Origin of the sequence: Streptomyces smaragdinus, from assembly GCF_009604385.1 — a bacterium.
Lineage (GTDB): Bacteria > Actinomycetota > Actinomycetes > Streptomycetales > Streptomycetaceae > Streptomyces > Streptomyces smaragdinus.
Window position 1 is genome coordinate 54,932 of the sequence record NZ_WEGJ01000006.1, and the last position, 56,428, is coordinate 111,359.

Annotated in this window: 51 protein-coding genes and 1 tRNA gene (2 of these 52 cut by a window edge); 13 read left to right on the forward strand and 39 right to left on the reverse strand. The window is 73.3% G+C overall.

Annotation, left to right across the window (positions count from 1 at the left end):
• The 6 genes from SRB5_RS12255 to SRB5_RS12280 all read right to left on the reverse strand — a co-directional run.
• Positions 1-189: the 5' end (the start) of a hypothetical protein gene (locus tag SRB5_RS12255; RefSeq protein ID WP_153451810.1), read on the reverse strand. Its footprint begins 1,212 nt before the window's first position; 189 of the gene's 1,401 nt are visible here — the first part of the coding sequence; its start codon is at positions 187-189; its stop codon lies off the left edge, out of view.
• Entirely contained in the window at positions 186-1,667 is a 1,482-nt protein-coding gene (pelF, locus tag SRB5_RS12260; protein WP_153451812.1) for a GT4 family glycosyltransferase PelF, read from the reverse strand. Before pelF ends, SRB5_RS12255 begins: the two co-directional genes overlap by 4 nt.
• A 2-nt stretch (positions 1,668-1,669) precedes the next feature.
• Positions 1,670-3,796: a hypothetical protein gene (locus tag SRB5_RS12265; protein ID WP_153451814.1), complete on the reverse strand. Its 2,127-nt coding sequence runs from the start codon at positions 3,794-3,796 to the stop codon at positions 1,670-1,672.
• Positions 3,797-3,954: 158 nt separating this feature from the next.
• Positions 3,955-4,590 carry a hypothetical protein gene (locus SRB5_RS12270; protein ID WP_153451815.1) on the reverse strand — a complete coding sequence of 212 codons (636 nt, stop codon included), beginning with the start codon at positions 4,588-4,590 and terminating at the stop codon, positions 3,955-3,957.
• Entirely contained in the window at positions 4,591-5,196 is a 606-nt protein-coding gene (locus SRB5_RS12275; protein WP_153451817.1) for a DUF1349 domain-containing protein, read from the reverse strand.
• Positions 5,197-5,202: 6 nt separating this feature from the next.
• A complete protein-coding gene (locus SRB5_RS12280) occupies positions 5,203-6,717 on the reverse strand; it encodes an aldehyde dehydrogenase (NADP(+)) (protein WP_323377799.1) in 1,515 nt (504 codons plus the stop codon).
• A 148-nt stretch (positions 6,718-6,865) separates the two neighbouring features.
• Here SRB5_RS12280 and SRB5_RS12285 point away from each other — a divergent pair, with 148 nt between their 5' ends.
• Positions 6,866-7,642 (forward strand): IclR family transcriptional regulator, encoded by a 777-nt coding sequence (locus SRB5_RS12285; protein WP_153451820.1) that lies wholly within the window; start codon positions 6,866-6,868, stop codon positions 7,640-7,642.
• A gap of 9 nt (positions 7,643-7,651) precedes the next feature.
• Here SRB5_RS12285 and SRB5_RS12290 read toward each other — a convergent pair whose 3' ends face one another.
• From SRB5_RS12290 to SRB5_RS12300, 3 genes are read right to left on the reverse strand one after another with little or no spacing between them, the layout of a single operon-like run.
• Complete coding sequence (locus tag SRB5_RS12290; RefSeq protein ID WP_153451822.1) at positions 7,652-7,900, reverse strand: hypothetical protein; 249 nt, start codon at positions 7,898-7,900, stop codon at positions 7,652-7,654.
• 9 nt (positions 7,901-7,909) lie between these two features.
• A complete protein-coding gene (locus SRB5_RS12295) occupies positions 7,910-9,070 on the reverse strand; it encodes a hypothetical protein (protein WP_323377800.1) in 1,161 nt (386 codons plus the stop codon).
• Positions 9,067-10,002 carry a 5-dehydro-4-deoxyglucarate dehydratase gene (locus SRB5_RS12300; RefSeq protein WP_153451823.1) on the reverse strand — a complete coding sequence of 312 codons (936 nt, stop codon included), beginning with the start codon at positions 10,000-10,002 and terminating at the stop codon, positions 9,067-9,069. The genes SRB5_RS12295 and SRB5_RS12300 overlap by 4 nt, the downstream gene beginning before the upstream one ends.
• A gap of 153 nt (positions 10,003-10,155) precedes the next feature.
• Between SRB5_RS12300 and SRB5_RS12305 the strand changes: the two genes are divergently transcribed.
• The 4 genes from SRB5_RS12305 (at position 10,156) to SRB5_RS12320 (ending at position 16,018) form a co-directional block, all read left to right on the forward strand.
• Complete coding sequence (locus SRB5_RS12305; RefSeq protein ID WP_153451825.1) at positions 10,156-10,959, forward strand: NAD-dependent epimerase/dehydratase family protein; 804 nt, start codon at positions 10,156-10,158, stop codon at positions 10,957-10,959.
• 71 nt (positions 10,960-11,030) lie between these two features.
• On the forward strand, positions 11,031-12,347 hold the full coding sequence (locus SRB5_RS12310) for a TerD family protein (RefSeq protein WP_153451826.1): 1,317 nt from the start codon (positions 11,031-11,033) through the stop codon (positions 12,345-12,347).
• A gap of 445 nt (positions 12,348-12,792) precedes the next feature.
• Entirely contained in the window at positions 12,793-13,215 is a 423-nt protein-coding gene (locus SRB5_RS12315) for a CoA-binding protein (protein WP_153451828.1), read from the forward strand.
• 40 nt (positions 13,216-13,255) lie between these two features.
• Positions 13,256-16,018 carry a DEAD/DEAH box helicase family protein gene (locus SRB5_RS12320; protein WP_153451829.1) on the forward strand — a complete coding sequence of 921 codons (2,763 nt, stop codon included), beginning with the start codon at positions 13,256-13,258 and terminating at the stop codon, positions 16,016-16,018.
• A gap of 12 nt (positions 16,019-16,030) precedes the next feature.
• Here the strand turns inward: SRB5_RS12320 and SRB5_RS12325 are convergent, their stop codons facing one another.
• The 5 genes from SRB5_RS12325 to SRB5_RS12345 form a co-directional block, all read right to left on the reverse strand.
• Positions 16,031-17,947 (reverse strand): tetratricopeptide repeat protein, encoded by a 1,917-nt coding sequence (locus SRB5_RS12325; protein ID WP_153451831.1) that lies wholly within the window; start codon positions 17,945-17,947, stop codon positions 16,031-16,033.
• A 65-nt stretch (positions 17,948-18,012) separates the two neighbouring features.
• Positions 18,013-18,666, reverse strand: coding sequence for a response regulator transcription factor (locus SRB5_RS12330; RefSeq protein ID WP_323377801.1), 654 nt, complete (start codon positions 18,664-18,666; stop codon positions 18,013-18,015).
• Positions 18,654-19,784 (reverse strand): sensor histidine kinase, encoded by a 1,131-nt coding sequence (locus SRB5_RS12335; RefSeq protein WP_153452003.1) that lies wholly within the window; start codon positions 19,782-19,784, stop codon positions 18,654-18,656. The genes SRB5_RS12330 and SRB5_RS12335 overlap by 13 nt, the downstream gene beginning before the upstream one ends.
• A 53-nt stretch (positions 19,785-19,837) precedes the next feature.
• Positions 19,838-20,716, reverse strand: a complete 879-nt coding sequence (locus SRB5_RS12340; protein ID WP_153451832.1) for a hypothetical protein — start codon at positions 20,714-20,716, stop codon at positions 19,838-19,840.
• Positions 20,717-20,907: 191 nt separating this feature from the next.
• Positions 20,908-20,971, reverse strand: a tRNA-Ser gene (locus SRB5_RS12345).
• A gap of 64 nt (positions 20,972-21,035) precedes the next feature.
• Here SRB5_RS12345 and SRB5_RS12350 point away from each other — a divergent pair.
• Together SRB5_RS12350 and SRB5_RS12355 are read left to right on the forward strand one after the other, a co-directional pair.
• A complete protein-coding gene (locus tag SRB5_RS12350; protein WP_153451833.1) occupies positions 21,036-22,415 on the forward strand; it encodes a pyridoxal phosphate-dependent decarboxylase family protein in 1,380 nt (459 codons plus the stop codon).
• Between the two features lie 46 nt (positions 22,416-22,461).
• Positions 22,462-22,674 carry a hypothetical protein gene (locus SRB5_RS12355; RefSeq protein ID WP_153451836.1) on the forward strand — a complete coding sequence of 71 codons (213 nt, stop codon included), beginning with the start codon at positions 22,462-22,464 and terminating at the stop codon, positions 22,672-22,674.
• A gap of 3 nt (positions 22,675-22,677) precedes the next feature.
• Here the strand turns inward: SRB5_RS12355 and SRB5_RS12360 are convergent, their stop codons facing one another.
• Positions 22,678-23,877: a PucR family transcriptional regulator gene (locus SRB5_RS12360; protein ID WP_323377803.1), complete on the reverse strand. Its 1,200-nt coding sequence runs from the start codon at positions 23,875-23,877 to the stop codon at positions 22,678-22,680.
• A 96-nt stretch (positions 23,878-23,973) separates the two neighbouring features.
• On the opposite strand from SRB5_RS12360, the gene SRB5_RS12365 reads away from it, so the two are divergent.
• Complete coding sequence (locus tag SRB5_RS12365) at positions 23,974-24,843, forward strand: SGNH/GDSL hydrolase family protein (RefSeq protein WP_153451838.1); 870 nt, start codon at positions 23,974-23,976, stop codon at positions 24,841-24,843.
• 66 nt (positions 24,844-24,909) lie between these two features.
• On the opposite strand, the gene SRB5_RS12370 is transcribed toward SRB5_RS12365, so the two are convergent.
• From SRB5_RS12370 to SRB5_RS12375, 3 genes are all read right to left on the reverse strand, one after another.
• Positions 24,910-26,352 carry an alkaline phosphatase PhoX gene (locus SRB5_RS12370; protein WP_153451839.1) on the reverse strand — a complete coding sequence of 481 codons (1,443 nt, stop codon included), beginning with the start codon at positions 26,350-26,352 and terminating at the stop codon, positions 24,910-24,912.
• A gap of 138 nt (positions 26,353-26,490) precedes the next feature.
• Positions 26,491-26,619, reverse strand: a complete 129-nt coding sequence (locus SRB5_RS37085) for a hypothetical protein (protein ID WP_267132585.1) — start codon at positions 26,617-26,619, stop codon at positions 26,491-26,493.
• Positions 26,620-26,650: 31 nt separating this feature from the next.
• Positions 26,651-28,099 (reverse strand): hypothetical protein, encoded by a 1,449-nt coding sequence (locus SRB5_RS12375; RefSeq protein WP_153451840.1) that lies wholly within the window; start codon positions 28,097-28,099, stop codon positions 26,651-26,653.
• Positions 28,100-28,323: 224 nt separating this feature from the next.
• Here SRB5_RS12375 and dapA point away from each other — a divergent pair, with 224 nt between their 5' ends.
• The gene (dapA, locus tag SRB5_RS12380; RefSeq protein ID WP_153451843.1) at positions 28,324-29,220 is read left to right on the forward strand and encodes a 4-hydroxy-tetrahydrodipicolinate synthase; all 897 of its coding nucleotides are present in this window, start codon (positions 28,324-28,326) and stop codon (positions 29,218-29,220) included.
• A gap of 179 nt (positions 29,221-29,399) precedes the next feature.
• Here the strand turns inward: dapA and SRB5_RS12385 are convergent, their stop codons facing one another.
• The gene (locus tag SRB5_RS12385; RefSeq protein ID WP_323377804.1) at positions 29,400-30,629 is read right to left on the reverse strand and encodes a hypothetical protein; all 1,230 of its coding nucleotides are present in this window, start codon (positions 30,627-30,629) and stop codon (positions 29,400-29,402) included.
• The gene (locus SRB5_RS12390; RefSeq protein ID WP_323377805.1) at positions 30,626-31,162 is read right to left on the reverse strand and encodes a SigE family RNA polymerase sigma factor; all 537 of its coding nucleotides are present in this window, start codon (positions 31,160-31,162) and stop codon (positions 30,626-30,628) included. Before SRB5_RS12390 ends, SRB5_RS12385 begins: the two co-directional genes overlap by 4 nt.
• Positions 31,163-31,300: 138 nt before the next feature.
• Between SRB5_RS12390 and SRB5_RS12395 the strand changes: the two genes are divergently transcribed.
• A complete protein-coding gene (locus SRB5_RS12395; RefSeq protein ID WP_153451844.1) occupies positions 31,301-31,831 on the forward strand; it encodes a hypothetical protein in 531 nt (176 codons plus the stop codon).
• A gap of 27 nt (positions 31,832-31,858) precedes the next feature.
• On the opposite strand, the gene SRB5_RS12400 is transcribed toward SRB5_RS12395, so the two are convergent.
• Together SRB5_RS12400 and SRB5_RS12405 are read right to left on the reverse strand one after the other, a co-directional pair.
• Entirely contained in the window at positions 31,859-32,215 is a 357-nt protein-coding gene (locus SRB5_RS12400) for a hypothetical protein (RefSeq protein ID WP_153451846.1), read from the reverse strand.
• A gap of 70 nt (positions 32,216-32,285) precedes the next feature.
• Positions 32,286-33,908: a caspase family protein gene (locus tag SRB5_RS12405; RefSeq protein WP_194292905.1), complete on the reverse strand. Its 1,623-nt coding sequence runs from the start codon at positions 33,906-33,908 to the stop codon at positions 32,286-32,288.
• Between the two features lie 190 nt (positions 33,909-34,098).
• Here SRB5_RS12405 and SRB5_RS12410 point away from each other — a divergent pair, with 190 nt between their 5' ends.
• Positions 34,099-35,139, forward strand: a complete 1,041-nt coding sequence (locus SRB5_RS12410) for a transposase domain-containing protein (RefSeq protein WP_153451849.1) — start codon at positions 34,099-34,101, stop codon at positions 35,137-35,139.
• A 54-nt stretch (positions 35,140-35,193) separates the two neighbouring features.
• Here SRB5_RS12410 and SRB5_RS12415 read toward each other — a convergent pair whose 3' ends face one another.
• From SRB5_RS12415 to SRB5_RS12455, 9 genes are read right to left on the reverse strand one after another with little or no spacing between them, the layout of a single operon-like run.
• A complete protein-coding gene (locus SRB5_RS12415) occupies positions 35,194-36,450 on the reverse strand; it encodes a sulfate adenylyltransferase subunit 1 (protein WP_153451851.1) in 1,257 nt (418 codons plus the stop codon).
• A complete protein-coding gene (cysD, locus tag SRB5_RS12420) occupies positions 36,450-37,376 on the reverse strand; it encodes a sulfate adenylyltransferase subunit CysD (protein WP_153451852.1) in 927 nt (308 codons plus the stop codon). Before cysD ends, SRB5_RS12415 begins: the two co-directional genes overlap by 1 nt.
• Complete coding sequence (locus SRB5_RS12425) at positions 37,373-38,176, reverse strand: family 3 encapsulin nanocompartment shell protein (RefSeq protein ID WP_153451854.1); 804 nt, start codon at positions 38,174-38,176, stop codon at positions 37,373-37,375. Before SRB5_RS12425 ends, cysD begins: the two co-directional genes overlap by 4 nt.
• A 25-nt stretch (positions 38,177-38,201) precedes the next feature.
• A complete protein-coding gene (locus SRB5_RS12430) occupies positions 38,202-38,921 on the reverse strand; it encodes a sulfotransferase-like domain-containing protein (protein WP_153451855.1) in 720 nt (239 codons plus the stop codon).
• Complete coding sequence (locus SRB5_RS12435; RefSeq protein ID WP_323377806.1) at positions 38,918-39,901, reverse strand: aldo/keto reductase; 984 nt, start codon at positions 39,899-39,901, stop codon at positions 38,918-38,920. Before SRB5_RS12435 ends, SRB5_RS12430 begins: the two co-directional genes overlap by 4 nt.
• A gap of 31 nt (positions 39,902-39,932) precedes the next feature.
• Positions 39,933-42,941, reverse strand: a complete 3,009-nt coding sequence (locus SRB5_RS12440) for a non-ribosomal peptide synthetase (protein WP_153451857.1) — start codon at positions 42,939-42,941, stop codon at positions 39,933-39,935.
• A 37-nt stretch (positions 42,942-42,978) separates the two neighbouring features.
• Entirely contained in the window at positions 42,979-44,091 is a 1,113-nt protein-coding gene (locus SRB5_RS12445; protein WP_153451859.1) for an NAD(P)/FAD-dependent oxidoreductase, read from the reverse strand.
• A complete protein-coding gene (locus SRB5_RS12450; RefSeq protein WP_153451861.1) occupies positions 44,088-45,533 on the reverse strand; it encodes an MFS transporter in 1,446 nt (481 codons plus the stop codon). Before SRB5_RS12450 ends, SRB5_RS12445 begins: the two co-directional genes overlap by 4 nt.
• A complete protein-coding gene (locus SRB5_RS12455; protein WP_228390003.1) occupies positions 45,530-47,173 on the reverse strand; it encodes an AMP-binding protein in 1,644 nt (547 codons plus the stop codon). Before SRB5_RS12455 ends, SRB5_RS12450 begins: the two co-directional genes overlap by 4 nt.
• 278 nt (positions 47,174-47,451) lie before the next feature.
• Here SRB5_RS12455 and SRB5_RS37480 point away from each other — a divergent pair, with 278 nt between their 5' ends.
• Positions 47,452-48,339 (forward strand): ATP-grasp domain-containing protein, encoded by an 888-nt coding sequence (locus tag SRB5_RS37480; protein WP_194292907.1) that lies wholly within the window; start codon positions 47,452-47,454, stop codon positions 48,337-48,339.
• A gap of 5 nt (positions 48,340-48,344) precedes the next feature.
• On the opposite strand, the gene SRB5_RS12465 is transcribed toward SRB5_RS37480, so the two are convergent.
• The 6 genes from SRB5_RS12465 to SRB5_RS12490 all read right to left on the reverse strand — a co-directional run bounded on the left by SRB5_RS12465 (position 48,345) and on the right by SRB5_RS12490 (position 54,177).
• Entirely contained in the window at positions 48,345-49,268 is a 924-nt protein-coding gene (locus tag SRB5_RS12465; RefSeq protein ID WP_153451865.1) for a GNAT family N-acetyltransferase, read from the reverse strand.
• A gap of 7 nt (positions 49,269-49,275) precedes the next feature.
• On the reverse strand, positions 49,276-50,097 hold the full coding sequence (locus SRB5_RS12470; protein ID WP_323377807.1) for a DUF6202 family protein: 822 nt from the start codon (positions 50,095-50,097) through the stop codon (positions 49,276-49,278).
• Positions 50,098-50,124: 27 nt separating this feature from the next.
• Positions 50,125-51,228, reverse strand: a complete 1,104-nt coding sequence (locus SRB5_RS12475; RefSeq protein WP_153451869.1) for a DUF6421 family protein — start codon at positions 51,226-51,228, stop codon at positions 50,125-50,127.
• 277 nt (positions 51,229-51,505) lie between these two features.
• Positions 51,506-52,486 carry a 2,3,4,5-tetrahydropyridine-2,6-dicarboxylate N-succinyltransferase gene (dapD, locus tag SRB5_RS12480; RefSeq protein ID WP_153451871.1) on the reverse strand — a complete coding sequence of 327 codons (981 nt, stop codon included), beginning with the start codon at positions 52,484-52,486 and terminating at the stop codon, positions 51,506-51,508.
• Positions 52,487-52,619: 133 nt separating this feature from the next.
• Entirely contained in the window at positions 52,620-53,561 is a 942-nt protein-coding gene (locus tag SRB5_RS12485; RefSeq protein ID WP_153451873.1) for a CU044_5270 family protein, read from the reverse strand.
• The gene (locus tag SRB5_RS12490; RefSeq protein ID WP_323377808.1) at positions 53,554-54,177 is read right to left on the reverse strand and encodes an RNA polymerase sigma factor; all 624 of its coding nucleotides are present in this window, start codon (positions 54,175-54,177) and stop codon (positions 53,554-53,556) included. The genes SRB5_RS12485 and SRB5_RS12490 overlap by 8 nt, the downstream gene beginning before the upstream one ends.
• 244 nt (positions 54,178-54,421) lie before the next feature.
• Here SRB5_RS12490 and SRB5_RS12495 point away from each other — a divergent pair, with 244 nt between their 5' ends.
• A complete protein-coding gene (locus tag SRB5_RS12495; protein ID WP_153451876.1) occupies positions 54,422-55,564 on the forward strand; it encodes a DUF7544 domain-containing protein in 1,143 nt (380 codons plus the stop codon).
• A gap of 82 nt (positions 55,565-55,646) precedes the next feature.
• Here SRB5_RS12495 and SRB5_RS12500 read toward each other — a convergent pair whose 3' ends face one another.
• A complete protein-coding gene (locus SRB5_RS12500) occupies positions 55,647-55,982 on the reverse strand; it encodes a metal-sulfur cluster assembly factor (RefSeq protein WP_153451878.1) in 336 nt (111 codons plus the stop codon).
• Positions 55,979-56,428, reverse strand: partial view of a Fe-S cluster assembly sulfur transfer protein SufU gene (sufU, locus tag SRB5_RS12505; RefSeq protein ID WP_323377809.1) — the 3' portion only. The gene runs 12 nt beyond the window's last position; 450 of the gene's 462 nt are visible here — the last part of the coding sequence; its start codon lies off the right edge, out of view — the gene reads right to left on this strand; it ends in the stop codon at positions 55,979-55,981. Before sufU ends, SRB5_RS12500 begins: the two co-directional genes overlap by 4 nt.

Sequence of the window (56,428 nt, forward strand, 5' to 3'; positions counted from 1 at the left end):
GGCCAGCTCGAAGACGGAGGGGTGGCCGTACAGTTCCCGTACCTGCTCGTCGGTCAGTCCCTCGGACTCGAGGACGGCGGCGATCTCGTCGGGGTGCACGGCGGCGGCGCATACGTCGAGGAGTGTCCCGTCCAGCTGAGGGAGCGCTTCGGAGCATCCGTCGGGGACGAGCCACAGGGGGCCGCTCATGACACCGCCTCCGTCCCGTGCGCCGCGCCGGCGGAGCGCCGATCGTCGAGGAGTTCGCGGTATATCCCGCGGAAGCTGTCGATGGTCTGCCGGAGGGTGAACTGGGCGATCACCCGCAGCCGCGCCGCCTCCCCCATCGACGCCCGCCGCCGCGGGTCGGTCAGCAGCTCCAGCGCTGCGCGCGCCATGGCCTCGGGCGCGCGGGGCGGTACGACGAGACCGGCGTCGCCGACGGCCTCGCGGACCCCGCCGACGTCGGTGGAGACGGTGGCCCGTCCGCAGGACATCGCCTCGATAAGGGTGAACGGGAAGCCCTCGCTGATGCTGGACAGCAGCACGACGTTGCCGGCCGCGTAGGCGTCGCGGATGTCGGGCACGCGCCCCTCGAACGTGACGCCGTCCCCGCACAGTGCGGCGGCCAGGTCCTCGCACCGCCGCCGGTAGCCGACGGCGTCGGCGGCGGTGCCGCCGAATATCCGCAGCCGGGCGGCGGGGAGTTCGGCGCGGACGTACGCGAAGGCGCGGATCAGCGTCTCCAGGTCCTTGATGGGGTCGATCCGTCCGGCCCAGACGAGCACCGGCGCGGCGGGCTCGGGTCCGGCGTAGGGGAAGGCCTGCGGGTCGACGCCGTTGTAGACGGTGCGGATCTGGTGTGGTGCGGCGCCGCCGTGCTCCTCCCAGCGGCGGTTGTAGTCGCTGCCGGGGGTGATGAGGGAGGCGCTGCGGTAGATCTCGCGGGCGAGGAGGCGGAAGAAGGCGAGCAGCAGGGCCTTGACGGGCCGGCGGTAGGCGGCGGTGCGGTAGCCGAGGTAGCGCTCGCGGAGGTATATGCCGTGCTCGGTGAGGAGCAGCGGCACGCCGTACGCGTCCCGGGCGGCGAGTCCGGGGAGGGCGGCCAGGCCGCCGCTGACGGCGTGGCACAGGCCCGTGCGGGGCAGCGGGGCGTGCAGCGGGCGCAGGGCGTGTTCGAGGAGGTCGGTGGCGATGAGCGCGTCGTGCAGGGTGGGCGCCGCGGCGGCGGTGGGCAGCCCGGGGCGGGTCCACCGCCGGTGCAGGACGCGGACGGCGGACTCGGTGCGCAGGGCGGCGCTCAGGCGGTCGCGGCGGGCCCAGGCGGCGAGTTCGTACAGCCCGGGGGCGAAGCGGTGCTCCTCGGCGGGGTCGGTGAGGGCGGTCAGGAAGCCCTCGTACGCCGTCAGGAGGGCGCGCCGGTCGCGGCCCCGGGGGGCCCTCCCGCCGGGGGGCGGGCCCCACAGCGGGAGGGCGGTGATCTCGCCCAGGGTGGCGGGCGGCTGCCAGGTCAGCGGCTCGCGGCCGGTGCCGGTGAGTGCGAGGACCCGGAAGTCGAACTCCGGCATGGCGCGGACCAGCTGGTCGCACCAGACGCTGACGCCGCCCTGGCTGTGCGGATAGGTGCCCTCGGTGAGGAGGGTGACCCGGTCGGCGCAGTAGCGCAGGGACTCGAGCGGGACGGCCATGGTCAGCCCCGCGCCGGGTCGCCGGGGCCGGCCGGGACGGGCTCGCTGACGCCCGCGGGCAGCGGCAGCTTCGCGGCGGCCGGGGCCTCGGTCTCGGCGGCGCCCGCGGTCACGGTGGCGGCGGGGGCGTCGGTCAGCCGGAGGGTGACGCGGTCGGCGAGCGGCGGGGGTGTGGTCCAGCCGGAGAGCAGGCCGGCGTACGCGGTGCCGAAGGGGGTGGAGGTGAGCAGGGCCGTCCGGCGGGTACCGGGCGGCATCGTCGCGGTGATCTGCACGCCGGCGGGTGCCTTGACGGTCACGGTGTCGCCGACGCGGTACGCGGTGACCTTGCCGCCCTGGACGGCGGCGGTCCAGGCGGCGCGGCGCTCGAGTTCGGTGGCGAGGTCGCGCTGGCGGTCGTTGACGAGGGGGGTGTTCGCGGCGAACAGGGCGCGGTAGTCGGCGAGGACGCGGTCGAGGACCGGGTAGGCGATGCGGTCCTCGGCGAGGTTGGACTGGTGGACGAAGTGCGGGCGGGGGTTGTTGGCGGTGATGTGGCCGAGGGCGATGCGGCTCTCCAGCGGCACGATGTACGAGCGGTAGCCCGTCGCGGGGTCGAGGGGGGCGGGCAGACAGGTGGTGGTGGCGGGGTTGTCCTCGCAGACGCCGCTGCCGCCGTCGGTCCGGCGGGCGTAGAGCCAGTTGTACTCGTCCGTCTGCTCGGCCTCGCGGCCGGCGTTGTAGAAGACGTTCATCGGGAAGCGGGGCAGGGTGCGGGCGGAGCCGACGGTGCGCTGGTCGGATTCGCGGGAGTTGTCACTGGCGAGGGACGTGACGCCGGTGACGTTCAGCGCGGGGCCGAGGTTGGGGTTGTCGGTGGGCTGCTGGGGCAGGGTCTTCAGGCCCGAGTGCTCGCCGGTGACCAGTTCGCCGGTGACCAGGGGGAGGTTCTTCCGCTGGCCCCAGGTGCGGTTGTCGGCGATCTGCTGGGTGATGTACGCGCGGGTGGCCCACTGGACGTTCCCCGCGGCGTCCGTCGTACAGCGCCAGGGGACGGCGGTGACGTCCTGGACGCAGCCCAGATAGGTGTGGTCGAGGGTGTGGTTGACCCAGCGGTACGCGGACCGGTCGGCGACGAGCTGGTCGGTGAGCGGGTCGGCGCCGCCGTTCGCGGCCTTGAACGCCTCGCTGCCGCCGCCGTTGTAGACCATGTCGAGGGTGAAGCCGGCGTCCTGCGACCAGGACCTGGCGTACTGGGCGTCGGCGCGCGTCATCCGCACGGTGCTCTCGGGCAGCCCGGCGGTCGCGCAGTCGACGTCCCCGGGGGTGCAGTGGTACGTGGTGTTCCACCGGTCGTCGGCGCCGAAGACGTCGTCGACGTGGACGGCGAAGTAGTTGCGGTCGGCGCCGAGGTGGATGCCCTGGGTGGCCCACTCGACCATGCCGCGGGCGAGCAGCCGGAACTGCCGCTGGTACTGGTTGTAGACGAATGTGACGACGAGTTCACGGCGTCCGTCGTGCGCGTACTCGCCGAGGAGGCTGCCGCCGCCGGGACCCTGGAGGTACGTGGTGAACCCGGCGTCCGCCGGCTCGGCGGCATAGCCGTAGCTCTCGCCGATCGACGGGTCGTTGTCCTCGAACGGCACGGCGCCCCTCAGATATCCGAAGGGGCCGCTCAGCGCGGCGGCGGTGAGCCGGGCGGTGGTGCCGTCGAGACCGCCGCTGTACGCGGGCGGCCGCAGGCCGACCTCGGGGCGGGCGTAGGTGTAGGCGTCGATCTGCCGGACGCCGAAGGTCTTCTCGTACGTGGCGAGGGCGCTCATCTCGGCGGAGCCGGCGCCGAAGGGGTTGTCGTTCGGCAGCACGACGGCCTGGAACTTCGCCCGCCTGCGCCCGTCGGCGGTGTCCGCGAGGAACGCCGCGTCGATCCGCGGCCGCCCCGGGTCGTCGAGCCGTACGGCGGTGTACGGCGTACCGGCGCCCCTCAGCTCGTCGGCGAGGGCGGCCACCGCGGGTCCGCCGTCGTCGACGACCAGGAGGCGCAGATCGACGCGGGGCGCCGGTTCGGCGCCCTGTCCGCTGCCGGGTAGTGCGAAGGTGAGTGAGACGGCGGCCGCGCATGCTGCGGCCACCTGCCGGAACCGGCTCATGATGATCCTCCCCCGGGAGGATGCGCTCCCCTTGAGCCCCTCCCACAGACACATCCTGCGAGAACGCAAGGGATTTCTGAGGGGCGGCTACACCATCGGGTGAAGGGGAAGTTCGCCGTTCGAGCCCTGATCGAGCGCGCGCTCCGCCGAACGGGTGGTCAGGTGTCCGACTCCCCGCGCGGGCTCGAGTACCAGCGCCACTCCGTGCGCCGTTCCCGCCCCGGGAGCTCTCCCCGGCCCGTCGCCCACAGCAGTGTCGGCCACGGCTCCGGGCCCGGCTCGACATCGGGGAAGAGCCGGTCCAGCACGCGGGCGCACAGGCCCGCGTCGGGGGTCCAGCCGATGCCGAGGCCGCCGGCGATGTCGTACGTGTGCAGCAGCGTCTCCACGACGCCCATCGCGGCGAAGCCCTCGGGGCCGGCGGCCCCGAAGCCGTGGTGCGCCCGTCTGTCCGGGGGTGTGAGACGGACGACGGCCGTCAGCAGGGTGCCGCAGGTCTCGAGGACCTGCAGCAGGCCGCCCGTACCGGCGTCGCGTTCGACGAAGACGACGCTCGCCGGTCCGCCGGGCTTCTTGCGCTGCCAGGCGAACGGGACGTGGGTGCCGAGCGGCGGCTTCGCCGGGCCCAGCTGGGCCGCGTACGAGAACAGGGCGTCCGCCAGGTGCTCGGCGGTCTCCCAGCACTCCCAGTCCAGGGATCCGGCCCGCACGGTCCAGTCGCGCCCCTCCGCCTCGCGCAGGGCGGCGACGGAGAGGCCGACGATGCGCTCGACGTCGTCGGCGGTGAACGTCATCTACGAACCGTCGCGCAGGTCTTTCGGGCCCTCCGGCCGGAACGTGATCCGGTCGAAGGACACCGTGCAGCCCTCGCCGCGGGGAGCCTGCACGAGGAAGCCGACGCGGGCCGCCGCGGCCTCCTCGGGGGTGCCCAGCGCGAAGGTGCGGACGAACGTCCAGTGGTCGCCGTCCGTGGACGCGTGGCAGGCGAAGGCGTGGCCGAGGCGGCTGAGCCGCAGCCACACCGTGTCGCCGTCGACGGCGAAGGAGTTGGCGTCGTCGGAGACGCCGCGGGTGACGACCGTGCAGATCCACGGCCGGTCGGGGGAGCGTTCCAAGCAGAGCTTGGCCCACTGTCCGTCGGCGACGTCCAGGTAGAGCACGCCCGCGTCGAACGCGTCGCGGAAGTCCACCCGTACCCGCGCGGAGAGCTGGAAGTCACCGGCCGGCGCCCGGCCCAGCAGCCGGGGGGCGTCGGAGACCGATTCGCCGGGCGGACCGGACGGCGGCACGAAGCGGTCCTGACGCGCACCGCAGGTGCCGGTCAGCACGCCGTCCGCGTACGTCCAGGGCGCCTTCGGCCCGTACGGGTCCAGCGCGAAGGGGAGTTCCGTCAGCCGCATGTCCGCTCAGCCCTCCCGGCCGCCGTCGACGATCCGCGGCAGCCCGTGCGGATTGGCGTCGCGGAGCTCCTCCGGCAGCAGCTCCGCCGGCACGTTCTGGTACGCCACCGGGCGCAGCCACCGCTCGATCGCCGTCCCGCCGACGGACGTCGAGGTGGACGTGGTCGCCGGGTACGGCCCGCCGTGGTGCTGGGCGGGGGCGACGGCGACGCCCGTCGGCCAGCCGTCGACGAGCACCCGTCCGGCGAGCGGCGTGAGCTCCGCCAGCAGCGCCGCCGCGTCGGCGTCGCGCTCCGAGTCGCCGAGGTGGACGGTCGCGGTGAGGTTGCCCTCCAGGCGTCCCAGGACGGCGAGCGCCTCGTCGCGGTCGGTGTAGCGGACGGCGACGGTGACGGGGCCGAAGCACTCCTCAAAGAGCAGCCCGTGGCCGTCACCGACATCCGCGGCGTCGACGGTCACGAATCCGGCGCTGACGGTGTGTTCGCCACCCGCCCCGGCTGTCACCGGCGAATCGACGCCCGGCAGCGCGGCGCGGGCGGTGACCCCCGCGAGGAACGCGTCGCGCATCCGCGCGTCGAGCATGACGCCCGGTTCGGTGTCGGACACGGCGGCAGTGAGGGACTTGATCAGCCGCTCCCCCGCGTCGCCGGCGGGCACCAGCACGAGCCCCGGCTTCGTGCAGAACTGTCCGACGCCCGTCGTCATCGACCCGGCCAGCCCCGCGCCGATCTGCTCGGCCCGCTCCTGGGCCGCCGCCCGGGTCACCAGCACCGGGTTGAGCGACCCCAGCTCCCCGTGGAACGGGATCGGCCTCGGCCGCGCCGCCGCCGCGTCGTACAGCGCCCGCCCGCCGCGGATCGACCCGGTGAACCCGGCCGCCGCGACCAGCGGATGCCGTACCAGCTCCACACCCGCGTCGAAGCCGTGCACCACGGCCACGACCTCCTCCGGCAGCCCCGTCTGGACCGCCGCCCGGCGCAGCAGCGCCGCGCACAGCTCGGACGTCGCCGGATGGTCGGGGTGCGCCTTGACGACGACCGGGCAGCCGGCCGCGAGCGCGCTGGCGGTGTCGCCGCCGGGGACGGAGAAGGCGAGCGGGAAGTTGCTCGCGGAGTAGACGGCGACGACGCCCAGGGGCACCTTGTAGCGCCGCAGGTCGGGCCGGGGCGGGGTGAGGTGCGCGTCGGCGTGGTCGATCCGGATGTCCAGATAGCCGCCCTCGTCGACGGCCCTGGCGAACGCCCGCAGCTGGTACGTCGTACGGGCCAGCTCGCCCTCCAGCCGCCCGGGGCCCAGCGCGGTCTCGGCGTCGGCGGCCTCCACGACCCGTTCGGCGTGCTCGTCGAGGAGGTCGGCGGCGGTCCGCAGCAGCGCCGAGCGCAGATTGCGGTCCGCCAGCGCCCCGCGCACGGCGTGTGCGGCGCGGACGACCCGGTCGACCTCCCCGGCTCCCGCCTCGTCGGCGACGTGCTCCCGGTTCTTCCCGGTCCGCGGGTCGACACTCCACACTGGTGCGGTCACGCGCGTTTCCTCCGTGTTCTGCTTGTCACGTCGAAGACGCCGTTCTATATGCTGAACAGCGTCCGCATGCGTGAATATCGGGACTGTATTGCGGCTGACGGTGTTTATCAACCGAGTGAGGGGTCGGGCAGTGATGTCGACTGCGGACATGAGCGCTGGTGAGAGCGCCGGAGGCGGCGGCCAGGTCAAGTCCGCGGTGCGTACCGTGGAGCTGCTCGAGTATTTCGCGGGCCGCCCCGGCATGCATAGCCTCGCGGACGTCCAGCAGGCGGTCGGCTACCCCAAATCCAGCCTGTACATGCTGCTGCGCACCCTCACGGATCTCGGCTGGGTGGAGACGGACGCCACCGGCACCCGGTACGGCATCGGGGTGCGCGCGCTGCTGGTCGGCACGTCGTACATCGACGGCGACGAGGTGGTGGCGGCGGCCCGGGCCGCACTGGACCGGCTGGCGGAGGACACGACGGAGACGATCCATCTGGCGCGGCTGGACGGCGTGAACGTGGTCTATCTGGCCACCCGTCAGTCGCAGCACTATCTGCGTCCCTTCACCCGGGTCGGCCGCCGGCTGCCGGCGCACTCGACGGCGCTGGGGAAGGCGATCCTGGCGACGTACCCCGACGAGCAGGTGCGGCGGATGCTGCCGGAGACGCTGCAGTCGCTGACGGAGCACACGATCACCGACCGGGAGCGGCTCGTCGAGGAGCTGCACACCGTCCGCGAGCGGGGGTACGCGGTGGACCGGGAGGAGAACACCCTGGGCCTGCGCTGCTTCGGGGTCGCGATCCCGTACCGCACGCCCGCCCGGGACGCGATCAGCTGCTCGGTGCCGGTGGCGCGGCTGACGCCCGCGCACGAACAGCTCATCCGGGACGCGCTGTTCGACGCGCGGGACCGGCTGGCGCTGGCGACCCGGCGGCTGTGAGCGGGCGGGTCAGCCGCCGTAGTAGTCCTCGGTGTACTCCGGTCCGTCGGACGTCTCGACGCAGCCCTGGAAGTCGTCGGGTTTGCCGTGCCGCATCACCAGGGCGAACGCCTGGCCGCGGCTGCAGCCCCGGTCGGTCCAGTTCTCCGCGAAGCCGTTCCACACCAGGCCGCCGATCACGGCGACCGCGCCCACGATGGCCAGCACCCGGCCGTTCATCAGCGCCTCCCCGTCGCACGTCTGCCGCACAACGTACACGGGCGGGCGTCACCCCCGAAGCGCCTCCGCGACGGCCGCCAGGTCGGCGTCCGACGCCAGCCCCGCGTGGTACAGCCGCAGCTCCGTGGCGCCCAGCGACCGCGCGTGCGCGGCGTCCTCGGCGAGAGTGCGGGGGCGACCGCCCATGCCGGAGACAATGGTGAGATTCGCGGCCAGGACGGTGTCCTCGCGCCGGTACGGGGCGCACGGCGTCAGAACGGCCTCGCGGGCGGCCGCGTCCCCCGTGCAGGGCAGCACGAGGCCGTCGGCGCACGCGAGGACGTGCGCGGGGTCGACGCCGGGGTTGGCGCCGCAGCGGTGCGGGCCCGAGGGGTCGGCGTGCAGCAGCACCCGGAAGCCCGGCTCCGCGGCGGCCCGTACCGCGGCGACGCACGCCTCCTGCACCTCGCGCGCGATCCTGCCGCGCCACCGCCTGCTCGCGGCGGCCCGCCCGGCGCCGAGCAGCCGCCCGACGTCCGCCCAGCTGTCGCCGGGGTCGCCCCCGCGGGCGAACACGGGCTCCAGGGCGGCCCGTACGTCCCCGGGCTCCAGCCCCTCGTACCCCTCGCGGCACACGGTGCAGAAGCACAGGGACATCAGATACTGCGCGGCGCCCCCCAGCGCCACCCCGGCGGTCTTGTCGTGGGCATGCAGATGGGCCAGCCCGTACCAGCCGAGGGACTCCAGCTCCGTCCCGCGGGTGCCGGGCCGGACGGCTGCCTCCGCCGCGAGGTCCACGAGGTAGGCGCGCACCTCCGGGCGGGCGATGCAGGGGGCCCACGGGTAGCGGTCGCCGTAGGCGTTGACCACCGAGGTGTCCGGGTGCTCCTCCCCCAGCCGGTAGTTGTGCGCGAGGACTACCCAGGAGTGCACCTCGAGCCCCGCGCCGGCGAGGGCGGCGGCCGCCTCGCCGTACGGATCGTCGCCGGGGATCCAGTCCTGCCGGTACGGGGCGGGGGTACGCCCCTTCCAGTGGTCGCCGGGCGGGTAGAGGACGGCGGCGTGGCGGGCGGTGACGACGCGGTGGGCGGGGTGGCGGGGGGTGAGGGCCCGGGTGGAGTGGTAGGCGGAGGCGAGGGTGACCTGCCCGACGCCGAGGGCGGCGATCCGTTCGGCGGCGTGCGGGTCGCCCACGACGTCCCAGGGGTAGAGGAAGGCGGCGGCTCTCACGCGTCCGCCCGGGCGGTGAGCAGCGCGCGGCCGTGTTCGACGAGGGCGGCGAGCTGTTCGACGTGCTGCTCGTCGGGTTCACTGAGCGGGGGGCGGACGGGGCCGACGTCGAGGCCGGTCAGCCGTACGCCCGCCTTGACGAGCGAGACGGCGTACCCCCGGCCGAGGTTGCGCAGCTCGACGAGGGGGCGGTAGAAGCCGTCGATCAGGGCGTCGACGGTGGCGTCGTCGCCGGTCGTCAGGGCGCGGTGGAAGGCGAGGGCGATGTCGGGGGCGAAGCAGAAGACGGCGGACGAGTAGAGGGTGACGCCGATGCCGCGGTAGGCGAGGCCCGTCAGCTCGGCGGTGGGCAGGCCGTTGAAGTAACGGAAGTCCCTGCCGGTCCGCCGGACGGCGCTCACGATGCGCTGCATCAGGTCGAGGTCGCCGACGCCGTCCTTCAGCCCGATGATCCTCGGGTGGGCGGCCAGTTCGGCGACCGTGGCGGGGGTGAAGACGGCGTTGTCGCGCTGGTAGACGATGACGTCGAGGTCGGTCGCGTCGGCGAGCGCCGTGTAGTGGCGCAGCAGCCCGGCCTGGTCGGCGCGCACCAGATACGGCGGCATCGCCAGCAGCCCGTCCGCCCCCGCGTCCTTCGCCCGCCGCGCGAACTGACGGGCCAGGGCCGTCCCGTAACCGGCGCCCGCCACGACAGGCACCCGGCCGGCGGTCTCCGCCACGGCGGCCCCGACACAGGCGCTGAACTCCTCGGGGGTCAGGGCGTGGAACTCCCCCGTCCCGCAGCAGGCGAACACCGCCCCCGCGCCCGCGTCGACGCCGGCGCGCACATGGCGGCGGTAGGCGTCGAGGTCGAGGGCGCCGTCGGAGGCGCAGGCGGTGACCGGGAAGAAGAGGAGGCCGTCCAGGCGCTCCGCGAGCCGGGCCGAGGTCATTGTTCCCCTACCTGTACGGTGTCTACACTTCTGAACGGCCACGCTAGGCGAGCCCGTTCAGGGCGGTCAAGGGGGCGCGTCCCTGACCGGCGCCCGCCCCCGCTTCCAGGCTTTCCCACGCCGGTGAACACCGTTCAGGATCGGAGACACGACATGACGCGCACCCTCCTGCTCACCGGGGCGGCCGGTGGGGTCGGCACGCTGATGCGCGAGCGGCTTCCCTCGTACGGATACGGCCTGCGGCTGATGGACCTCGTCCCGGTCGACGGCGAACCGGACGCCGTCACGGCGGACCTGAACGACGAACCGGCGCTCCGCGAGGCGGTGCGGGGGGCCGACGCGATCCTCCATCTGGCGGGCATCTCGTTGGAGTCGTCGTTCGAGAAGATCCTGCACGCGAACATCGCGGGCACCCACGCCGTGTACGAGGCCGCCCGCGCGGAGGGCGTGCGCCGCGTCGTCCTCGCCTCCAGCAACCACGCCGTCGGCTTCACCCCCACCCCCTTCGACGGACGCACCGTCGCCGCCGCGGACACCCCGCACCGCCCGGACTCCTTCTACGGGCTGTCGAAGTGCTTCGGCGAGGACCTGGCCCAGCTCTACTGGGACAAGCACGGCATCGAAACGGTGTCCGTCCGCATCGGCTCCTGCTTCCCCGAACCGACGTCCGTCCGGATGCTCTCCATCTGGCTCTCCCCCGACGACGCCGCCCGGCTCTTCCACGCCGCCCTCACCGCCCCCTCCGTCGGCCACACCGTCGTCTACGGCAGCTCGGCGAACACGCGGGGGTGGTGGGACCTGACCGCCGCGCGGGAGCTCGGTTACGAGCCGCGCGACGACTCCGAGCGGTTCGCGAAGAAGCTGCTGGCGGATCAGGGACCGCTGGATCCGGCCAATCCGGACCATGCGTCGATGGGCGGCCCGTGGGTGTCGGACCCGCCGCTGTGGCCGCACTGAGCCGTCCCCTGTTTGGCCTGCGGCAAAGGAACCGTAAAGCGGATCCGTTCGTTACGGGGGGCATGACTGCGATGACCCCTGGCTCGAATCTCCCCCTGAGCGCTGTCCGCGTGGCCGTGGACGTCACGGCCCCGGTCCGGCTCGACGTGTCCGGGCTCCTGCTCGGCGAGACGGGCAAGGTGCGTTCGGACGACGACTTCATCTTCTACAACCAGCCGTCCGGTCCGGGCGTGACGCACGGCTCGTCGGGCGCCGCCGACACGATCACCGTGGACACGTCGGCGGTGCCGGCCGGCATCGAGAGGATCGTGGTCACGGCGAGCCTGGACGGGGGCACGTTCTCCGGTACGGAGCCGACGGCGACCGTACGGGACGCGGCGTCGGGCGCGGTGATCGCCACGTTCACGCCGCCCCGGCTGACCACGGAGACGGCGCTGGTCGTGGTCGAGATCTACCGCCGCCAGGGGGCGTGGAAGGTCCGCGCGGTCGGCCAGGGGTACGCGAACGGGCTCGCGGGGATCGCGACGGACTTCGGGGTGAGCGTCGACGACCCGGGCCCGTCCCCGGCCCCCGCCCCGCAGGCGCCGCCCGCGCCCACGTCGTTCACCCTGGCGGCCCCGCAGACCCCGCCGATGCCCCCGGCGCCCGCCGCCCCGACGCCGCCGCCCGCCCCGGCGGCTCCCCCGATGGGCGGCTTCGGCCCGCCGCCGGGCTGGGACCCGCAGGGGCACACCACGCCGCCGCCTCCCTCGGCTCCGGGCTTCACGCCGGGAGCGCCGGCCGCGCCGGGCGGTGGCGGGAAGATCAACCTCGACAAGGGCCGGGTGAACCTCCAGAAGAACCAGACGGTCTCCCTGGTCAAGGGCGGCCGCCCGCTGCTCTCCTCGGTCAAGATGGGCCTCGGCTGGGAGCCCGCGTACGGTTCGGGCCGCCGCGCCAAGGCCATCGACCTCGACGCCTCGGTGATCGCGTACGGCCCCCAGCGCAACAAGATCGACGCCTGCTTCTTCGGCAAGCTGACGATCCTCAACGGCGCGATCCAGCACTCCGGTGACAACCTCACGGGTGAGGGCGCCGGCGACGACGAGGTCATCACGGTCCACCTCGGCGGCCTCCCGCCGGAGGTCTCGGGCCTGGTCTTCACGGTGAACTCCTTCTCCGGCCAGAAGTTCACGGACGTGGCGAAGGCGTACTGCCGGCTGCTCGACGCGCAGACGGGCGAGGAGCTGGTGCGCTTCGACCTGACGGGGTCGGAGCCGCGCACGGGGGTCCTGATGGCGAAGCTGATCCGCCAGTACAGCGGCGAGTGGGAGATGACGGCGATCGGCGACTACGTCGACTCCCGCACGGTCCGCGGCATGGTCAAGCCCGCTGGGGCGGCGCTGTAACCCCGTCGGCCCCGTCCGCCGGGATACGTCCGGCGGACGGGACGGCTCCTCGTGAGCCACCGTCCGCCCCCCCGCCGCTACGACGGCCTGCGCCTCTACGTCAAGGCCGAGGGTGCAGGCAGTCACTCGCCGGCAGGCCGACGGTCGGTTCGCTTCAGGACGCCGGTCACACTGTTTCCTTCATACGGCTCCCGCACCGTACGGGGAATCGGGACTTCCGTCAGACGCCCGTCGTAGAGCATCCACAATCCGAAGCAGTCGTCCTCCTCATCACGCACGACCGGTCCGACGACGCCCCCGCCCCCACCGGCTCGAGCAACCCGATCCGAGCTATTGCATACAGTATGCATACCCGCTAACGTCCCCGCATGAAGCAGACGACGTTCACAGACCCGGCACGCCCCCCGACCCTCCGGTCCGCAGCTCCCGCAGGGGGGTGGCGGACATGACGGCCTACGACCAGGACGCGGTGATAGAGCAGATCCTCGCCGGCGGCATCGGCGACACCTGGGCCCTCGTGGGGCTGTCCGACAACCCCGAGCGGGCCGCCTATCGCGTGGCCGCGAAGCTGCAGCGCATCGGGAAGCGGGTCGTGCCCGTGCATCCGAAGGCCGAGACGGTGCACGGGGAGCGGGGGTACGCGTCCCTGGCCGAGATTCCGTTTCCGGTGCATGTGGTCGATGTCTTCGTCAACTCCGAGCTCGCCGGAGGCATCGCGGACCAGGCGGTGGCCATCGGGGCCAAGGCGGTGTGGTTTCAGCTGGAGGTCATCGATCAGGCCGCGTTCGAGCGGACCTGTGAGGCCGGGCTGCTGATGGTGATGGACCGGTCGCCGGGGCGGGAGATTCCCCGGCTGGGGCTGGGCTGACGGCCCGGGCGCTGTCGGTGGCGTCCTCTACGCTCGGCGAATGAGCACCCTCGCCCTCCGCCCCCATCAACGCGCCGCCCTCGACGCGCTCGAGGCGTGCTGGGGCGCGGGGCGGCGGAGGGCCTGGGTGGTGTTGCCGCCCGGGAGCGGGAAGACCCTCGCCGGGCTGGAGGCCGTGCGGCGGCTGGGCAGGCCCGCCGTGGTGTTCGGGCCCAACACCGCCATTCAGGGGCAGTGGGTCCGCGAGTGGGAGCGGCTGGCCGGGTCGGCGGCCGGGACCGACCGGGCGCTGGGGTCCGAGGTCAACGTGCTCACGTACCAGGCGCTGGCCACCTTCGACCCCGAGGCCGAGGTCGACGAGGACGGGGATGCCGCCGGCTCGCGGCTCGCGCGGCTGCGCGGGGGCGGGCGGGAGCTCGTCGGCGCCCTGCGGGGGCTCGGGGCCTTCACGCTGCTGCTCGACGAGTGCCATCACCTCCTCGACACCTGGGGCGAGCTGGTCGCCGAGCTGCTGCGGGAGCTGCCCGACGCCACCGTCATCGGACTCACGGCCACCCCGCCCGACCGGCTCACCGCAGCCGAGGCCGCGCTGGTGGAGGAGCTGTTCGGGCCCGCCGTCCCCGGGCCGTCGATTCCCGCCGTCGTACGGGAGGGGCATCTCGCCCCCTTCGCCGAGCTGATGTGGCTGACCGCGCCGACCGGGGACGAGGCGGCGTGGCTGGCGGCGGAGGCCGAGCGGTTCGCCGAGCTGACGACCGATCTGCTGGACCCCGGCTTCGCCGCCACCCCGTTTCTGACCTGGCTCGACGCCCGCATCGTCGCCCGGGACGGCGGCGCCGGCTGGCAGCGGTTCGAGCGCGAGCACCCGCAGCTCGCCGGGGCCGGGCTGCGGTTCCATCACGCCGGGCTGCTCGCCCTGCCCGAGGGCGCGCGGCTGCGGGAGGAGCACCGGACGCGGCCGACGGCGGCCGACTGGGTGTGCCTCCTCGACGACTACATACGCCGCTGTCTGCGCCCCGCCGGCGAGACGGCGCCCGTGGAGGCCATCCGCACCGCCCTGCCCGCCGTCGGCTACACCCTCACCGCGCGCGGTGTACGCGGCGGACGGTCGCCCGTCGACCGGGTGCTGGCCCGCAGCGCCGCCAAGACGCGGGCCGTACGGGAGATCCTCGCCGCCGAGGACGACGCCCTCGGGGAGCGGCTGCGGGCCGTGGTGCTCTGCGACCACGAGCGGGCGACGGCGACGCTGCCCGCGCGGCTCACCGGGGTCCTCGACGAGCAGGCGGGATCCGCCCGGCTCGTGCTGCGGGAGCTCGTGGACGACGGGCGGACGGCCGGGCTGGCGCCGATGCTGGTCACCGGGAAGACGGTGGCGGCCGCGAAGGAAACGGCCCTGGCCTTCCTGGAGTTCTGCGGTGTCGGGGGGCTGGAGCTCGTCCCCGCCGACGGGCTGGTGGAGATCACCGGGCCGTGGAGCAGCCGGCGGTGGGTGCCGCTCGTCACCCGGTTCTTCGAGAGCGGCGGCTGCCGGGCGCTGATCGGTACGCGCGGGATGCTCGGGGAGGGGTGGGACGCGCGCGGGGTGAACACCCTCGTCGATCTGACGGAGGCGACCACCGCCACCGCCGTGGTGCAGACGCGGGGGCGGGCGCTGCGTACGGATCCGGGGTGGCCCCAGAAGGTCGCGCACACCTGGTCCGTGGTCTGTGTCGCCGCCGGGCATCCCAAGGGCGGGGCGGACTGGGACCGGTTCGTGCGCAAGCACGAGGGGTACTTCGGGGTCACCGACGCCGGGCTGATCATGGCGGGCGTGGCTCATGTGCACCCCGGGCTGTCGCCGTACGCGCCGCCCGCGGAGGAGGACTTCGACCGGCTGAACGCGGTGATGCTGCGCCGGGCCGGTGAGCGGGACCGGGTGCGGGAGCTGTGGCGGGTGGGGACGCCGTACGAGGACCGGCTGGTGCACACCGTGCGGGTGACGCCGGGGCGGGCTCCGGTGCGCCGGGGCGGGGCCGCGGCGGTGCGGCAGCCGCCGGGGGTGCTGCCCGCGCGGCGTGGGGTGACGCCGCTGCGGGAGCCGGACCGGCGGGTGGCGCGGCGGCGGGCGCGGTGGCTCGCCGGGCCGGCGGGGGTCGTGGGGGGTGTCGCCGGGGCGGTGGCGGGGAGCGCCGTGCCGGGGCTGTCGGCCCTGGCGGTCGCCGGGCTGCTGGTCGGCTTCGGGGTGCCGTACGGGGTGCTCCGGCGGCGGGCGTACGACTGGGCCTGGCGCCGGCTGCGGACGTCCCTGGGCGCCGGGCTCCTGGCCGAAGCCGCGTCGGACGCCGACCTCCCGGCCCTCGCCTGCGCGCTGGCCGACGGGCTGCACGGGGCGGGGCTCAGCCCGAGGGGCGCGGACGCGGTACGGGTCGAGCCGGACGGCTCGGGGGCGTACCGCATCCACCTCGACGGCGTGCCACCCGAGGTGTCGGAACGCTTCGCCACGGCCTACGACGAGCTGATCTCACCGCTCACGACGCCCCGTTATCTGATCCCCCGCTATCTGATCACGGCGACCGGCCCCGAGGCGGGCCTGCGGCTGTACGACCCGCGGCCCCCGGAGAACGCGGTGATCCACCACGCCGTCCCCGCCGTCCTGGGCGAGAACCGCAGGCGGGTGGACGCCTTCGCGGCAGCCTGGTCCCGCTGGATCAGCCCCGCCGAGCCGCTCTACACCCGCGGCCCCGAGGGCGCCGGAATCCTCGCGGCCCAGCAGGGCGCGTCCCCCCTGGACGTCACGACGAGCATGCGGGCGGCGTGGGCCTGAGGGCCCGGCCCGTCACCGCCGCGACCGCCGCAGCTTCCCGAGAAGCCCCCGCTTCCCCTCCGCCTGCTTCTGCGCCGCCCGCATCATCTCCCGCGCCCGCTCCTCCGCGTCCGCGGGCTCCTCGGCGTCCGAGCGCGCGATGTCGGCCGACAGATCACGCGCAAGCGCCAGAATCCGGTCGTCCATCCACGGGCACAGCAGCGTCAGCTCGCACAGCGACCCCAGGATCGTCACCGGCCGCGTCCGGTACGCCTCCGCCGCGTCCAGCATCCGCCGCGCGACCGCCTCCCCCACGTCCTCACGGGTGTCCGGATGCGCCCACGCGGTCGCCACCAGGGCAGCCGCGGCGGCCTCGTTCACCCAGTCCTCCGGCCCGTGCAGCAGGTCCAGCAGCAGCGACCGCCGCGCGGACCCGGCCCAGGGCTCGTCGGCCCGATGGTGAGCCAGGGCCAGACAGACGAAGGTCTGCACCCCCCGCACCCACAGATCCGGCGCCTGCGCCAGCAGCGCGCGCCCGTCCTCGTCGTCCGCCGGCGCCGGCGGACGGGCCAGCAGCCCCAGCAGGTCGGCGACCGGCAGCCCGCTCAGCCGTACGGCGTGGTCGTACGCGCCCGGCAGATGCGGCCAGGACGGCCAGGCCACCGCGCGGGCCAGATCCACCGCCTCGTCGGACGGCGCGGCGACGGCGGGCACGGCGGAGAGGCCCTCGTACCGCCAGACGACCGTGCCCACGTCGGCCTTCGTGGGGATGCGCGGGTCGGGATCACCGGCCGTGTGATGGGTGATCGAGGCGCGGGGGAAGTTGAGGCGGACCGTGGCCATCGCGCTCGGCGGCTCGACCATCGACGCCGCGAACTCGATCTCGTGGTCCCGGGCCGAGTCGCCGGAGGCGAGGAACTGCCGGTGCGCGTTGATCGTGGCCTCGGTCGCCGGGGTGACCCGGCCCAGCCAGGGCCGCCCGCCGCTGTGCTGCGCCAGCACCTTCCCCGCGTACGCATGGTCGGGATGCTCGCGCCAGTGGTCCACCAGCCCCACCAGATGCGCCGGGTCCCCGTCCGCCGCGAACCGCACCCCGAACAGCGCCGGCGCCGCCAGCGGATCGCCGGGGGCGGCGGCCAGCGCCCGCTCCAGCCACGGTATGCCCTGGGTCGCGCGCCCCGTCCCCGCGTACAGCTCGGCCACGTCCACGTGCAGCGACACGTCCGACGGATCGCGCCGCAGCTCCGCCTCCCAGACCCGCAGCGCGTCGTCCGCCCGGTCCGCCGCGCGCAGCGCGTACCCCAGCATCACGCTCGTCCAGTGGCCCGGCTCCCGCCGCTGCCCCTCCTCGGCCCACGCCACCGCCTGCTCCACGTCCCCCATCCGGCGGGCGAGGCCGGAGGCGAACGCCGCCAGCCGTCCCGCGTCCGGATGCCGGGCGAGAACCGCGCCGGTGAGGTCGTAGAACGGCCGCAACGCCGCCCGGTGTCCGCCGGGGACGGGCTCGGGAAGGGCGCTGACAACGAGGGCGACCGACCGCATCATGGCGTCGGGGCCGATCTTCCCGGCCACCGCGTCGTCCGCGGCCCAGCCGGCGGGCGTCCAGGGCCGCTGGTACTCGGCGTTGACCGCGGCGGCCATCAGATCCACCGCGTCGTCCCACGCGCCGCCCGCCGCGGCGACATGCGCCCGGCAGACGACGGCTCCTATGAACGGCTCGTCCATGGGGAAGAGGTCCAGCGCACCGGCCGTCCCCCCGGCCCGTACGGTGAGCTCGGCCAGGGCCTCGTGGACCTCCGGGAGCTGCGGGTCCCCGGCCATCGCGTTGCCCAGATGGCTCGCGGCGTGCGGCAGATCACCGCCGTCCATGATCAGCCGGGCCAGCGCGGTCTCCCCCTCGGCCTCGAGCCGCTCGTCGCCGCAAGCCGCATCCGTATGCGGTTCGCCCATGGCCCGCACCCCCTCGTGCTCGTCCGTGGGGGCAACCGTAACGGGTGGCTCCGACAACGGTGTCGTCACCCCGGCCGCACGAACCCCGCCTCGTACGCCGCGATCACCGCCTGCGTCCGGTCCCGCGTGCCCTGCTTCGCCAGCACCCCCGCCACATGCGTCTTCACCGTCGCGGTCCCCACCCCGAGCCGCCCGGCGATCTCCGGGTTCGTCAGCCCGCGCGCCATCAGCCGCAGGACGTCCGCCTCGCGTGACGTCAGCCGCCGCGCCCACGGAGCCTCGGCACCGGGCCCGCCGTGCGCGGCGGCCAGGGCGCGGACGGCCTCCGGAAAGAGCAGCGAGTCGCTGCGGGCGACGAGGCGTACGGCGTCCACGAGTTCGCCGGCCCCGCACCGCTTCAGCAGAAAACCGGCGGCGCCCGCCCGCAGTGCCTCGTACACGTAGCTGTCGTTCTCGAACGTCGTGACGACGACGATGCGCGGCGCCGGATCGACCGTCCGCAGGATGGTCTCGGTGGCCCGGATCCCGTCGACGTCCGGCATCCGTACGTCCATCAGCACGACGTCCGGCCGCAGTTCCCGTACGACGGCCACCGCCTCGGCTCCGCCGGTGGCCTCGCCGACGACCTCGAGGTCGGGCTCCGCGCCGAGGATCGCACGCAGGGCGGTCCGTACCATCCGCTCGTCGTCCACCACGACGATCCGCGTCACGTCGGACACGGCAGCTCCGCCCGCAGCCGGAAGTCTCCTCCGTACGGCCCGGCCTCGGCCGTCCCGCCGAGCAGCCGGGCACGTTCGGCGATCCCCCGCAGACCGCGTCCGCCGGTGCTGCGGGAGGGGGATCCGCCGAGGGGGTTGGTGAGCGTAATGATCAACCGCTCCTCCGTCCTCGCGATGTTCAACGTCACGTCCCCGCAAGCCCCTCCGTGCCGGAGCACGTTCCCCAGCCCCTCCTGCACGATCCGGTACGCCTCCCGCGCCACCCCCTCGGGCAGCGCGTCGAGATCCGCGCCGATCCGCGCGTCGACGACGGCCCCCGCGGCCCGGGTACGGGCCAGCAGGGCGTCCAGCCCGGCGGTCGGCGCCGGGACGGTGGCCTCCTCGCGCAGGACGCCCAGCACGGCGTCGAGTTCGGCGACGGCGTCCCGGGTGGTCTCCTCGATGGCGGCGAGAGCCTCCCGTACGAAATCGGGGTCCCGCTCCAGCACCCGGCGCGCCGCACTCGCCTGCAGGCTCACGGCGCTCAGCGCGTGCCCGACGGAGTCGTGCAGCTCACGGGCGAGTTCATTACGGCGCGCGAGCTCATCGGCACGCGCCCGCGCGGCGGCCAGCCGGTCCGCCGGGGTGGGCCCCAGCAACGGCCCCGCACACCGCGCCACCAGGGCGCCCGCACCGACTGCGACGGCCACCAGCGCGAGAAGCAGGACGAGCCCGGCGGGCGGAGCGAGCCATACGGAGTGACCGATCCCGACGAATTCCCGCAGTGAACCGGCGAACGGCAGCACCATCAGCACCACGGCCAGCGGCGGGACGGCGAGAGTGATCCCGCTGACCACGGCCCCCAGCCCGACGTGCAGGGTGAACCACCCCGCGGTACGCCTCCGCTCCTGCCAGGTCCGCCCCGCGCGGACAGCGAGGGTGACGTCCGCGGGAAGCGCGCACAACGCGCGGGCGGCGCCCGCCTCCAGCGGCCGGGCCAGCGGAAACAGCAGCCCCGACAGAGCGATCAGCGGCAGCTCCATCCCGAAGACGGCGACCTGCCAACCGAGATCGGTGAACGGCTCCGCGCCCCGCCATACGAGCGGCACGAAGGCGGACACCAGCATGAAGTACGGCATGGACAGCGCGCCGCCCAGCAGCAGATGAACCCAGCGCAGCCGGGCGGCCCGGGTCACACGGCCCCGGCGGGAACGGCCCGCCGCCCGGCGAGCAGCCGCGCGCCCAGCAGCAGTAGCAGCCCACCCGCGACCATCTGCCCAGCGTAGGTCAGGCTCAGCAGGGCGGAGGGCCGATTCTCGTCGAAGGGCCCGTCGGCCAGCGAGAACAGCAGCGCCCAGGCGCCCCAGGCGGAGCTCGCGGAGCCACCGGCCCAGCCGAGGACCACGACGGTACGGACCCGCGGCGCGGGGGCGACGACGAGCAGGGCGGCCGCGGCGGTGACAAGCGCCCACAGGACATCCGGTCCGCCGGCGACCGGGTCGTCGACCGCCGACCTCAGGTGTACGCACGCGGCGAGCAGGGAAAGCCCCGCCACGCAAAGCGGCAGACGGACACCCGCACCGGGCGGCAGCGCCCCGGTGAGCGACGCCCCCCACCGCTCCCGCACGTACAGCACGAACAACCCGCCCAGCGCGAGCGCCTGCACCCCGAACCCGGTGTACACCACCCCGAAGACCCACGCGTCCAGATACTCCCCTCCGCCGTCCCCGACCGGCGTGGTCCCCCCGGACGCCTCGGCGGCGAGCTGCAGCGGAAACCCGACGGCGATCGGCGCCAGCAGCCCCGTGGCCCCCCACAGCGGCAGCAACAGCGCCCACCCGGGCACCCGCCGCCCCCAGGGCCGGGTCAACGCCAGCGCCAGAAGAATCACGGCGGCGTCCATCAGCACGGTGACGGTGTTGGCGACGGCCATCGTGGCCCGGTGCTCCAGCAGCTCGCTGCCCGCCGGAATGCCGGCGTGGCTGCCCGCGATCCAGGCGACCTTCAGCACGAGATACGGAACGCAGGCGGCAATGGCGACGGCCCGCAGAATACGCGCGACAACAGTCATGGGAGAACGCTCGCCGACAACCGGCCCCCGCCACGTCGTACGACGGCACGATCCGCCTCCGCCGTGTGGGGGAGGCGCGGTCCGCCCGCCCACGACCCCCGTGGCGGGCGGCATCCGCTGCCTCATGTGTCCAGAGATCGAAATCGGCTGCGGTGCCGTGGTGCTCTACCCAGTTGAGCTACCGACGCCGAAGCGCCGGACGGGACTCGAACCCGCAACCGCCCCATTATGAGTGGAAGTAACCGCTGCCTGCGCACCTGGACAGGCACCACCGTAAGCCTCTCCCCGAGATCACCGCACCCGAATTACGCTCGCGCACATGAACGAACCCGAGGACTTCAGCAAGCTCTTCGCCACCGCCGCCGAACACGCCGCCGCCTTCCGCCGCTCGCTCCCGACACGCCCCATCGGCCCGGCGGCGGACCTCGATTCCGTACGAGCCGCCTTCGGCGGTCCCCTCCCCCGCGAGGGCACACCCCCCGAGCGCGTCCTGCGGGAGCTGATCACCGCCGCCGAGCCCGGCGTGATGGCCACCGCGGGCCCGCGTTTCTTCGGGTTCGTGGTGGGCGGCGCCCTGCCCGCGGCGAGCGCGGCGGAAATCCTCAACGCGGGCTGGGACCAGGCCCCGTTCCAGCCCGTCCTCTCGCCCGCGGGGGCGGCTGCCGAGACGGCGGCGGCGGTGTGGCTGAAGGAGCTGCTGGGCATCCCGGAGACGGCGTCGACGGGGTTCGTCACGGGGGCGCAGGCGGCCAACACCGTGGGGCTGGCCGCCGCGCGGCAGCATCTGCTGGCGGTGCAGGGCTGGGACGTGTCGCTGAAGGGGCTGATGGGCGCCCCGCGGCTGCGGGTGATCGCGGGCGCCGAGCGGCATGCCACCGTGGACCGGGCGCTGCGGCTGCTGGGCTTCGGTACGGATCTGGTGGAGCCGGTGGCGGTGGACGCGAACGGCGCGACGGACATGGCGGCGCTGGAGGCGGTACTCGGGGCGGACGACGCGCCGGCGATCGTCTGTCTGCAGGCGGGCAACGTCAACACGGGGGCGTGCGACGACCTGCGCACGGCGTGCGAGCTGACGCACGCGCACGGGGGCTGGGCGCATGTGGACGGGGCGTTCGGGCTGTGGGCGGGCGCCTCGCAGCAGCTGCGGCATCTGACGGACGGCGTGGAGCTGGCGGACTCGTGGGGCTGCGACGCGCACAAGTGGCTGAACGTGCCGTACGACTCGGCGTTCGCCTTCTGCTCCCGGCCGGACGTGCACGTCGCGGCGATGTCGTACACGGCGTCGTATCTGACGGGCTCGGGGCAGGGCACGGGGCCCGGTGACTTCACCGCGGAGTCGTCGCGGCGGGCCCGGGGGATCCCGGTCTGGGCGGCGCTGCGGGAGCTGGGGCGGGACGGGGTGGCGGACCTCGTGGAGCGGTGCTGCGCGCTGGCGCGGCGGTTCGCACGGGGGCTGACGGACGCCGGGTTCGAGGTGGTCAACGACGTGATGCTGAACCAGGTGCTGGTGGACCTCGGGGAGCATACCGACGCGATCGTGGCGGCAGTGCAGGCCGAGGGGACGTGCTGGATGGGGGCGACGACCTGGCGGGGTCGGCGGCTGATGCGTATCGCGGTGTCGAACTACGCGACGACGGAGGCGGACGTCGACGCCTCCGTGGCGTCGGTCCGGCGGGCGGCCGCGGGCGTGACCGGCTAGCCCCTCCCGGGAAGCGTCCCCGCCGGATCCGGGTCACCCTGGAGCCATGGCATGGCATCCCCCGGTCGTGGTGCACCCGCCGTCCCCCTCGGGCGGGCGGCGGGTGACGGTGCGCGGCGAGATCCTGGGGCTCGCGCACGACGACCGTGACCTGATCGAGTTCCTGCGCCGCGCGGGGCTGGCGGACGCCGACATGAAGCTGGACGACCGGCAGCTGATCGAGTGGCGCGGCGGCGCCCCGCACCAGTGGGCCGCCTGAGGGTCAGTCCGCGCACCGCGCCACCAGCGCCGCGTTGATGAGCTGCAGGTCCGCGGGGCGCGCCGGCGCCAGTCCGGTGAGCGCGGTGATGCGCCGTACGCGGTAGTCCACGGTGTTCGGGTGGACGTGCAGGGCGGCGGCCGTCGCGCGGCGGTCGAGGTCGTGGGCGAGGTAGGTGCGCAGGGTGTGCAGCAGCTCCGGGCGGCCGTCCAGCGGTGCGAGGAGGGCGGCGAGCTCGGGGAGGGCGGGGCTGGGCCGGGTGAGCTGGTAGTCGAGGAGCACGTCCGCCAGCCGGTACAGCCCCGGGGGCCGCCCGGTGCGCCGGGCCAGCACGACGATCTCGGCGCCCCGGGCCACCGCGGCGGGCACCCCGGCGGGCTCCACGCAGGACGCCGCCGCCGTGAGGGGGACCCCCGCCTCCTTCGCCGCCCGGTCGACGAGGTCCCGCAGATCGGGCCAGGCGGGCGGCTGCGTCACCGGCAGCAGCACCGTGCCGCCGCCCGTGTCCAGCGCGGCGAGCACCGGCTCCCCGGCGAAGGCGTCGAGCACCGCCCGTACCCGGCGGATCTTGCGCCGGGCGGCGACGGCCGCGCGGGAGGCGGGGCCCGCCTCGTCGGGGTGCTCGCCCAGCACCAGCGCCACCACGGCGTACAGCGGCGCGGTGCGCGCGCCCTGCGGCGGCTCGCCGGCCAGGAGGGCGGCCATCAGGGCGTGCCGGCCGCTGTGCTCCTCGCTGTCCATGATCCGCTTGGCGGCCAGATAGGCCCCGGCGACGGCCGACGTGAGCTGCCGCTGCAGGGCCAGGGTCAGCGCGAACATCTCCTGCAGGTGCGGCAGGTCCTCGGGCCCCCCGCCGTCCGCGATCAGCTCCCAGCACATCGCCGTCCCCATGTGGTACGCGGTGAGGATGGCGTCCAGCGGTACGCCCTCCTCGGCGCGCTGGGCGGCCGACTCCCGCTGCCGGTCGTACGCCTCGTCCCCGGCGGGCGCCCGGCATTCGATGGCGTCGGCGAAGAGCCGCATCGTGTGCTGGACGATGTCGGCGATGTCCCCGGCGATCTCCTCGCGCGGCAGCATCGCGTACGCGGGCAGCTCCTTGCGCAGCCTGGCCACGACGCGCCGGCTGAGCGCGGGCACCCGGGCACGCAGGAACGGGGCCACCGGCCGGCCCGCGACGCACAGCGGTTCGTTGTCACGTGTCACAACTGCTCCCCGGGAAGTCTGCGTTACCGACCAGTTAATCAATTCCCCCGCGGTTTGCATCATGTCCCCGACAATCAGATTCCCCCCACGGGAGGCATGATGAGAGCCGCACAGTCCGTACGCCGTCTGGCCGGAGCCCTGCTGACCGCTTCCGCGACCGTCGCCGCCGTCTGCCTCGGCGCCGCGCCCGCCCAGGCGGCGACCGCCGGTGTGTACGTCGCGCTGGGCGACTCGATGGCCTCCGGCCCGCTGATCATGGACCCGACGGGCAATCTGGCCTGCGGCCGGTCCACCCACAACTACGCGCACACGCTGCAGGAGCGCTACGGCTTCAGCACGTTCCGCGACGTGACGTGCAGCGGCGCCGACACCGCCGACATGACCAGCCCGCAGCATCTGTCGCTGCTGGGCCAGGACATGGGCTACGCGCCGGCGCAGTTCGACGCGCTGAGCGCGGACACCACGCTGGTGACGCTGACCATCGGCGGCAACGACATCGGGCTGGTCGGCATCGCCCAGGAGTGCATGACGCTCAACCCGTTCGCCACGCCCTGCAAGGGCGAGTTCGAGGCCGAGGTGGCGGCGAAGACCGAGGCGCTCGGGCCGAAGCTGGCGTCGGTGCTCGACGGCATCCACGCCCGGTCGCCGCAGGCGCGCGTGCTGGTGACGGGGTACGGCGAGTACATCAGGAAGGGCGGCTGCTTCCCGCTGCAGCCGGTGCTGCCGAAGGACTCCGACTTCCTGCAGGCCAGCGTCGACGCCATGAACGCGAAGATCTCGTCCACGTCCGCCGCGCACGGCGCCACGTACGTGGACGTCCGTACCCCGAGCGCGGGCCACGACGCCTGCCAGGCCCCCGAGAAGAAGTGGGTCGAGGGCTACGTCCCCACCGACCTCGCGGCCCCGCTGCACCCCAACCGCCGGGGCGAGGAGGCGTACGCGGGAATCATCGCGGCGAAGCTGTGACCCTCTGAGCAGGCCTCCGCGGGAGGGTGGTCAGGACCTCCCGCGGAGCGCCGTCCAACTCCGGCCTCAGCGGCCGGCGTCGCGCCGCCAGGGGCCGGTGATCGCGAGCAGCAGCCCCGGGTCCTGGATGCTGGCGTACAGCGTGTCGCCGTCGGGCGAGAAGGTCACGCCGGTGAACTCGCTGTACTCCGGCTCCTCTTCGGTGCCGATGTTCAGCTCGTTGCGGGCGATCGCGTACGTCCGCCCGTCGCCGGTCGCGGCGAAGAGGTGGCTGACGCCCTCCCCGTCCTCGGCCAGGATCAGCCCGCCGTACGGCGAGACGGTGATGTTGTCCGGGCCGTCCAGCGGACCGTCCTGCCACGGGTCGGGGTTCACGCCGAGCCGCACCTTGAGGGTGAGGGTGCGGCGGGACGGGCTGTAGAACCAGATGGACCCGTCGTGCTGCTCGGGGCTCTCGTCCCGGGCGTACGACGACACGATGTACACGCCGCCGTCACCCCACCACTGCCCCTCCAGCTTGCGCGCCCGGGTGACCTCGCCCTCGCCGAACTGCTTGCGCACGGGCACCTCACGGGCGTCGCGGTCGGGCACGTCCACCCAGTCCACGCCGTACACCGTGCCGATCTCCGTGGCCCGGGAGAGGTCGTCGACGTACCGGCCGCCGGAGTCCACGCAGCGCGCCGCCTGCAGCGCGCCCGCGTCGTCGGCGAGGGTGCGCAGCCGCCCGCGGCCGTGCTCGAAGCCGTGCGGCGGGGTCCAGCGGTAGAGGAGTCCGTTGGGCTGGTCGTCGTCCTCCGTCAGGAAGACGTGGCCGCGCTTGGGGTCGACGACGGCGGACTCGTGGGCGTACCGGCCGAGGGCCTTGACGGGCTTGGGGTGACGGTTGGCGCGCGCGTCGTGGGGGTCGACCTCGAAGACGTAGCCGTGGTCCTTGGTCATGCCCTCCTGACCGGCCTTGACGTCGGTCTCCTCGCAGGTCAGCCAGGTGCCCCAGGGGGTGTGGCCGCCGGCGCAGTTGTCGGCCGTACCGGCGATGCCGACCCACTCGCCGACCGGCTCGCCGCCCCTGGAGACCTGCAGCACGGTGCAGCCGCCGGCCGCGGCCGGGTCGTACACCAGGTCCTCGGCCAGCGGCACCGGGAGGTCGGCGTCGGCCTGGGTGTCACCGATCTCGTGGTTGTAGACCAGCAGTACGGAACCGCGCGGGCCCTCGAAGGAGGCCATGCCGTCGTGCGAGCCCGGGGTGGCCTCGCCGGACTCCAGCCGGGTCACGCCGGCGTGGGTGAGCACGCGGTACGAGAACCCGGCGGGCAGCGCCAGGATCCCGTCCGGGTCGGGGAGCAGCGGGCCGTAGCCCGGCGCGGCGTGGCCCTTCGCGTGGCCGGGGGCGGCCGCCTCGCCGGCCAGGGCGCCGGGGGCGGACGCGAGGATGCCGGTGCCGCCGGCGACGGCGATCGCCGCACCGGCCGTGGCGGAACGCTGCACGAAGTCTCTGCGCGAGAAGGACATCATCTCTCCATCAGGTCGTCGTCCCCCTCAGACTCGGCACGGGGCGGTAACGGACCTCCGCGCCCCGTGGAACAGCGGCTGAACACGGCACGACATCGGGGAGCGACCGGCCGGCTCCCCGGGGGCGGCGGCCCCGCTTCACGGCTGCTGCAACGCCGGCGTCGCGCTCGCCGGGCGGGACGCGGCGAGCGCGTCCGGCATGCCGCGGAAGAACTCCTGGGACTCGGCGCTGCGGATGTCGAGCGCCTTGTCCGGCATCTCCCGCACCCCGGCGCGGGGTCACGCAACCCGAGGTCGGTCAGGACCGCGAGCGGGCCTTGAACGCCGCCTTGCGGGCCTGCTTCGCCACCGCCCGGTCCGGGTGCAGCCTGCCCATCGCCTCCAGTACGTCGCCGACCGCCGGGTGGTCGATCCGCCAGGCGCGGTCGAAGAACCCGGTGTGCTGGGCGACCAGGCCCTCCACCAGGTCCGCGAGCTCCACCAGGTCGGGCCTGCCCAGCTGGGCGGCGATGGTGTCGACCGTCAGCCACAGCACCATCTGCTCGTCGGGCTGCGGGACATCGGCCGCCCCGTGCTCCGCCAGCCACACCCGCGCCAGCCCGCCCAGCTCCCGGTCGTCCAGCACGTCCCGCAGCGCCGGTTCGGCGTCCGGGCCGGCGAGGGACAGGATCTGCTGGCAGGTGAGACGGCGTACGGGGGCACGCGGATCGTCGCCGCGCGCCGCCGCGAGCAGCTCGCGCGCCGCGTCCACCGGGGCCGTCCCCGTCAGCCACGCCTCGGCCTCGGCCTGCGCGGCGGCGTCCGTGTAGCGCGGGAGGGCGTCGAGGAGTACGTCGGCGCCCTTGTCGGCGAGTTCACCCACGAGGGGGGCGTGGACGCCGTCGTCGAGCATCCGCTCGCGCATCGCGTACATCCCGAGGGGGGTGAGCCGGACGAGCCCGTAGCGGGAGATGTCCTCGTCGTCCGTCCCCTCGTCCTCCAGGGGCCCCTCCTCGTCCACCAGGGACTCGTCCACCGGCTGGTAGTCGACCAGCCCGATGGGCTCCAGCAGCCGGAACTGCTCGTCGAGCCGCATCATCACGTCGGAGACCTCGCCGAGCACCTCGTCCGTCGGCTCGTCCATCTCCTCCGGTACGACCAGCGAGGCGGCGAGCGCCGGCAGCGGCACGGGGTCGCCGCCGCTCTCCAGGGCGGTGAGCAGATAGAGGTTCGTCAGGGCGCCGTCGAGGACGTCCGCCTCGCCCTCGAGGTCCCACTCGAACTCGTCCATGTCGAGTTCGCCGCCCTCGGCGAGCTGGTCCGCGAGTTCGCTCATGTCGGGCAGGGCGGCGTCGGCGAGCACCGCCTCGCAGGCGGCGGACCACAGGTCCAGCACCTCGCCCGGGGAGCCCTGGGTGAGCAGACCGACCGCTCCGCCGCCGGTGACCACGCCGTCGGCGGGGTCGTCGTCGTCCATGGCCTCCTCGCCGCTCTCCTCGATCTCGACGAGCCCGGCGTCGACGGCGATGCCCCAGGCCTCGGCCGCCTGTTCGACGGCCTCCTCCCCCGTGAGCCCCAGCCGCTCCACGGCGCCGGCCAGCGCCTCGCCGTACAGCTCGCCGCCCGCGCCGACGCGGGTGCCGGCCTCGGCCCAGCGGGCGAGCGCCGCGGCGTGCGCGAACAGCGGTGCGGCGAGGGCGGCCCGGGCGAGCTCGGCCTCGGCGGGCAGCCGCACCGGCGGCATCATGGGACGGTCGGTGGACGTCATCGAGGCTCCGGCGGGGCTGGGACGAATCGGGCGGTGTTCAAGCCTAGGCCATCGGAGGGGACTCGTTGCCCGAGTTGCCCCCGGGCCACCCTCTCTGCCAAGGGGAGGGGCGAAGGTTCATCCGGTGTTCCCCGCGCATCGGCCGTACGCCGTAGCAGGGCTTAACGGTCCGCGGAGCAATACTAAGTGGACCTGTACGACCGGGGGTTCCAGACTCTACGCCCATGAGCACCGACACCCTCGGCCGCCGGGCCGCCGCCATGATCACCCCGTTCACCGCCGACGGCGCGCTCGACCTCGCCGGCGCCCAGCGGCTCGCCGCCGAGCTGGTCGACGGGGGCGGGCTGGACGCCCTGGTGCTCTCGGGCACCACCGGCGAGTCGCCCACCACCTCGGACGCCGAGAAGTCCGCGCTGGTCAGGGCCGTGGCGGAGGCCGTCGGGGACCGTGCCTCGCTGATCGCCGGGGTGGGCACCAGCGACACCCGGCACACCGTGGAGCTGGCGCGGGCGGCGGAGGCGGCGGGGGCGGACGGGCTGCTGGTGGTGGCGCCGTACTACTCCCGCCCCGGGGAGGAGGCGATCCGGCACCACTTCCGGACGGTCGCCGACGCGACGGGGCTGCCGGTGCTGCTGTACGACATCCCCGGGCGGACGGGCAGCGAGCTGTCGTACGAGTCGCTGGTGTCCCTCGCGGCGCATCCGCGGATCGCGGGCGTCAAGGACTGCTCGTACGACCTGCTGAAGGCCTCCCGGGTGCTGGCGGCGACGGACCTCGCGTACTACGCGGGCTGCGACGAGCAGATCCTCGCGCTGCGGGCGATCGGCGCGGCGGGCTTCATCAGCACGGTGGCGAACGTGGCCCCGCGTGAGGTCGTCGCGCTGCTCGACGCGTACGAGACGGGCGCGGTCGCGGAGGCGGCGCGGCGTCATCTGGCGCTCACGCCGCTGATCGACGCGGTGATGAACGCGGGCGTCCCGGGCACGGTCACGGCGAAGGCCCTGCTCACCGAGCAGGGCCTTCCGTCCGGACCCGTCCGCCCCCCGTTGCTCGCGGCGGATCCGGCGCTGGTGGAGGGGCTGCGGCGGGTGGCGCCGTGGGTCAGCGCCGTGGGGTACTGAGTTTTCTCCGGGGGCGCCCCCGGGCCCCGGCCTGAGGGCGGTGCGTCCGGGAGTTGTCCCGCTGTTCGCCTCGCGTCGGTCAGCGCCGTGAGGTACTGAATTTCTCGGGGGGCAACCCCCGAACCCCCGGCCGGATGGCGGTGCGTCCGGGGGTTGCCCCGCTGTTCACCTCGCGCAGGTCAGCGCCGTGAGGTGAACACCGGGATCCAGCGGCCGTCGGCGTCGGGGTTGCTGCCCCGGAAGCCGGACAGGGTCTGGACCTTGTTACTGCCGATGCCGACCAGGACGAGGTGATTGCTGTACTCACCGCCGGCGTCGCACTCGGGGTCGCAGTCCCAGGCGATCAGACGCTTGTCGTCGGCCCAGGCGAGCAGTTGCTGGGCGTGGACTTCGCCGGCCGTCGCGCCGGACCGGTTGAACAGGACCGCCGACATGGGCGGGGAGTTGCGCGTCATCCCCCCGGTAACGAGCCTTCCGTCGGGCGACAGGCCGGCATCGTCCGGATAGATCAGGAACCGCTCGGCCGACGGTCGTTCTGCCTCGTTGCCCTCGAGGTCGAAGTACTCGAAGGTCGATCCCTCGTCCGTGTACCCCCAGCCGCGGACCAGATCGGGGTCGGCGTCGCTGAAACTCAGGTCGTCCCGTCCGGCGGTCACGCCGAAGAGTCCGCTCCCGGTTGCCGAGACGCGGGCGGCGTACTCGCTCTCGCCCGAGGCCAGGTCGATGACGTAGAAACCGGTACGCGCCGACGCCGGCTCCTCGTCGGAACCGTAGTGGTCCGGGTTCCGGGCGTACGCCGTGGCCAGCAGCCGGCGCCCGTCCTCGGCGAACTCCACCGACCCCACTCCCCTGTTCACCGGGATCCACTGGACCACCCGCATGGTGGCGAGACTGAGGATGCCGATGCGCTTCACCGGGAAGTCCCGTTCCAGGACCGCCGCCATCTGCATGCCCGGAGCGACGTCGATCCAGCCCCAGTCGGTCTTCTCGTACCGCCCCGCACCCGGGTTGTACAGGTGCCAGATCGGGGTGGAGACCTTGCCGTCCTTCCCGTGCGTCTCGGAGTGCTCCTCCCGGTACGCCGACATCGCGATGTCCCCCGCGGCGATCAACTCACGCGGCGGCGACTGGTCCGGCCGTGCGATGACGTCCGTCTGCGGAATGTCCACGTGCGGAATGTCCGCCTGCGACACACCCGTCGGCGTCGCCTCCGGTCCGGGCTCGAGCAGCGGTCCGGCCACAGCGATCGCCACGACCGCCGCGACCACCGCGACGACCCCCGCGTAGCGGTGGATGCGGCGGCGGGTCCGGGTCCGCAGGGCCCGGTCGGCGAGGCCCGGCGACGGGGCGGGGGCCGCCTCCTCGGCGATGCCGCGCAGCGAGTCGCGCAGCAGCTCTTCGATGTTCACTGTCCGACCTCCGAGAGGTTCTTCGGGCTGCCGCCCGGTGCGAAGACGGAGAGTTCGGGGGCCATGGCGCGCAGCTTGCCGAGCGCGCGGTGGGTGGTGCTGCGGACGGTGCCCACCGAGCAGCCGAGCAGTTCGGCGACGTCGGCCTCGGCCAGGTCCTCGTAATAGCGCAGCACCAGCATGGTCCGCTGCCGGGTCGTGAGCCGCCGCAGCGCCCGTCCGACGACCAGGCGCAGCTCCACGGCGTTCGCGAGGTCGCCGCCGGATCCTTCCGGCGGCTCGGCGACGCTCTGTTCCCGGCCGGGCCACTTGAGCCGCCACCGCCCGATCTGCTGGCGGTAGAGCACCTGCCGTACGTACGCCTCGGGCTCCTCGATCCGCTGCCACCGCCCCGCGGCCTTGATCAGGGCGTTCTGCAGCAGGTCCTCGGCCGCCCCCGTGTCGCCGCCGCTGAGCAGCAGCGCCAGTCTGAGCAGTACGGCGGACCGGCCCTCCACGAACTCCCGGAAGCTGTCCTCACTCGCCGGATCCACAGCCCCACCCCCTCCGTCGATGATGTGCGGCACCGGTGTCACCTGTGTAGACGCCCCGAGGGGTACGCGGCTATGCGTCGCGTCGCCGCCGAGGGCTAAAGTGATCACGTTCAGGTGCGACGTGGGGATTGGGTACAAGTGAACGTGCAACAGCTGGGTTTGCTGACAGGCGCCGCCCTCACGGCGCTCGTGTTCCTCACCGCGTGCAGCGGTTCCCGGGAGCCGGGTCCCGACCCGTCCCTGTCCGCCGCCCCGCCCGTCGACCAGGCCGAGGCGCGGTCCCCGAAGGCGCTCCTCGCGGAGGAGGTCAAGACGGATCTGGAGAAGCGTCTGGGCGTCCACGAGAGCGAGTTCGGCTCCGGCACGGGCTCGGCGTGTTCGACCCGCTCGGCCACGATGTTCACGCAGGAGTGCGCGACGACGGCGGCGGCCACGGCGGAGGACGCGGCGTTCGCCCTCACGAAGACGGAGGGCCACGAGGGCTTCGCGACCCTCCGCTCGGTGGCGGCGAAGATCCAGACCTCGGTGTCCGACTACCGCCGCCTCAAGTGCGCCTCGGGCCCCGAGAACCCCGAGGTCCGCGACTCCTGCCTGGCCCCGGCGGCGGTCATCGCGGGAGCGTTCCCGGAGCTGCGCGGCGGCGCGAACCTGGGCCTGGCGGGCAAGTAGGGGAGCCTGCCCGACGGTTTCCCGTGGTCAGCCGCCTTCGGGGGCGAGGCGGAACGGGGGGTTGAACGGACCCATCACCAGGAAGAGCGTGGTGTCCGTCGATGTGTCGACCAGGCGGTGGTACGAGGCCGCCGGGCTCTTGTCGTGGGGGGCCGGGAACTCGTCGGGGGCGGCCGGGGTCAGGTGGACCTCGTTGGAGCTGGCCTGTTTGAGGCGGCCCCGGAATTCGTGGAGCCAGTCCGGGTCGGGGCCCGTGGGGGTGAAGACCCTCAGCATGGCGACGTCGATCGTGTTCGCGGAGAAGGACGAGAGGTCCGGGGTCGTCATACGGGCCAGGTCCGCGGCCGCCCGGAGGTAGACCGCCTCGTCGTCGGGGGTGGGCAAGGAGGGCTCCCTTCGGGTGGTGGGGACGGCGGTCGGACTCGGGTGCCGCCGTCCCCGTGTCGCCGGGGGGTCAGACGATGGCCGAGATGACGTACGGCAGTGCCGTGCCCACCACGTCCAGGGCGTCGTCCCAGAAGCTCTTCTTCTCGCTGGGGCTCATGCCCGCCGGCAGGTCCACCTGGATCTTTCCCGCGGTGGGACGGTCGCCCGGCTTGTAGTCCTTCGTGATCGCGTCGATGACGAGCGGCGCCGCGGTGGCGATCAGCGAGGCCACGAGTCCGAAGAACTTCTGGTCGGCGGCCCGGGCCGGCGGGACCGCGCGGGCGATCGCGCGCTGTGCCTCGGCCGGGTCGGCGGGCTTGGACATGGCCTTGCCGGGGCCGCCGCCGCTCTTGGTGAGCTCGTCGAGGACGGCCGGCACCACGACCCGCGCGAGCCGGGCCGCGGAGTCCCAGAAGCTCTTGTCCTGCAGGTTGTCCGTGTCGGACACGGTCGCGGACACGGCGTAGCTCTTTCCGCCGCCCGCCACGGACATGGCGGTCACCACGGCGGGGGCCAGGACGCTGGCCAGCGCGGGGGCGTCAGCCCTGATCTGGTCCATGGTCCAGTCCTCGAACCCCAGGCCCTTCCCCTTTCCCGCCGCCTGGGCGCCCGAGAGGAGTTCCTCCGTGACAGCGGTGACCTTGTCGAGTTGTGCTGTGGTCATTTCCTTTACCTCCGTTGTGGTGTTTCCGGTTGCCGCTCCCCCGCCGCTGTCGCCGCCGCCCGCGTGGGCGACCTCCTTGAGCATCTCCTCGACCTGACGGATCATTTCCTTGCTCTTCGTCTGCTGTCGGGAAACGAGCGTCTCGGAGAGGAGGTTCGGCTGGTCCGTGGGGACGAAGACGCACGGGGTCTGGCTCATGTTGAGGCTTTCGATCCGTGCCACGGTCCTGTCGCGCAGGGCGGAGACCGAGACGGTCGGATCCCATTCCGTGGTCAGGGCGTAGGTGAACGCCGAGAGCCCGGTGGTGGCGTCGCTGCCCGCCGCCGCGGTCTGGTCCGCCTGACAGGCGGTCAGCAGTACGGCGTTCAGCTCGGGGGTCCCGGTGACGGCGCCCTTGCTCTTGGGCACCTTGTGCGGAACGTGGGCCATATTGTTGGTGAGGGACGCCTCATTACGCAGCGTGGTGCGGCCGAACGGCTTCAACGCGCGGGCGAACGAGACGGATTTGGCCCGCGCCAGCAATTCGTCGCGCGGGGGTGTGAACACTTTGGTGCGTACGGTCTCCTGAAGTCCCTTGACGAAGAAGGACTTCTCCATGCCTCCCGAGTGGCAGGAGTCGAGCACCACGGTGAGGACGCCGTCCGGGACGATCGCCGTGCGGTCGACGAGTTCCGTGTCCTCCAGGAACTCGTCGTACGAGCACAGCACCTCCGTCATGACGTCCCCCTTCAGATAGCGGTAGCCGTGGGAGGACTGGAAGAAGACCAGACGGTCTCCTTCCGCGGCGCCTTCCACCAGCCAGTCCAGTCCCTCGCGGGTCGCCGCGAGGGTCGCGTCGGCGTTGTGCAGCATTCGGATTCCGGAAGTGTCGAAGCCGATGTTCGCGAGCAGTTGGGAGAACGCCCCGGTATCGGCCACACAGCTGTTCAGGTTGTTCACCGGATCCGGATACTCGTCGATGCCGACGAGCAACGCACGGTCTGTCATCACCATCCCTTTCTTCGCAGACACACGGAGACCGCGTGTCAAGCAGGTGACGCATGTACACCAACGGACGGATGGTTTCGTCGTGTCGGCTTGCTTTCATCGTTTGGCGTTGCTTCACGCCGGGCAAGTCGGCGGCGATTCATACTGCTGACTTAGGCGAGGGATTTTCCGTCGGGCGAAAGGCGCTCCGATGCCACGGCCGGGGCAATTCAAAACAACGGTCGACGACCGTTTGTCCGAAAAGATCGCCCTGGCGTTGTTGATGAATGAATTTCCACCGGAAATGGTGGACCGGGCGATCGCGGAATGCGGTCGCACCGAGCAGCGCATTCGCCTGCTGCCCGCCCGGACCGTGGTGTATTTCGTGCTGGCCATATGCCTGTTCGCACATCGCAGCTACGCACAGGTGGCCCGTTCGCTGGCCGAGACGTCGGACTGGATGGCCGGTCCCCACCGCGCCCCGTCACGCGTGCCCACGACCGCGGCCGTCGCCCGGGCCCGCATGCGGCTCGGGCCGGAGCCCCTGGCACTGTTGTTCGCCAGGTCATCCGAAGGTGGTGACCGGTGTGCCCGTTACCAGCGCCGGCGGGTGCTCACGGCCGACGCGATAACGGTCGCCGTCCCGGACACCCCGCAGAACCGCGCCCGTTACGGCCCCCCGGCCGACGGCACGGCGCAACCCACCGCCCGCCTCGTGGCCCTGGCGGAATGCGGCAGCCGCACCATCGTCACCGCCGCCCCCGGACCACGGACACCCGACCCCGGACACCCCCTCACCCGCGGCCTGATCGCCCCCCTCACCCGAGGCGACCTCCTGCTCACCGACCACACCCTGACCGGCCCCGGCACCCTCCCCGCCCTGCGCGCTGCCGGGGCGGACGTCCTGTGGCGAGCCGGCCCCCGGACCGCGCTCCCGGTGCACGTGGTCCTCCCGGACGGCAGCGGCTTGGGCACACTCGAAGGGCGTCCCCCCGCAGAAGTCCGCGTGATCGACGATCCGCCCCACCGCCTGATCACCACCCTGCTGGACCACGAACTGCACCCCCCGTCCCGGCTGCGCGCCCTCTACCGCCGGCGCTGGGAGCTCGGCGCCTCCTTCGCGGCCGTCGGCACCCTGCGGGCGGAGCGGGACACGCCGCCGGTGCTCAGGTCACGCTGGCCCGGCGGCGTCGAGCAGGAGCTGTGGGGGCATCTGCTCGTCCACCACGGCATCCGGTCCCTGCAGGCTTAGGGCCTGTCGCCCGCGCGGAACGCGGACGACAGGGAACTCGGACCAGGCCTTAAGTCAGCGCTCCGCCATCCCCGCCGTGAGCGTGCTCCCGTCGGACGGGTCCAGCAGCAGGAAGGATCCCGTGTGCCGGCCGTCGGCGTAGGCGTCGACCGGTAGGGGCTCCGCGGTGCGGACGAGGACCCGGCCGATGTCGTTGGTGGTGAGCATGCCGGGCGACGCGTGGTGGGAGAGGTCCTCCAGGGTCAGCCGGGAGGGGATGTCCCGTACGACGGCCTTGACGGTGCGGGTGGTGTGCTTGAGCAGGACCCGGGCGCCCGGTGTGAGGGGGCGTTCGTGCAGGTGGCAGACGGTGGCCGTGATCTCCCGGGTGGTCGCGGGGGCGGTCGCCGTGGGGGTGATCAGGTCGCCGCGGGAGATGTCGAGGGCGTCCGCCAGGAGGACGGTCACCGACTGGGGCGCCCAGGCCTCGGCCACGGACCGCCCGAGGACGTCGATGCCGGTGATCGTGGAGGTCAGGCCGGAGGGCAGGACGGTCACCGGGTCGCCGACGCGCAGCACTCCGGAGGCGATCCGGCCGGCGTAGCCCCGGTAGTCGGGGTGCTCGGGGGTCTGCGGGCGGATCACGTACTGGACGGGGAGGCGGGCCGGGTCGGCGGAGGGGTCCGAGGCGACGGGCACGGTCTCGAGGTGTTCCAGGACGGTGGGGCCGCCGTACCAGTCCATGTGCCGCGACGGCTCCACGACGTTGTCGCCGTGCAGCGCGGAGACCGGGATCGCGGTGACCTCGGGGACCCCGAGCCGGGTGGCGTACGCGGTGAACTCCTCGGCCGTACGGGCGAAGACGGCCTCGGCGTGACCGACGAGGTCCATCTTGTTGACGGCGAGGACGACGTGCGGGACCCGCAGCAGGGCGGCGACGGCGGCGTGCCGGCGGGTCTGCTCGACGACGCCGGCGCGGGCGTCGACCAGGATGATCGCCAGCTCGGCCGTGGACGCGCCGGTGACCATGTTCCGGGTGTACTGCACGTGACCGGGGGTGTCGGCGAGGATGAACCGGCGGCGGGGCGTCGCGAAGTAGCGGTACGCGACATCGATGGTGATCCCCTGCTCCCGCTCGGCCCGCAGCCCGTCGGTCAGCAGCGCCAGATCGGGCCCTTCCCGCCCGCGGCTCCGGGAGGCCAGCGACACGGCCTCCAGCTGGTCGGCCAGGACCGACTTGGAGTCGTGCAGCAGCCGCCCCACCAGCGTCGACTTGCCGTCGTCGACGGAGCCGGCGGTGGCGAACCGCAGCAGCGAGGTGGTCGACGTCATCAGAAGTACCCCTCGCGCTTACGGTCCTCCATGGCGGCCTCCGACAGCTTGTCGTCGGCCCGCGTCGCCCCCCGCTCGGTGAGCCGGGAGGCGGCGATCTCGGCGATGACCTCCGCCACGGTCGTGGCCCCGGAGTCCACGGCCCCCGTGCAGGACATGTCACCCACCGTGCGGTAGCGCACCAGCCGCCGCTCCACGGCCTCCTCCTCGCGCGGCCCGCCCCACTCCCCGGGGGCCAGCCACATCCCCGAGCGCCGGAACACCTCGCGCTCGTGCGCGTAGTAGATCGCCGGGAGCTCGATCCCCTCCCGGGCGATGTACTGCCACACGTCCAGCTCCGTCCAGTTCGACAGCGGGAACACGCGGACGTGCTCGCCCGGCGCGTGCCGCCCGTTGTACAGCTGCCACAGCTCGGGCCGCTGACGGCGCGGGTCCCAGGCGGAGAACTCGTCCCGCAGCGAGAACACCCGCTCCTTCGCCCGCGCCTTCTCCTCGTCCCGCCGCCCCCCGCCCAGCACCGCGTCGAACCGCTCGAGGCGGATGGTGTCCGTCAGCGGCACCGTCTGCAGCGGATTGCGCGTCCCGTCCGCCCGCTCCCGCAGCAGCCCGCCGTCGATGTACTCCTGCACCGACGCCACGTACAGCCGCAGCCCGTGCCGCGCCACCGTCCGGTCGCGGTACTCCAGCACCTCAGGGAAGTTGTGCCCGGTGTCCACGTGCAGCAGCGCGAACGGCGGCGGCGCCGGCGCGAACGCCTTCAGCGCCAGATGCAGCATCACGGCGGAGTCCTTGCCGCCGGAGAAGAGGATCACCGGCCGCTCGAACTCCCCCGCCACCTCCCGCACGATGTGCACCGCCTCGGACTCCAGGACGTCCAGATGCGACAGCGCATACGTGTCGCGGGCCGCGGATGTCGCGGTCGTCATGCCGGCATGACGTGGAAGAAGTGGGTGGGCAGCTGCACCGCGACGCCCTCGTAGACCTCCGCGCAGACCGCCGTGCCCGGCAGGTCGAAGGTGCCCTCCGGCGGTTCGGCGACCTTGATCACCGAGTGGCCGGACTCCAGCAGCCGGGCGGCCATCGCGAAGTCGCCGACCACCGCGTGCCTGGGGGCGACATGCCGGTTGCGGCAGATCATGACCTTCTCCCGGGCCAGGTCCTGCAGCACGGAACCGGCGCCGACCAGCTCGCCGTAGTAGTCCGCCGGGTTGACGATCATCGCGTGCCCGGTGCCGCCGGTCTGCTCGATCTCCTCGTACGCGGCGAGGACACCGGCCGTGTACGAGCCCGCGTACGGCAGCGGCGCCACATCGGGGTGGTCCAGCAGATCCCGGGTGAGCGCCAGGTTCTCCGCGGTGCCCAGGCGCACCATCAGCCGGCGGTCGACGAAGGACGCCAGGGCCTCGGGCTCCTTGGCGAGGTCGTCGGGTATCTGCACCCAGCCGGTGATCGGCCGCACCCCGTACTCGGCCACGGAGAACCGGAAGGCGGCCTCGCGCAGCCGCCGTTCGGCCGCCGTCTCGCCGGCGCCGGGCCGGTTCTCGAACCAGGAGCGGACGGTGCCGGAATCGGCGCGCTGCTTGCGGAAGAGGTTGCGTACGGTCAGCCGCGGCCGGTCGTCGGTGGGCTGGAAGGCATCGCTGAGGGTGAAGCCGAAGTCGGCCCGGGCGTGTGCGGGGTCGGCGAGGAAGGCGCGGGCGAACAGCTCGCCGGGTGTCTCGGTCATGCGGAACTCCTGGGGGTGCGCGAGGTCAGAGGGCGTGTTCGAGGAGCCGTTCGTAGTACGGGAAGTGGTGGTCGTAGAAGCCGCGCAGCCGCTCGTCGTTCTCGACGGTGACCTCGTACTCCTTCTCCGGCAGCCGGAAGCCGGCGCTGGCGATGGCGTCGAGGTGCCAGCGCCGGTTCTGCTCCCAGTCGGCGCGCTCCCCGGGCTCCCAGGTGAGGGCCTCCGGGAGATACGGCAGGCCGACGGCGGCACAGTAGGCCTCGACCACGGCGGCGGGGTCCGCGAGCAGCCGCTCGGCGCTGATGACCACGGGGGTCTCGCCGGTGGTGCGGCGGGCCAGGTCGAAGAGGGCGTACTGGTGCTCGTAGCCGATCTCCTGGCAGACCAGCTCGGGCTTGATCGCGTGGTGGGAGGCGATGGTACGGGCCGGGTCGCGGACGATGAAGGTGTGCCGGAAGCCGGCGACGGCCTCGGGGTGGTCGAAGAGGTACTGGTAGTGGTATTCGAGGGTGTCCTTGAAGAACACCGGGCGGTCGGCGCCGAGTTCCGTCAGATGGGCGAGGAGTTCGCCGGTCGTACGGACGGTCGCGGCGGACCCGTCGCGGGCGGGGAGCACGACCTGGCCGTGGTCGGTGAGGAGCACCAGGGGCTCGTGGACGACGGTGACGTCACCGCGTTCGGCCATCATCCGCAGGAACGCGGTGGACACGGCCCGGGGGTGGGCCCACAGGGCGATGACGCTCACATCGACCACCCCGTCGGCCGGCGGTCCCAGCGGTGGCCGCGCAGTTCCGTCAGGAGGGCGGGGTCCAGGGGCGGGCGGCCGGAGACGCCGAGGTTGGCGCGGACGTGCTGGGGCCTGCGCATGCCGGGGATGACGGTGCTGACGGCGGGGTGGTGGAGGATGAAGCGCAGGGCCAGCTCGGGGAGGGTGGTGCCCTCGGGGAGGGCCTTCTTCAGGGCGTCCGCGCGGTCCACCGTGGCGCCGAGGTTCTCCGGACCGAAGTAGACGGCGCGCCAGTCCTCCTCGGGGAAGACGGTGTCGCGGGTGAGGGTGCCGGTGAGGCCGCCCTCGTCGAAGGGGACGCGGGCGATGATGCCGATGTCGTCGCGCAGGGCGCGTTCGAAGAGTTCGTCCTCGGGGGCCTGGTCGAAGATGTTGTAGATGACCTGGACGACATCGACGAGCCCGGTGTCCAGGGCGCGCAGACAGTTGGCGGGCTCCCAGCGGTTGACGCTGAGGCCGAAGCCCTCGATCACACCCTCGGCCTTCAGGCCGGCGACGACCTGCTGCCAGCTCTCCTCGCCGCTCCAGCGGTCCTCCCAGACGTGGAACTGGAGGAGGTCGATGCGGTCGGTGCCGAGGTTCTCCAGGCTGCGGTGGACGTAGTCGCGGATGTGGTGGGCGGGGAACACGTCGTCGAGGGTGTCCCCGGGGCGCGGGGGCCATTCGCGGTTGAGCGGCGGGACCTTGGTGGCGGTGTACAGGCGCCGGCCCTGGTGCCGCTCGAGCAGCGAGCCCAGCAGCTGTTCGCTGACGCCGCGGCCGTAGACCCAGGCGGTGTCGAAGAAGGTGCAGCCCTCGTCGACGGCGAGGTCCAGACAGTCCGGGGCCACGTCGTAGTCCCAGCCGGTGAATCCGCCGGGTCCGCCGCCGATGCCCCACATTCCGTAGCCGATCTCGCTGACCTGCCAGCCGAGCCGGCCCATCGTTCGGTACTGCACGGTTTTCCTCTCGTTCCGAAGTACTCGCCGCTCAGGCGCCGAGCGTGCGGTGGTACGCGGCGATCGCCGCCGGCAGCGGCCGTTCGGTCAGGCCGTGCCGCGCCTCGAGCGCGGCGGCACAGTGCCGGGTGAACAGGGCGGGGTTGTCGGCGAGCAGCCGGCCGAACTCGGGCAGGCCGTCGGCGCCGGTGACGGGCAGGGCCGTGAGCAGGGCGTGCAGGACGGCGGCGGCGGAGTCCTGTTCGCGTTCGGCCTCCGCGCCGAGGGCGGCCATGAACGCGGCGGGCGCGACGGTGTCCGCGCCGGCGGGAGCGAGGGTGGTGAAGTCGACGCTGCCGGGGCGGAAGACGTGGTGGACGGGGGCGGCGGACGGCTCCATGAGGGCGCAGACCAGCCGTTCGGCGGTGAAGTCGACGGGGGTGTAGTCGGAGTACATGGGTACGTCGGGGCGCAGGCCCAGCCGGTGGAAGGCGGTGAGCAGGAGGTGGGTGAGGGCCCGGTGGTTGGGGACGCCGGTGTCGGCGGCGGGCATCACCTCGCCCAGCCGGTGGAGGGTGACGGGGGCGCCGAGGCGGCGGGCCTCGAGGAGCATGCGCTCGGCGACCCATTTGGAGCGGCTGTAGCCGCTGGTGGGGGCCGGTGCGCCGGCGGGGTCGAAGTCCTCGTCCAGGGGGCGGCCGGCGCGGGCGGCGTGGTGGTCGAGGACGCCGAGGGTGGAGACGTGGTGGAGGGCCTTGGGGCGGCCGGTGAGGGTGAAGCGGAGCACCTGGGCGGTGCCGCCGACGTTGGCGGGGCGGTGGGCGCGGTAGTCGAGGAGGAAGTTGACGACGGCGGCGATGTTCAGGACGGCGTCGCATTCGGCGGTCAGCCGGTCCCAGGTCTCCCGCGGCCAGCCGAACCGCGGTTCGCCGAGGTCGCCGCTGTACACCTCGAGCCGTGCGGCGTGGGCCTCGTCCCACAGCCCCTGGGCGCGCAGGGTGCCCACCACGCGGTCCCGGGCGTGGGCGTCGTCGCGGCCCCGTACGAGACACACCACGCGGGCCCCCGTCGCGGTGAGGAGCCGGTGCACGGTCCGCGCGCCGACGAAGCCCGCGCCGCCGGTGACCAGCACCGTCTCCGGGGGCGCGGCGGGTGTGCGGCCGGCCGCCGTGCGGGCGAGGCCGGCCAGCGCGGGGTCCAGGGCGGCGTCGCGTTCCATCAGCGCCGCGGTGTCCGTGCCGTCGCCGGTGCCCGGGGCGTCGCCGGCGAGGGCGGCGGCCAGGGCGGCGGGGGTGCGGTGGCGGTACAGGTCGGAGATGCCGAGGCGGACGCCGAGTTCGTCGCGCAGGCGGATCGCGGCGCCCAGCGCGGACAGCGAGTCGCCGCCCCGGGCGAGGAAGTCGTCGCCGGGGGCGAAGTGGGGCAGGCCGAGCACCTCGCACAGGATCCGCGCGATGCGCTCGTCGAGGGCGTCGCCCGGGAGCGGGGCGGGTCTGGTCTCGGACTCGAGCTTCTCCTCGACGAGTCCGCGCAGCGCGCCGAGGTCGACCTTGCCGGTGTCGGTGAGCGGCAGGGACTGCAGCACGAAGCAGTGCCGCGGCACCTGGACCCGGGGCAGCCGGGCGGCCAGATGGGCCCGCAGCGCCGCCGGGGTGGTGCTCTCGGCCGCGGCGGCGACGACGAGCTGGTTGCGCCCGGCGCGGCGTACGGTCAGCGCCTTGGCCTGGACGACGCCGGGGCAGCCTTCGGCGGTGGTCTCGATCTCGGCGAGTTCGATGCGTACGCCGTCGACCTTGGTCTGCCGGTCGCGGCGGCCGATGAAGCGCAGCAGGCCGTCCGCGTCGTAGTGGCCGAGGTCGCCGGTGCGGTAGAGGCGTTCGCCGGGGATCGCGGGAAAGGGGTTGGGGACGAACACCTCCCCGGTGAGCCGGGGGTCGCCGAGGTAGCCGGCGCCGACGCAGGCGCCGCCGACCAGGATCTCGCCGTCGGAGCCGGGCGGGAGGGGGCGCAGGTCGTCGTCGGTGACGACGGCGTAGCAGTTGTCGATGGGCCGGCCGAGGGGGATGCGGTCGCCCTCGGTGCCGTCGATGCGGTGGAAGACCATCCCGATCGACGTCTCCGAGGGGCCGTACCCGTTGGAGATCTCCAGGCCCGGGACCAGCGCCCGCAGCCGGTGCACGGCGTGCGGGATGATCTCCTCGCCGCCGACCACCAGATGCCGCAGCGAGGCGACCTTGGCGACGGACCCGGGGACGGCCTCGAGGAGGGTGACGAGCATGCCGAGGATCGCGGGGACGAAGTCGGTGACGGTCACCCGGTGGCGGTCGATGGTCTCGACGGTCCGTTCCAGGTCGAGGAATTCGCCGGGCTCGGGGATGACCGTGCGGCCGCCGGTGGTCAGCGGCCACAGCAGCTGCCAGATGGCGGAGTCGAAGGTGTGCCGGCTGTTCTGCAGGACGACCTCGGAGCCGTCGGCCCCGAAGTAGCGGGACATGAAGCGGAACCGGTTGGTGAGCCCGCCGTGCAGGTTGACGGCGCATTTGGGGGTGCCGGTGGTGCCGGAGGTGAAGACGCCGTAGACGGGCCGGTCGGGGCCGGGGAGCAGGCCGGGGCGGTCGGTGCTGGGGGTGATGTCGCGTACCGACACGGTGTGCACGGGCAGGTCGGTGGGTACGGCGCTGCCCGACGTCAGCACCAGCCCCGGGTCCAGCACCTCCAGGACGGCGCGCATGCGTTCCTCGGGCCAGGCGGGGTCGCAGAGGGTGAACACGGCGCCGAGCTTCATCAGCGCCACCATGCACACCGGCAGTTCCTCGCTGTTGCCCATCACCACGGGCACCATGTCGCCGGGGCCCACCCCGGCGGCCGTCAGCCGGGCGGCGAGCCCGTTGGCCAGGGCGTCGAACTGCGCGTACGTGAGCACCGTCTCCGTCGCCGACCGGTGCACGACGGCCGGGCGATCGGGGGTGCGGTCGGTCTGGTCCTCGATGAGAGCGGCCACCGGCCGGTACGGGCCGTGATCGACGGCACCGCCGGCGAACTGCCAGATCACTTCCGACATATGTAGGACTCTCTGCTGGTGAGGGACGGGGTCTCGGTCACTTCAGAGGCAGTACGCGGCCCCGGGCAGGGGTGGCGCCCGGGGTGGTGGGTGGAGGTGCTCCGGGGGCGACGAGCGCCGCGAGCAGCGCTCCGGCGGCAGGAGCGGTCTGGATGCCGTAGCCGCCGAGTCCGGCCAGCCAGGCGAACCCGGGCAGGTCCGGGTCGGGGCCCACGACGGGGGTGTCGTCGGGGGTCGCGGTGCGCAGCCCGGCCCAGGCGTGGCTGATGTGCCGCAGCCGCAGGATCGTTACGGCGTTCACGCGTTCGAGGGCGAGGGCCACGCCGAGGTCGTCGGGCCGTACGTCCCCGGGGTCGGCGGGGTCGGCGTCCACCGGGGAGAGCAGCAGGCCGCCGGACTCCGGCTTGGCGTAGAAGGTGTCCGCGACGTCGCAGACCAGGGGCCAGCCGGCCGCGGCGGTCCCGGGCGGGAGGGCGGCGATCGCGGCGGTACGGCGCCGGGGCGTCAGGCCGGCGGGGCGGGCGCCGGCCAGGGCGGCGACGCGGTCGGCCCAGGCCCCGGCGGCGTTCACCACGATCGGCGCGGCGAACTCCCCGGCCGGGGTGTCCGCGTGCCAGAGCCCGCGCCGGCGGGCCAGGGCACGGACCCGGGCGCCGGTGACGACGGCGTTGCCCGCGGCGCGCAGTGCGCGCAGGAAGCCGCGGTGGGTGGCATCGACGTCGATGTCGCGGGTGCCGGGGCGGTGCAGGACGCGGCGGAAGGCGTCGGGGCGCAGCGCGGGGCACAGGCGGAGGGCCTCGGCGGGGGTCAGCTCGACGGCGGGCCGGGGGGCGTCGGCGCCGGACTTCAGGGCGGCGTCGAAGTCGTCGGCGGTGCCGGGGGTTTCGAGGGCGAGCACGCCGCGCGCGGTGAGCAGCGGGGTGTCGGTGAAGCCGGGCGGGGGGTCCTCGTAGAAGGCGCGGGAGTCGCGGGTCAGGGAACGGACCCGGTCGTTGCCGTAGTACTCGGAGAACACCGCCGCGGAGCGCCCGGTGGCGTGGATCCCCGGTGTCCGCTCGGCCTCCAGCAGCGTGACACGGCCGTACGGGGCGAGGAAGTACCCGGCCGCCGCCCCCGCGATGCCGCCCCCGACGACCAGGAAGTCGCTCATGCCCCCGCCCGTTCCTTCCCCGGCACCGTGGCGAGCGCCACCAGCAGCGCGAGGGCGGTGATCGCGGCGGCGACCACGAAGCCGCGGGACGCGCCGGTGGACAGCGCCTCGCCGGCGGGGGTGCCGGGCGCGGCGTCGGCGACGGACGACCAGACGACCGTGCCGAGGACGGCGAGCCCGGTGGCGCCGCCGATCTGACGCGCCATGCTGAACAGCCCGGAGGCGGCGCCGGAGTCCTCGTCGGCGACCTCCGCGAGGGCGGAGATCGTCAGCGGCACGCTGACGACGCCGAGTCCGGCGTAGGTGAGGACGGTCGGTACGAGCATCCCGCTCGCGTAGCCGCCGGAGTCCCCGATGCGCGAGAGCCACAGCATCCCGGCCGCCGCGCTCAGCAGTCCGCCGGAGACGAGGGTACGGGCGCCGAACCGGGCGTACAGCGAGGAGCTGGCCTTGGCGCCCAGGACCAGCAGACAGGTCAGCGGGATGTAGACGACGGCGGTGTCGAGGGCGTCGTAGTGCCAGACCTGCTGGAGGAAGAGGGTGAGGAAGAAGAAGATGCCGAACATGGCCGTGCTGGTGAGCGCCAGCACCGCGTACACCCCGACGCGGGTGCGGTCGGCGAACAGCCGCAGCGGTACGAGGGGCTGCCGCCCGCGCCGCTCGACCACCGCGAACACCGGTATCAGCACGGCCGCGGCGCCGAGCGCGGCGATCACCCGCCAGGAGGACCAGTTGCCGCCGCCCTGCGCGCCGTCGATCAGCCCGTACACCAGGAGCAGCGCGGCCAGGGTCCCGGTCAGCGCGCCGGTGACGTCGAACGCGCCGCGTCTTCGGGGCGCCTCGGGGATCACCTGCCGGGTGAGCAGGACGACCGCCAGCCCGATCGGGACGTTCACGAAGAACACCCACCGCCAGGACAGATACGCGGCGATCAGCCCGCCCGCCAGAATGCCCACGCCGCCGCCCGCGGTGGCCGTCGCCGTGTACCAGCCGACGGCCCGGTTGCGCTCCGGCCCCTCGGGGAACGTCACCGCGATGAGCGCCAGCGCGGCCGGCGACGCGGCGGCGGCCCCCACCCCCTGCAGGATGCGGCACCCGGTGAGCAGCCACGGCTCCCCGGCGAAGCCGCCCAGCAGCGAGGCGACGGTGAACAGCCCCACCCCGGCGGTGAACAGCCGCCGGCGGCCGAGGATGTCACCGGCCCGTCCGCCCAGCATCAGCAGCCCGCCGAAGGCGATCGAGTACGAGGCGACGACCCACTCCAGATGCGAGCCGTCCAGCCGCAGCGACTCCTGGATGCTGGGCAGCGCCACGTTCACGATGGTGGCGTCCAGCAGGAACATCAGCTGGGCCCCGGAGATGACGGCAAGGGCGACCGTCCGCCGGCGGTCGCTGCCGGGGCTCTTGCGCAGATCGACGCCGGACCGGCCCAGCGTGCTCACCGGCGCGCGGCGTATTCGTTCTCGAGACGCTCGCGCAGCGGCTGCCGCAACACCTTGCCCAGGGAGTTGCGGGGCAGGTCCCAGACGAACTGGACCCGGTCGGGCCACAGCACCTCGGCCATCCGCTCCCCCGCGAGGAACTCCCGCATCGCCGCGAGGGTGATCGGCTCGCCCTCCGGTACGACGACGGCGCACACCAGCTCCGCGCCGGGGACGGCGGCGTCGGGGTAGCCGATCAGCGCCACGTCCTTGATGCCGGGATGGCGGGTGAGGACGGACTCGACCTCGAGGGTGGAGATCTTCTGGCCGCTGGCCCGGTTGATCTGGTCGCCGCGCCGGCCGGTGATCCGGATGCCGCCGCGGCCGTCGTCGCGGGCCAGGTCGCCGGTGTCGAACCAGCCGTCGTCGTCCAGACAGGCCAGATAGACGTCCTTCTGGCCGACGTAGCCCAGGCACTGCGAGGCGCCGCGGACCAGCAGCCGGCCCACGTCGCCGGGCTTGGCGTCGACGCGTATCTCCATCGCCGGCTCCGAGCGGCCGTCGCTGTGGCCGGCCCAGCCCTCGGGGTCGTCGGGTCGGGTGACGGTGACCGCGCCGTTCTCGGTCATGCCCCACAGGGCCCGCACCGGGATGTCGAAGACCTCGCGCATCCGCGCGATGAGCTGCGGCTGGATGGGCGCGGAGCCGGAGACGATCTGCACCACGCTGGAGGTGTCGCGCGGGCTCTCGGCCTGGACGGCGAGCATGTCGACGAGATAGACGGGCGAGGCGTACGCCCAGGTGATGCGGTGTTCGGCGATGGCGTCGAGGAACAGCTCCATGTCGCGGTTGGCGTCCTGGAAGACGCAGGTGGCGCCGAGCAGCACGGGCATGTAGCAGGCGTAGGTGAGGCCGGCCATATGGGTCGTGTAGTTCGGTATGGAGATGACGTCGTCGCCGGTGAGGCCGTGCGGCGCGCTGACCGCGAGGACCGCCGCGTGCAGGGTGTTCTGGGTGTGCGCGACGCCCTTCATCCGGCCGGTGGTGCCGGAGGTGTAGAGCAGCAGGCACGGGTCGTCGGGGCCGAGCCGGTCCGCCGGGTCGACGGGGCGGCGCGTCTCCCAGGGCGTGTTCACGAAGAACTCGTCGAAGTCGACGGCGCCGGTGGCGGCCGCGTCACCGATCACCACACGGTGGGCAAGGGAGTCGGGGGCCGCGTCCCGGAGCCGGGCGCCGTAGTCGGCGTCGCCGAAGCGGTCGACGGTCACGCAGACCTTCGCCCCGCTCTCCTCGAGCACGAACGCCAGCTCCCTGACGTCGAGCACGGGGATGACGGGCGAGGCGACGGCGCCCAGACGGTGGCAGGCGAGGTAGAGCGGGGTGAGCACCCAGCGGTTCGGCAGATAGAGGGCCACCACGTCGCCCCGGCCGACGCCGAGTTCGGCCAGCGCGGCGGCGAACCGCTCCACGTGGACCTGGAGTTCGCCGTACGAGAGGGTCCGGGCGAGCTCCTTGCCCTCGTACGCGACGACGGCCGGCCGGTCCCCCGCGTCGCGGGCGGCGGCGGCGAGGTCGTCGAGGAAAGTCGTCTCCCGCCACCATCCTTCGGCGCGATAGTGACCGGCCGCTTCGGGCGCCGGCCGGACCAGCGTCTCCCACATCCCCACGACAACATCCCTCGCCTTCGAGAGTGAATCCGGCTGCCGAGCCTAGATGATGAAGTCCGGGCCACGGTAGGCCTGAAGTCTCAATTCCGGACCAGTTTTTCGGCCCTGCCCCCGATAACGCATCACGAAATCCGACAGACCGCCCCATCATCACCGAGTTCTCCCCAAGTCGCCCTGTCCGCAGGACACTTGACAGCCTCGACGCCCCGGACGAGACTTCCCCTGAAATTTCTTGATCTCCGCGCGGATGTATGCGCGTCCTGGGGGCAGTTGTGAAGATTGGCTTGCTGGGCTGGGACTACTCCGGCATTGATCCCGACGGCCCGGCCCTGGTGGAATTCGGGCGCGAGCGCGGGCATGAGATGAGTTTCTTCACTCTCGAGGAAATCACCTATCGCTTCGGCCCGGACGGCGTCGGGGTCGACGTCGCCGGGGAGCCCGCGTCAGCCTTCGACGCGGTCATCAACCGCTCCAAGCTGTACGGCGACGACTGGCAGGACCGGGTCGAGCGGCTGACGATGCTGGACAGCGTCCCCGGGCTGCGGATGTTCGACCCCGCGGACGCCTGGGTGCGGGGCTACAGCAAGTTCCTGATGGCCCAGCGGCTGGCCGCGGCCGGCATCCCCGTACCGCCGGTCCGGTCCGTCACCACCCTGGCGGAGATCGAGGCCGCGTACGAGGAGTGGGGTCCCGTCGTCCTGAAGCCGTCGTTCGGGCTGCGCGCCCAGGACGTGGAGCGGATCGACGACCCCAAGGCGGACCAGGCGGTGGCCGAGGACCTGCTGGCCCGCTACGCCACCGTGGTCTGCCAGCCGTTCTACCCGACCGCGGGCGGCGAGTACCGCATCACCGTGGCGGGCACCGCGACGCCGCTGAACATCCTGAAGCTGCCGGCCGCCGGCACCTGGCGCTGCAAGACCATGGAGGGGTCGAGCTTCGAGCGGTTCGACGCGCCGGACGAGCTCGTCGACCTCTCCGTGCGCGCCACCCGCGCGATGGGCCTGACCCTCTCCGGGCTTGACGTCCTGCCGCACGAGGACGGCTATCTGGTCCTCGAGGTCAACGCCGTCCCCGGTTTCCTCGACCTGATGGGCCGCGACCAGCACCGGCAGGTGCTGGGCGGGGTCTTCGACTGGGTCGAGACCCACACAGCCGGCTAGGTTCCTCACCGCGATGCACCCCCGGGACGCCGCTGGTGCATCGCGGTGAGGAACGGCACCGTGTACACGGCCGCGTCCACCGGCGCCTCGCGGATCAGGTATCCCGCGAGGCGGCGGTCCGCCGGGTCCTCCTGGTCCGCGTAGCCGAGGATCAGCGTCGGGTCGTCCAGCGCGGCCAGCGAGAGGATCAGGTCCGCCTCGTCGGTGAGCTGCGGATCGGCGAAGTCCTGCGCGGGCACGGCCGCGAACCCCAGGTCCGTCTTGAAGACCAGCAGCCCCGGCCGGGTGAGGTGCCCGAGCAGGTTCGGCTCGTTCCCCAGCGTCGCCCACCGGTAGCCCTTGGCCCGCGCGACGTCCATCGCGGCCGTGTACAGGGCGCGGGCCAGGCTGGCCTTGCGCCACTTCGCGCTGACGGCCGAGAAGCGCAGCACCGCCGTGTCGGCCCCGGGACGCTCCAGCACGAGGGTGCCGCCGACCAGCTCGTCACCCTCCCACGCGAAGACGCCGAAGAACTTCTCCGGCCCGTGCAGCACGGCGTCCCGGTACCCGAGGGCGAAGGGGACGCCGAACCGCATGTCGCCGACGCGTTCCTCGTACAGCCCCAGGAACGCGTCGAGCGTGGCCTCGGACACCGGCTCCTCGGTCACCTGGCGCAGGCCCGCGTCGCGCGCCCGCTCCCGGGACCTGCGGATGTCGCGCCGGCCCCGGCGGTCCAGCCGCGCCAGGAACGACTCCTCGTCCGCGCCGAGTTCGGCCGCCCAGGTCACCGAGGCGGGTTTACGGACGAACCCCGCCGGCAGCGCGCCGGCCGGGGGCTCGGGCAGCCGGACCACGTCGATGTGCTCCGGCGCCCGCGTCCACGGCTCGGCCGCCAGCTCGTCCGGCCCGACGACCGCGAGCGCCAGACCGTACAGGTCCCGGATCTCCACGGGGCGCTCAGGCGTCCAGGGCCGTCGCGAAGCAGGTGAGCGCGGCGGACCAGTGCCGGGAGTACTCCGCGACCAGGTTCGCGAACTCCGCCGCCTCCGCCTCGGTCGCCACCAGCGTCGTCATCCCGGTCTCGTCGTCGCTGACCTGGGCGGCGTGGCTGGTCTCCGCCTTGATGTGGGAGTCGATCCAGGCGAACTGCTCGTTCTCGGAGAAGACCTTCTCCCCGTCCGCCAGCACCTTGCCGTACATCCGGCGGAAGCCCACCGCGATGTCCAGCGCGATGGTCTCCACGACCCGCAGCTGCACCGCCGCGCCCAGCGGCTCGACGGCCAGCCGGTCCATGTTGTCCAGCAGCTCGCCGATGGCCGGCGGGATGACCTGCGCGGCCTGCTGCCCTTCGGCGTCGACGTGCTCCAGCAGCGGGCCGAGGATGGTGTCCTCCCACCACACGTAGTGGATGCCGGCCGGACCGGTGGGCGCCACCTCGCGGAACTCGGGGGCCGCGTTGTCCAGGTCGTCGCCGATCACCCGGTACACGGTCTGGAAGGCGCTGAGCAGATCGCGGGAGGGCGCCGCGTCCCGGGCGGCGAGGGCGCGGGCGGTGACGCCGAGGCCCGCGAGAGTGGTGAACATGAAGCTCTTGGTCATCGTCCGCCACCACTGCGCGACGGCGAGACCGGCCTGCGGGGTCACCGTCTCCACGCTGCGGGCGGTGCCGAAGAACGGGTTGTCCGCCCGGCGCAGCTCCGCTTTGTCGATCTCCGACTCCACGCGTTCGTCAAGCTCTTTCCGGGCAGTGCTGGAAAGCTCCACGACAGTCACGATCACTCCAGGAAAAGTACGAGGGATGGTGTACTAGACGCCCAGCTTTGCCTTGACCTCGGCAAAGAAGGGGATGTGGCGGTAATCGCGGGCCACCGGATCGTAATCCGTGTACAGATTGGTGAATTCGAGCAGCCGCTTCTGCACCGATGCCACGGGTTCCTCGTGGATCCGGCGCTCGATGTCCTGGATCTCGGCGAGGAACGCGGCCAGGATCTCGTTGATCCGGCGGCCCAGCCGGATCATTCCCGACTCGATACGGATGCCGTCGTGCCGGGCGAGATAGTTGAAGAGCAGCTGCGAGGCCACCGCGTCGTAATTCGGCCGCGGGATGCCTTCGACCGCGTAGCGCAGCAGCCGCTCGGCGAGGATGAACTCGTAGGCGCGGCGCGCCTCCACCTGCGGGAGTTTGCCGTCCTCGAGCAGGACCAGGATGCCGGAGACGTCGACGCGCAGCTCCTCCAGTCCGGCCAGCGGTTTGGCCTTCTTGGCGGGGAGGAAGTCGGGGATCGGCATGTCGCCCTGCCGGTGGTGGTACTCGTGCAGCCGCACCCACCAGGACGACGCCTGCTCGACCTCTTCGGACGTCGCGCCCAGCAGGGTGGGGAAGCTGCCCGGGGCCGTCACGGCGGCGATCATCTTCTGGGTGATCCGCTGGTGCCGTTCGACGAACTTGTCGATGAAGTAGAAGATCAGGTCGTCCGGCTCCTGGATGCCGTCGATGTGGTTCTCCGGGAAGAGGGCCACGACGACGCGGGAGCCGAAGCCCTCGGACCGGCCGCTGATGGTGACCGGCATCGTGTTGCTCGCGTAGCGCTCGGCGAGGTGCGGGTCGGTCGGCAGCGTGTCGTACGTCAGGTAGTCCAGCGACAGGCGCGGGAAGTACGAGGCGTTGAAGAGCGAGAAGATGTGGTTGTCCCGGCGCGTGTTGATGTGCTCCTTGGTGTGCCGGAGCCGGCTGCCGGGGGTGAAGGTGCGGATGTCCTCGAGGAACGCCTGGACCGCGGGCCGGGCCCGCAGATGCCGGGATTCCTCGAGCCGGCGGGCCAGCTTCGCCAGCTGCTCGGGCTCGCCGTACGACGACCGCTCCCCGAGGTCTTGCCTCATGTCATCGGTCTCGGCGAACACCGAGTCCATGTCTGTCACCTCAACGCCTCCCGGAGGGCAGGCGCGCCGGAGCGGACCACGGATAAGTGGCCTGCGGCAGCGCGAAGTTGTCAGTCCTGATCACAGCAGATCGTGAGCGATCGAACGGAGCTTAGCTCCGGGACCGGGGACCTGACTAGGCACAACGGCGATCAATTGTGTGGCCGGTGCATGGACTTGAGGCCCGGGTGAACGCCGGTCGGGTGACGGTGAGTTGGCCCGGCGGCGGCGGATCGGCGGACCGTCTCCGCCGCCGCGCCGGGGCGGGTCAGTTGTGGCTGTGCAGCGCCTCGTTCAGTCCGCCCCACGAGCCCGTGCGCTGCAGGGCCTCCACCCGTCCGGTGGTGGAGTTGCGGCGGAAGAGGAGGTTGTGGGCGCCCGAGAGGTCGAGGGCCTTGACGATCTCCCCGTCGGGGAGGGTGACCCGGGTGCCGGCCGTCACGTACAGGCCGGCCTCGACGACGCAGTCGTCGCCCAGCGAGATGCCGATGCCCGCCTCCGCGCCCAGCAGACACCGCTCGCCGATGGAGACGGTCTGCTTGCCGCCGCCCGACAGGGTGCCCATGATCGAGGCGCCGCCGCCGATGTCGGAGCCGTCGCCGACGACGACGCCCGCGGAGATCCGGCCCTCGACCATGGACGTGCCCAGGGTGCCGGCGTTGAAGTTGACGAAGCCCTCGTGCATCACCGTCGTGCCGGCCGCGAGGTGCGCGCCCAGGCGCACCCGGTCGGCGTCGCCGATGCGGACGCCCGCCGGGGCGACGTAGTCGGTCATCCGGGGGAACTTGTCCACGGACGTGACCTGCAGATGCAGGCCCTCCGCGCGGGCGTTCAGCCGGACCTGCTCGAGCGTGTCGACCGCCACGGGGCCGAGGCTCGTCCAGGCCACGTTGGCCAGCAGGCCGAACATCCCGTCGAGGCTCAGCCCGTGCGGCCGGACCAGGCGGTGGCTGAGCAGGTGCAGCCGCAGATACGTGTCGTGGGTGTCGGCCGGCTTCTCCGCCAGGCTCGCGATCACCGTACGGACGGCGACGACCTCGACGCCGCGGCGCGGGTCGGCGCCCAGGGCCTTCAGGGCGGCCTCGCCGAGGAGCCCGGCGGCGCGCTCCGGGGTGAGCCGCTCGGTGCCGGCGGGGCCGGGGTCGGCGACGAGCTCCGGGGCGGGGAACCAGGTGTCGAGGACGGTGCCGTCGGGGGTGACGGTGGCGAGTCCGGCGGCTGCGGCGCCGGTGGCTGGTGCGTCGGTCATACGGCAGACGCTATCCGGCATGCGGCGGGTGGGTCGAACCGTGTCAGGACCCGGACAGCCCGGGGGCGGTCCGGGGGGGTGGTCCGGGGGGCGGTCCGTCCCCGTGCGCGGACCGGCCCCCGGGTTTCGCCGGTCAGGGGCGCTCGTGGTCGGCGTCGACGACGGCGGTGCGCAGGAACGCGGTCTCCATGAGGACGGCGCCGGTGCCCAGCGTGCGGCCGTCCCTGATCCTCAGGGGTTCCGTGGCCACCGTACGGACGCCGAGCAGCCGGTACGTCCCCGGGTCCAGCAGCATCTCCAGTCGCCCTCCCTCGGTGCCCGGGTCGTCGCGGCCGAGGGCGACGGCGGGGCGGCCGGCCGCGTCCCGCACCGGGCGGTCCGTCACCGTCAGGCCGGGGACGGCGGCCAGGGCCCGCAGCAGCTTCGCCTGGCCGGCGGGGTCGGGGAGGCGGGAGCAGATCAGATACGTGACGGCCCGGTAACTGTGTACGTCCGTCTCCTCCGGCGTCTGGCCCGCCGCGGGGTCGTCACCGGTGCCGGGCATGTTGTCCGGGCCGAGGAAGGCGCGTACGCGGGAGAGGACGGCCCGCGGATCGTCCGGCAGGGTGGCGTCGAAGGCCCACCGGTCCCGGGCCGAGTAGCTGTCGCCGAGGCCGGGGATCTCGTCGGTCCCGGGGTAGGCCCGCCACTGCTCGTCGCGTGCCGTCGCGGTGCCGAGCGTCCGGTTGCGTTCGGTCCTGAGGGTGTAGATCCACTGGTCGGCCCGGGGCTCGGCCACGGTCTGCCGCTCGGCCGCGGCGGCCGCCCGGTGCAGGAGCTCGGCCGGTGTGAGGCGGGGGGCGGCCCGCAGGGGGGCTTCCGCGGTCCTCGGGGTGCCGCTCACGAGGAGCGATACGGCCACGGCGACCGCGGTCACGGCGGCGACGACGGCGGGCACGGTGATCCGCCGGTCCACCGCCCGGCGGGGGCGGCGGGCCGTGACGGCCGTGAGGGCGCGGCGGCCGGCGGCCAGCTTGGCGGGGGTGGGGTCGGGGGCTTCGGTGCGCAGTTCTCGTACGAGCGTGAGCTCATCCATGGGACGTGGCCTCTCGGAGGTCGGCGGCCCGCAGCGGGTCGGGGCCGAGTGCGGCGCGCACCCGGCGGCGGGCGCGGTGGAGACGGGAGCGGACGGTGCCGACGGGGACGCCGAGGGCCTCGGCGACCTCCTGGTAGCTGAGGTCCGCCCAGGCGACCAGCAGCAGGACGTGCCGGTCCCTGGCCGCGAGCCCGGCGAGCGCCCCGGCCAGCGCCTGCCTCGCGGCCTGCGCGGTGACCCGCTCGTCGGCGGCGTCCGCCCACGATTCGGCGACCGGGTCGACGCCGGTGCGGGCCAGCGCCCGCAGCGCCCGTACCTCCGCGCGGCGGTGCTTGCCGATGAGGTTGCCGGCGATGCCGAAGAGCCACGGCCGGGCGCCGGCGCGGGTGTGGTCGTAGCGGCCCCGGGACCGGAAGGCGATCAGGAACGTCTCGGCGGTGATGTCGTCGGCGGGCCCGTCGCCGAGCCGGCGGGCGGCGTACCGGTGGACGCCGGCGGCGTACCGGTCGTAGAGCCGGGCGAAGACTTCGGGCCGCTCCAGCGACTCCCGGACGGTCACGGCGTCGTCGTCGGGCGGTCCCGCACCGGCGGGCTCGGGTGGCGGCGTCTGGGTCACGGATCCCCCGTCGGGTGGTGGGCGGGTGGTACCTTCCACCCCCTCTTCCCCGATGTCCCCTTCCGGGTTCACGCAGCCGGTCCGGAAGCTCCTCCCCGCGCGGGACGGCGGACAGGTCACGGAACGCCACGGACGCGATCCCTGCGTACATGTCATGGACGGCAGGGCGATACGCCCTCGTCGGGGCGCCGGAGGGCCGGTTATGGTAGCCGACGACGAAAGCCGGCGGGGGGAAGGAGAGATCGTGTCGCACGATGCGGGGTGGGGACCTCAGGGGCCGCCGCCGTACGGACAGGGTGTGCCGCCCTACGGCGGGGTGCCGCCGGGAGGCTTCGGCTGGATGCCGCCGCTGCCGCCGAAGCCGGGGGTCATACCCCTGGGGCCGCCGCTGGATCTGGGCAAGATACTCGGCGGCGCCTTCGGCACGCTGGGCCGCTGCTGGACGCATCTGCTCGCGGTCGGCAGCGCGCTGTACGGCGGTCTGCTGGTGCTCATGGGCGTGGTCGCCGGCACCGGCTATCTGATCTTCAAGAGCGCCGTCGACGAGATGGTCGACCAGGAGACGTTCTCCCCCGACGGCACCTCCGTCGGCGCCGCCGTCGCCGTCGGCATCCTGCTGTGGCTCCTCTTCATCGTGCTCGTCCTCTACATCACCGGGGTCCTGACCGCGCTGGTGTACGTCCTGCTGGAGCCGTCGGTCGTGGGCCAGCGGCTCACCGTCCGCGAGGCCTGGCGGCGCGCGCACTCCCGGGCGTGGGCCTGCGTGGGCACCGCGCTGCTCACGGGGCTGATCGTCATGGTGCCGGTGATCGCCGCCGTCGTGGTGATCGTGATCCTGGCGGCGACGGTCGGCCAGAGCAGCGTGGGCCTGGTCGTGCTCCTCGGCATCCTGCTGGGGCTCGGCGCGCTGGGGTACGCGGTGTGGATGGGCATCCGGCTGTCCATGGGGCCGGTGGCCGTGGTGCTCGAGGCGGCGTCGCCGGTGACGGCGCTGCGGCGGTCGGCGCAGCTGGTGCGCGGGTCGTGGTGGCGGATCTTCGGGATCATGCTGCTGGGCTATCTGATCGCGTCGGTGGCCTCGCAGGTCGTCCAGATCCCGCTGCAGATCATCCTGCCGCTCGCGGGCATCGGACTGGGCACGTCCGACTCCGCGGAGGCGGGTCTGGTCGTGGTGCTCCTCCTGATGCTGCTCGTCATGGCCGTGTCGATGATCGCCAGCGTGTTCGTGAATGCCTTCATGCAGCTGGTCATCGGCGTGCTGTACGTCGACCGCCGGATCCGCACGGAGGGCCTGGCCCCCGCGCTGCTGGAGGCGGCGGGGGTGGCCGCGGCGCCGCCCCAGGACCCCCCGTACCCCTACGGCGGTGCCCCCGGCCGGCACGCCTGACCGGAGCGCCCCGGCCGCGAACGCACGACGGGCCGGACACGCGGTATCCCGCGTGTCCGGCCCGTCGCCGTATCCGCCTCGGTCAGACGTTGAAGCCGAGCGCCCGCAGCTGCTCGCGGCCCTCGTCCGTGATCTTGTCCGGGCCCCACGGCGGCATCCAGACCCAGTTGATCCGCAGATCGTTCACGATGCCCTCGGTGGCGGACTTCGCCTGGTCCTCGATGACGTCCGTCAGCGGACACGCCGCCGACGTCAGCGTCATGTCCAGCGTCGCGACGTTGCCGTCGTCGACGTGGATGCCGTAGATCAGTCCGAGGTTCACGACGTCGATACCCAGCTCGGGGTCGACCACGTCGTAGAGGGCCTCGCGGATCTCTTCCTCGCTCGCCGGCTCGGCGACGGCGGCCGTCTCGCTCATACGGTGGTCTCCTTGATCGCGCCGACCGCCTGCGCGGTCGCGTCCTTCCATGCCATCCAGCTCAGCAGCGCGCACTTGACCCGCGCCGGGTACTTCGAGACGCCGGCGAACACGACCGCGTCCTCCAGCACCTCCTCCATCGCGTCGTCGGGCTGGATCTTCCCCTTCGACTGCATCAGCTCCAGGAACACGCCCTGGATCCGCTGCGCCTCGGCGATGTCCTTGCCCACCAGCAGCTCGTTCAGCACGGAGGCGCTGGCCTGGCTGATGGAGCAGCCCTGACCCTCGTACGAGACGTCCTCGATGCGGTCGCCGTCGAGCTTCACCCGCAGGGTGATCTCGTCGCCGCACGTCGGATTGACGTGGTGCACCTCGGCGTCGCCGTCCCGCAAGCCCCGGCCGTGCGGGTGCTTGTAGTGGTCCAGGATGACGTCCTGGTACATCGA

Coding starts and splice junctions, on each gene's coding strand:
- SRB5_RS12320 (WP_153451829.1), top strand. CDS start 13,256: ATGAGCACCCTCGCCCTCCGCCCCCATCAACGCGCCGCCCTCGACGCG.
- SRB5_RS12315 (WP_153451828.1), top strand. CDS start 12,793: ATGACGGCCTACGACCAGGACGCGGTGATAGAGCAGATCCTCGCCGGC.
- SRB5_RS12340 (WP_153451832.1), bottom strand. CDS start 20,716: ATGACTGTTGTCGCGCGTATTCTGCGGGCCGTCGCCATTGCCGCCTGC.
- SRB5_RS12375 (WP_153451840.1), bottom strand. CDS start 28,099: ATGACGTCCACCGACCGTCCCATGATGCCGCCGGTGCGGCTGCCCGCC.
- pelF (WP_153451812.1), bottom strand. CDS start 1,667: ATGGCCGTCCCGCTCGAGTCCCTGCGCTACTGCGCCGACCGGGTCACC.
- SRB5_RS12455 (WP_228390003.1), bottom strand. CDS start 47,173: ATGTGGGAGACGCTGGTCCGGCCGGCGCCCGAAGCGGCCGGTCACTAT.
- SRB5_RS12285 (WP_153451820.1), top strand. CDS start 6,866: ATGAGCGCTGGTGAGAGCGCCGGAGGCGGCGGCCAGGTCAAGTCCGCG.
- SRB5_RS12310 (WP_153451826.1), top strand. CDS start 11,031: ATGACCCCTGGCTCGAATCTCCCCCTGAGCGCTGTCCGCGTGGCCGTG.
- SRB5_RS12275 (WP_153451817.1), bottom strand. CDS start 5,196: ATGCGGCTGACGGAACTCCCCTTCGCGCTGGACCCGTACGGGCCGAAG.
- SRB5_RS12415 (WP_153451851.1), bottom strand. CDS start 36,450: ATGACGTCGACCACCTCGCTGCTGCGGTTCGCCACCGCCGGCTCCGTC.
- SRB5_RS12425 (WP_153451854.1), bottom strand. CDS start 38,176: ATGACCGAGACACCCGGCGAGCTGTTCGCCCGCGCCTTCCTCGCCGAC.
- dapD (WP_153451871.1), bottom strand. CDS start 52,486: ATGACCGACGCACCAGCCACCGGCGCCGCAGCCGCCGGACTCGCCACC.
- SRB5_RS12445 (WP_153451859.1), bottom strand. CDS start 44,091: ATGAGCGACTTCCTGGTCGTCGGGGGCGGCATCGCGGGGGCGGCGGCC.
- SRB5_RS12305 (WP_153451825.1), top strand. CDS start 10,156: ATGACGCGCACCCTCCTGCTCACCGGGGCGGCCGGTGGGGTCGGCACG.
- SRB5_RS12265 (WP_153451814.1), bottom strand. CDS start 3,796: ATGAGCCGGTTCCGGCAGGTGGCCGCAGCATGCGCGGCCGCCGTCTCA.
- dapA (WP_153451843.1), top strand. CDS start 28,324: ATGAGCACCGACACCCTCGGCCGCCGGGCCGCCGCCATGATCACCCCG.
- SRB5_RS12370 (WP_153451839.1), bottom strand. CDS start 26,352: ATGTCCTTCTCGCGCAGAGACTTCGTGCAGCGTTCCGCCACGGCCGGT.
- SRB5_RS12325 (WP_153451831.1), bottom strand. CDS start 17,947: ATGGGCGAACCGCATACGGATGCGGCTTGCGGCGACGAGCGGCTCGAG.
- SRB5_RS12355 (WP_153451836.1), top strand. CDS start 22,462: ATGGCATGGCATCCCCCGGTCGTGGTGCACCCGCCGTCCCCCTCGGGC.
- SRB5_RS12410 (WP_153451849.1), top strand. CDS start 34,099: ATGCCACGGCCGGGGCAATTCAAAACAACGGTCGACGACCGTTTGTCC.
- SRB5_RS12405 (WP_194292905.1), bottom strand. CDS start 33,908: ATGACAGACCGTGCGTTGCTCGTCGGCATCGACGAGTATCCGGATCCG.
- SRB5_RS12500 (WP_153451878.1), bottom strand. CDS start 55,982: ATGAGCGAGACGGCCGCCGTCGCCGAGCCGGCGAGCGAGGAAGAGATC.
- SRB5_RS12365 (WP_153451838.1), top strand. CDS start 23,974: ATGATGAGAGCCGCACAGTCCGTACGCCGTCTGGCCGGAGCCCTGCTG.
- SRB5_RS12440 (WP_153451857.1), bottom strand. CDS start 42,941: ATGTCGGAAGTGATCTGGCAGTTCGCCGGCGGTGCCGTCGATCACGGC.
- SRB5_RS12350 (WP_153451833.1), top strand. CDS start 21,036: ATGAACGAACCCGAGGACTTCAGCAAGCTCTTCGCCACCGCCGCCGAA.
- SRB5_RS12335 (WP_153452003.1), bottom strand. CDS start 19,784: ATGCCGTACTTCATGCTGGTGTCCGCCTTCGTGCCGCTCGTATGGCGG.
- cysD (WP_153451852.1), bottom strand. CDS start 37,376: ATGACGACCGCGACATCCGCGGCCCGCGACACGTATGCGCTGTCGCAT.
- SRB5_RS12270 (WP_153451815.1), bottom strand. CDS start 4,590: ATGACGTTCACCGCCGACGACGTCGAGCGCATCGTCGGCCTCTCCGTC.
- SRB5_RS12475 (WP_153451869.1), bottom strand. CDS start 51,228: ATGGACTCGGTGTTCGCCGAGACCGATGACATGAGGCAAGACCTCGGG.
- SRB5_RS12300 (WP_153451823.1), bottom strand. CDS start 10,002: ATGACCTCGGCCCGGCTCGCGGAGCGCCTGGACGGCCTCCTCTTCTTC.
- SRB5_RS12485 (WP_153451873.1), bottom strand. CDS start 53,561: ATGGATGAGCTCACGCTCGTACGAGAACTGCGCACCGAAGCCCCCGAC.